The following is a 56,688-nucleotide window of genomic DNA, read 5'->3' on the forward strand; positions in this document are numbered from 1 at the left end:
GCCGATGTACGGTCCGAAGAACCCGGAAATCGCAAACATGGTGGAGCGGCTTGCTTACGATCATGGGATGCGCGTTCGTGACATAGAGGAGGTCATACTGTTGGCGTTACAGGACAGGCTCCGAGAAGGCGAGCGCGGAAGTGGCGCCTAATGACTTCAAGCTGCCCGAATGAGGATCGTTCGACGGACGGAGTACAGCAGCTCTCCGGCGAGAAACTGATGCGAGCGTAGCAATGGGCGGATGAAAACCATTCCCTTTTCGTCTGGCTGTTTTTGGCTGACGCACACCTGCTGATGTGCCGAGAGTTCATTCGGATCGGTTGGCGGGCGGTGTTGTAGAGGTTCGTCGCCGTGCGCGCCTATTTCAATAACAAGCGCGGGCAAAATCCACTCGCCGCGGTATCTTGGTCCATGGCAAGACGTAGGACCAGAAGAGGGGGCAAGTTGACCATGGGCCGATATAGCCGCTCGCGTGTCCTGTTTAGACGAACATGTTCATTGGGCGTCCACCTCCATGACCCAAACGCTTATCCTCCGACGTTCCGCAAGTTGCCACGCTTATCGGGGCCGAGCCTATGTCATCATGCTTCGGCACTCGGCGTGTCAGTGACGAGACCCAGCGTGTCGATTTCGGCGATTTTCTGAAACTCAGCCAAATATTCTTGTCGGTGGTTCAACAACCAGCGCGCGACGCGGGCGTTGGCGAGAAGCTTGGTGATATAGCCGCGCGCGACCGTCAGGTGTAGATTATCGATGCCATACGTATCTTCGACCGATTTGACCTGGGTCTGTAACGCGGCTAATTCCCGTTCCATGCGTGCGATCTGCTGGCCGGAGGGGGTGGGGACCGCTGCACCTCTTCCCTTTTTGGCTGCCACAAGTTGACTTTCGGGTGTTGCGGCGCGGATCGCTCGAGCGAACATGACTGAAAAGTTATTTTGCCCGATCATCAGATCGGCGGCCTCTATTTGCCGAACAGGGGTCATCTGCCGCAGCGTATCGAAAACCTTCATTGAGCAGGGTGTGTCCTTGAGCATTTCGGCGGCCTCTGGGCTGATACCTTCGAGTAGTCGGAAGCGCCTCAGAACGGACTCGACGTGAAGATTGAGGGCATCGGCGATCGCGGTTGATGAGACCCCGCGCTCCATGGCGCGGGCGATCATCCGATGTTCTTGGATCGGGGGTATCCGGTTAACGCGCTTGTTGTAGGTGTAGGTATCGTCGTCCGTGGCAAGCAGGCATTCGACCTCCACGATGCCCAACTCCTTGAGGGCTTCCAGACGAAGATGGCCATCGATCAGAAAATACATCCCGCTGTTCGCAGTATCGGCCACCACAGCAGGCGCCTCAATTAGTCCGACCGCCTTGATAGAACTCAAAACTTGCGAAAATGCCCGGCTTTCGCGAGCTCCATCAGGCAAGGTCTTGAGCGGTATGATCACCGTGAGTGGGAGCGTGATGAAACTTCGGTCAAAGGCGAGACGGACAAGCCCTTCGTCGTCGCCATGATCTTTGAGCTGATCAGCCATCATTTTCCCCTGAGATTCGCGTGGACAAGGCGCGAGGCATCGTCGCGAGACCTTCTGCCCTGAGCAGATTAAGGAAGCTCTCATCTGTCAGAAGATCCTTGAGTGCCTCGACGATGAACAGGAGCCGCACCTGAGTAAAATCCGACTTCTTGACCAAGAGCCGCTGCTTTTCCGCCTCACGCTGATAGACCTGCATGAGGTCATTTGCCGTCATCCGGCGGCTATGCCCTTTGCGTCCTAGGCGCCCTGCCGGCAAACCTTTGCCCTGGGTGCGCATTCGCATGTCGAGCATCCGCCGGACGGCCGCCAGCTTCTTGCCCCTGAGCTTGCCGGTCTCATAGGCATCGAGAAGTAGATTCTGTGCCTCCTGCGTTTCTGCTTTGGATATTTCCATCGCGAGCGTGATCGGGATCAGCCCGGTCTCGACAGCGGCGACCAGACGTTCTTCACCACGCTCAAGCAGCGACGCTATCATATTCACCCATGAGGCGCCGACGCCGATCTTCTCGCCGATGGCACCGTCACTGTAGCCTCGCGCACGCAACGCCCCGATCTCCCGCATGATGTCGATGGGCCTGGGCGTTCGACGGGCAATATTTTCTACGAGACTCATCACCAGGCATTCAGTTTCGTTCGCATCGATCACCACTGCGGGGATCTCGACCTGACCAAGCATCTGGAACGCTTCCAGCCGGCCCTCGCCGCAAACCAGATCATACCGGGTGCCACTTGGCCCATCCCGGCGGCTGACGGTGATGGGGCGTTTCAGCCCGATGGCCTCGATATTGTTTACGATCTCCCGGTGCTGCCGTTTGTTCCGCGCACGAGGATTGAGCACGGTGATGCGTGAAATCGGGATCATTTCCACATGACTTGGATGGGTGCCGGGCATCAGGCAGCCTCCGGAAGGGGAACAGGTGTCGAGATGTCGTAGAGAAAATTCAGGTCATCGAAGCGATAGGCGTCGAGGCTCAAGTCGTTATCTTCTCTCAGCCTTAGCTTGTCGGAGAGCCTGTCAATATGCGGGAACAGGTAGTAGTCGAACGGGGCATGATTGTTGCTGTCCATACGAACGACGATGGTGATGTCGGGCGAGAGCGATGTATCAAAGCGGAGTTCCCAACGCATAAGTCCGGTCGGTGACTGAATGCAGCGCGAGATGACGATTGAAAGGCTGAACTCGCCATTGACGATCACGCGATCCGTTTCGAGATCCTGCCTAACGTCGCTACCTGCTGCCTGCAGACCATCGATCACCTCGCGGACGATGCCTGGGTGAAGCTTGCGTAGCTCGCGGTTGATCTCGACATAGCGATAGTCCCGTTCCGGCGTGAACCCCACGAGACTGTAGGCCCGGAGCAGGCTGCCGAAACGCGAACGATAGGCCGCACTCGATGGCATTCCTTCGGATTCGTCGATAACGATACCGGAGAGGGCGCCATGCCTCTGATATAGCGCCTGCAATGCCTGAAGCATATCCTCGTCGCTCAGACGAAAGGAGCGAGCATTGATGATCGCCCGCGCAGCCTCGAAAAGCTCGCGGTCGATAGCTGCCTCGAACGCGCCTTCGGCCCGAATCCACATATCAGGCGCGTTGCTAACTCGCTTCTTTTTCAGCTTGTAGGAACGGCGGTTCCAGACGTTGTCACCGGCGTATTTCTCGTTGATCAGGATCTGGTGAATCGTACCCCTGGTCCATGGCCGTTCAAGGTCTGTAGCAAGACCTCGTGCGTTTAGATCAGCCGCAATCTCGCTTTCTTTGCGCCCGTCAATAACAAAGCCTCTATAGATTTCACGGACAAGATCGACTTCTTCGGAAGGGCCCAAGGCTAGGATCACGCGGTCAGTTTGGATACTCTTGTGCTCGCCGCGCCTCAAAACGCCTTTGATGGCTCCATGCTCGTCGATTAGGGTTCGTCGCAAGCCGAAACCGGCTGGCCCCCCTTGGCGATATCCTTTTTCGATCAGCCGACCTTGCCCGGCGAAGACTTTGGTGGATAGCTCGCGGCTGTACTCACCAGCCATCGCCCGCTTGACGCCCTTGACGATGGTTGAGACAGGGCTGCCATCATTCTCGAACTGCTCGGCACAGTACTGAACGGAAATTCCGGCACGTCGGCAGATATACTCGTAATATGCGCTTTCGTCTGCGTCCTGAAACCGGCCCCAGCGGCTGACATCATAGACCAGAACGACCGTGAAATCAGCGCTGCCGTTCTGCACATCCTCGATCAGTTGTCGGAGTGCATCGCGTCCCTCGAGCTTCAGGCCGCTTTTTCCGGCATCTGCGTAAGTGCGCACCACTTCTATGCTACGCGCCTGAGCATATTGCCGGATCGCGTCAGATTGGTTTTCCGTCGAATATTTCTGATGATCAGTTGACATGCGGACGTATTCGGCTGCCCGAACAGGATGATCCGGCTTCCATGAGCATTCATCGCGAGGTTCCTGGCTCTTCAAAATCTTGCCCCTTCACCGTTCTGGCAGCGGTGGTCCGGGCGACCTACCGCTGCAGCGCCTGACAGGTCTGTGCCGTAGCTCCGCACTGTCGTGAATCTAACAGCGGAGGAAGCGGAATATGTTGCCGAAAAAGGGCAGGAGATTGCCGGTATGGGAGGGCGTCCTCAGTGGGCGCGGTGCCTATACTCAGACCATTGCCGAACTGTTGAGAAAGGAGCATGGGGACAGCCACCGCGCGGTCAAGCAACTGATGCGCCAGACGCATGCGAGCGAGCGTGCGGTCAAGCACTGGCTTTCTGGACAACATGGCCCGGATACGGTGTTTTTCCTACGCTTAGCGGTTTCATCGCCAATCATTCGCGTCTTCTTGCTCGGCCTGATCGAGAAGCCAGCTGCGAACAGCTCGGCTGACCACGTGGATCGGAATTCTCTTTCGGCGGCACGGGCGGCATATGTCGCGGGTGAGAATACGACCGCCGTCCCGAGAAGGCGCCAATGGCACAATGACCCTATGGATGACCCTGATCGTGACACTATAGATGACCCTGAACCAGCGGAACTTAACGAGCGCCAGCGTTGGTTCCTCGCTCGAGTTGAGGCGGGTGATCGCTGTAGCGCAAATGAGATTGTTTCAGCCTGGCAAGTAAGTCTGAAAAGCGCGCGCCGAGATATCGCGGGCCTGAAAGCGCAACGCCTCATCCAGTATGTCGGGTCACGGCGAAAGGGCCGTTACAAAAGGTGCGTGCGACGAAGTAGATGACGGCTGCAGATTTGCCTTCCGGGGAGATCACGCCGTCATGAGACGCGCTTTGTTGCGACGCGCAAATTCGGACTAAGGCGACTGCAGCGTGACTCTTTACACTTCGTGTGTTTTGTTAAGAGTTGCTCAAGGTCCGGCCTTGCCAGGCGGAGACTTCTGAGAGGCAATAGAACCATGCCCACCCGGCGAAGTGTCAAGAGTGACGATGACCGCGCGACCGATGCTCACATTCGGAGGCGGGACTACCTTGGTCAGCCGGATCTTGGCCGGCTCCTCGCTGCAGCCAAGAAGAGCCGCCACGGGGTTCGCGATCACCTCTTGATCCTGATGATGTTCCGGCACGGCCTGCGCGTCTCCGAAGCGGTCGCGCTTAAACGGCGAGATGTGGATCTAGAGCAGTCGCGGATCTGGATCACACGGCTGAAGAACGGGCTCAGCGTCGAGCAGCCAGTCGCTGGTGGAGAACTGCGGGCTATCAAGCGCTGGCTCGCGCGCAGGGAGGATGCTCTGCCCTGGCTCTTCGTCTCCGAGCGCAAGCAGCCCCTCACGCGGCAAGCCGTAAACTACATCGTCGGGTCCGCTGGCGCCCGTGCCGGGCTCGAGCGCGTTCACCCGCATATGCTACGCCATTCCTGCGGTTTTGCCTTGGCCAACAAAGGCCGCGATCTGCGGGTCATTCAGGACTACCTCGGACACCGAGATCCCCGACACACAGCGCACTACACGCGGACGGCGGCGTATCGGTTTGACGATCTGTGGTAGCCGGAGGCTGCAGTGGCTGCGAAAAGGAGGAAGGGCGGAGAGATGGCTTTCGCTGAAAGCGCAAGATGTTTTTCGAAGCCACCAAAGCAGGCTTTACTCAAGCGACACATTGCGCCGAAGCAGCTTAAACGCTAACTCTGGGTTGAAAAGAAGTCCTAAGTCCAATGAGGTAACTATGCCGGTTAACAAAACTGCAATACGCCAATGGGATAACCGTCAATAACTTGCTCGCCCGTAAGTTGGCGTTTGTTAGTTGGGTTTGTATTAATTTTGATCATGAAGGCCGCCCAGCTTTTTGACTAGTTCGAGCAGCAAACGCGTCTCAGTCAGTTTGACGTTCATATTCGGGGAAGATTTTTTCAATGCACACCTGCCCGCCACCGAAGGACGAATTGTATAAAAGATTTGAGGAACATCCAACTGTAAATGGTGGCCTTGGGCATACCCTCCTTGAGCAAACTGAAATAGATGATGGAACGTTATCAACTGCGCTGAAAGCATATTTTGAATCCGCACACCTTGATGCTCGGACCGCCTTCCATTCATTTATTGGTATTGATTTGCATCCTGATGCCGACGGCGGTGCGCCAATCGTCACCTATCCCGCATCGCTGGAAATGACGACGCGACGTGGCTTGTTCGGTGAGGTTCTTGCAGGGCTTTTGACCGAGAGCTATGAGTACATTGGTGGCTATACTTGGAATGTGCCTATTTTTCTTTTTCGGTATCATGACGATGCCTGCAACTATCTATTCACGCTGGAACGAGACCCAGAACAAACGAGAAAGACAATCGGTCGCCTTGGTACGGATTTTATTGGTGTTTCGGTAAATGACGACGGCGATGTAGTTCGGATTATCTCTGGAGAAGCCAAGTGGCGTGAGACGCTTACCCAAGCCAAAGTCGATGAGGTAATGCTTGGGAAATGGGTGAATGACGGTGCTGGTGGTAAAGTGCGTTCTGGCAAAGGTGTGTGGCGAGACCTAAATCGTGAGCCCAGCCCCCCCAGTGGCGCAAGACAGCTTCAGCGACTTCTTCAGGAGTATGATGCAGATGGGTTTGACGCAACAATCCTCTGCCTCGAGCGCGCTCTGGTTGCTAGAGATCCCGTGGCGATACCCAAGACAGATTTAATTGTCTTCGCTGGGAGTGCACGTGCTAACCGCCCGGAACAGGAGTGTCTGTTGCCGTGGGAAGCAGTTCCCGATGAATACACTGCAGGCAATGACCTACAGATCATGGAGGTGGTATTCAAAGGCGGTACAAATTTGATCGACGCGATCTATGAAAGCCTCTGGGAAGGAGGCGATGATGCCTGAACGTGATCTAGAGCGTTTAGAAATTGCGAACGAGCTAAGGCGGCAGATTGCGTCAGAGAATGAGCTGACGGCTCAACAAGCCCGTGCCTTCGTTCGAGGCCTGCAAGTCGGATGGAACGTGCCGCCCATTCAGTGGGGCGAAGCAGAGTCACGTAATCAGTATGCCGATGCGAGACGCCTTCTAAATGCCGCGTCGATATTCCAATCTGTTGATGGAAGAGGGTCTCCAGAGGCACGACTTTGCTACAGACGTAGCGGTGAGATTTTCGAATGGTTGTCACGTGCTCACGATAACTTATCGACTGTTATTTCGCTGGAGCTCCTATCCGCTGCCGCCTATCAACTCGGTGGTAGTCCGGCCATGGCTGCTGCGCTTCTTGCGCAGGTGGAGAACGCAATCCCTGGCGAACGCCTGTATGCGCGGTTCTTACGTGCTGACTTTGACGGAGTGATCCGATCGGTGTCGGATTTCTGGCGAGACAATCTTGAGATCACAGATCGGGCCGCTCAGCGACACCTCATTCAGGGGGAAGGAGACGATAAAGTCGGATGGTTTTTTGCAGTTGAGCTAGTGCGTGTCCTCGGGCTCCTTTCAAACTCAATTCGTCGCGGAGAAATAGAGCGATTTAATCTCGCTACACGAAAGCTTGCCGGGCTTGAGAGGTTGTTGAACCGAACCTACTCGGATGAAATTTCACTCTTTGTGACGCTACTCCACGAGGTGGCGCTGGTATTTGGTGAAGCAAGTATTTACGAACCAATCCGACAACTTGGGGAATTGAACGCTGAACGCGCTCCTCGTTTGGACCGCTTTGCTCGCGGACAGTTCAGTCGAGGCCGTGGAATTCTCTGGACTTCTCAAAGGCAAGGCCTTGCCCGCTTGATCGAAGAGGATTCCTTTGCTCTTTGCACACCAACCGGCTCAGGCAAAACCCTCGTAGCAAATTTGGCTCTTGTGAAAGAGCTACTGCTTCGAGCTGAAGAAGACGGTCCGCTTGCTCTTTATATCGTGCCCTCGCGAGCGCTTGCCAGTGAAGTAGAAGCAAAGCTATCGAGCGAGCTTTCCAATGATGTGATAGTTACCGGTCTGTATGGCGGCACCGATTGGGGGGTTACGGACTACTGGCTTGACGCCGAAGAGCCAACGGTACTCATCGCCACAGTTGAAAAGGCCGATGCCCTCATGCGGTATCTTGGGCCGCTTTTACTGAAGCGTTTGCGGCTATTAATCGTAGACGAGGCACACCAGGTTGTCCCGGAAGACAACGAACGTACGCAGGATGACTTTGCCGAACACTCCTCGCGCTCTTTGCGTCTCGAATCGTTCGTTTCGAAGCTTCTATCGCGCGCCCCTGACATAGTTCGAATTGCTCTCACTGCCGTAGCGGGTGGTGCTGCGCCGCCGGTCGCTCGTTGGATAGAAGGCCGAGAAGACGCTGAACCCGTAGGTTCAGACTATCGGAGTATGCGCCAGATCATTGGTTCCTTTGAGACCAGCCCCGGTGGCGCTGGTCGGATGCTCCTTGAAATATTGAACGGCAAGCCGCTGTTTGTACGCAGACGCGGCGATCCGGTGTATATAAACCTTCGTACACCCCCCATGCCCCAACTCCCTGCCAAGATGCGAAATAGCATTTATCGCTTCAATCAGCTTGACGTACTCTGGAACGCTTTACATCTCGCTGCGGGTGGGCGGCGGATTCTCATTTCAATCGCGCAACAACCCGAACGAACTATGGGGTGGTTTAAGGACGCTCTAAACTTGGCGGCCTGGAATGACGCTCCCGATTTCGAACCTCCGGCGGACAACAAAGATAGACGACGTTTCGACGATGCCCGTGCGGCGTGTGTGGATTATTGTGGAGAAGATTCCTACGAAGTTGCCTTGCTTGACCATGGCATCGCAACAAACCATGGGCAAATGCCTCAACGAATTCGACGGTTGATGGTCGATCTTATCGACCGTGGAATTTGCCCGGTAACTGTTGCAACAGCGACGCTTACCGAGGGGGTGAATTTACCCTTTGACATTATTTTCGTTCCCTCTTTGATGAGGCGCTCGTTCAATGCCGCAGATGAGCGGCAAGTTGAAAACCGGATGTCCACGGCCGAGTTCCGCAACCTGGCTGGACGGGCTGGCCGCCCAGGAGCAGGCAATGGACTAGAGGGGATTACCTTAGTTCCGATACCCGTACGTCCCTCAACTACTGCGCAGGGGACTCTTCGCACTCAGCGCCGACAAATTGCGGTAATGGAAGAAGACTGGCGCTTGCTTAGGCAGGCGCTGCTAGCGGAGGAGCTGGAAAGGCTCAATATTGATAGTCCGCTAGCGCTTCTGCTAGACGGTATCGCCGAAAGGGCGCGCGAGCTTCTGAATGTTGAAGGCGAAGATTTTCTTGTTTGGCTTGAGGATGTTATCCCGCCTGATGTTAGTCCGAATGCGGGACGTGCATCGGAAGATGAACTTGCGCGACTCGCAGATAGCGTTGACGAACTGGATGGCGTGCTACTGAGCGCACTTGAAGAGTTGCAGCGCGTTGACGATGCTGGGCTTGAGGGCGCTGCCGCAGAAGAAGCCCTCACGGCGATTTGGAACAACACATTTACTGTATACGCTGCCGCACAAGAAGAATGGATGGAGGCAGCATTTGTCCGCCGAGGGCAAGCAGTTCTCGATGAATTATACCCTGAACGGGAAGAGCGTAGCCGCCTCTATCAATATGGATTTACCCCATACGTTGGCCAGCGGTTCGAAGTCGTTGTGCCTGATATCGTTGCCCGCTTGAGGGACACGGTTAACTACGGCACTGCTGAAGACGCCGACCGCCTTGCCGTATTTCGCGAATTGGGTGATTTGTTGGCAAATGACCGTGGCTTTGGGTTTCGGGTTCGCGCTACCGAAACGGATCAAGCATTGCTCGAAAATTGGGAGAGCGTACTATCCTGGTGGATGCGCGCTCCGGGTCACGATGCCCCTGAACCGAAAGCTTTACGTTCATGGCAACGTTTTGTGAGCGACAATCTGGAGTTTCGCCTAGGTGTAGGGCTTGGCGCAGTGGTCGCACGTGCTTGGTCTGACGGCGTCGATGGAGCGCTCGTTATTCCGTCCTTGGAAGCTTGGCGTGAGACCACTGGATTGCCTTGGTTTGGCTTCTGGGCACGAGAGCTTCTCAGGTGGGGGACCTTGGATCCATTGGTAGCATTTGTCTTGGCCGAGGGAATGGCAGGGACGCGCGAGGCCGGTGAGCTCTTGAGGCCGGAGTTTGACGCTTGGTTAGAAGAGCAACAGGACGAAGTTGATGCAGATGATCGCATAGATCCCCGGTTGCTGCTTGAATGGAAGAGGGCACGAGCCGAGGTGGCTGAGCGTAGAGTTCGACGAAGAACGCAGAATGCAACGCTGAACGGAACTGACGGACGGCGGGGGCAATACGCTGTCGTTCCTGTGGTTTCTAATGGAGTAATCCATTGGTTCGACTCGGGCGGCTTTGTGCTCGCTCAATCGGACGCTGAGAATTCTCCCTTTCAGGGTATGATTCATCGCGATGATTTCCAGCTTCGCACCAACCGCGAACAGCCGATTGTGCGGCGAACATTCTCTGGTTTCAGCTAGCGGTGCCTATCAGCTAGCCGTGTAGCAAATGTCCAGTGACCTGAGGCCAATCTCTCCTCCAGTTTCTTGGAGAAGCCGCAGGGTTGTGGTCAACCCCCAAACTTTCTACCGCCCTTGGTGAGAGTTTTCCAGGGGGCAGAGCAGTCCGTTTCTGAGCATTGGTCCAGGTGATGAGAAGGCGATTACCACTATTATCGCAGAGGCCCTGACTCTTGATGATCCCAGTGCGTAAGAGCTGTTTCCTAGGTGCTCTGATTAGGCTGCTTCGATTTGTTGGGCGAGGGATCGATGTGCGGGCGCGGCGTCAACTTTCGTTTTGGAAAGTCATAGTCTTTCCCAGCTTTCACGAGCTGCGCAAATGTTGCCGCTGCTTCTCCTTGTATGCGAACGGAGCTCTTCAGCCTTTCGTGGCGGCGGGCCTTCTGTTTATCTCGCTCAGCTTGAGTTCCAATCTCCTCGCTGCGGTAGACCGCGCTTATGCGTTCATTGATCGCGTAGAGCTGGCTTCTGAGTGTGACAAAGTCTGCGAGCAAAACACCGGGTATGCGCAGCGAATCGAACTCGCGCATGGCGTTGATCATCTCCGTGGTTCGATCTCCCTGCAAGGAAAGGAGCTTCGTTCCGTCGCTGGGTGTCAGCGCTGCATTTAGCCTTTCGCGCGTCTGTTCGAGCGCTTCGAACGCCACAAGATGCGTTGCTTGAGCTAAGGCGTGATGTTCCTGCTTTTGAGATTTGCGTTGAGCACGAGTTTGCCAGACCGCAGCGCCAAAACCTGCGCTAATCGCGAATATTGCTCCCACGGCCTGAGCCCACGCGACAACTGTGCCACCAAGCCAACAGTGAAGTGTGAATGCACCTAAAATTGAAATGCCTAAGATTGCAAAAGCAGCGAGAACAAAGCTGATAAAAAATCTTCCCAAGGTTGAGCCCCTATTCTTCCATTGAAGTAGCGATTTGCCACGAAACGACAAAGCAGGATTCTCTGAAGAAATCCATTGGTGGTCTAGGTGGGCGCAGAGGGATTGACGGCGTTGCCGGGGCGGCGCAGGCTGCCCGCATAGGCCCTCAGGTCTTACCCCGCACCACGCGTGCGAATGTATCGGATCGGCGTGCTTCGGCAATCCGGCCTCATGACCGATACCGTCGTCATCCCTCTCTCCGCGCGCGAACTGCCCAGCCCCGCGGCTGGGTCGGTGCCCGAGTGGATCCACCTGGTCCCCAAGGGCCGGTTCAAAGCGCGTGATGGCCGTGGCCCCTGGATCTACCAGGACGCCGCCGCCACGATCGAGGAGAGCTTCCTCCGTCGCGCCAAGCTCCACGTCGATCTCAACCACACCACCGAGACCGCTGCGAAGCTCGGGCTCGAGGCCCGCGATCGCCACCGTAGAGATCGACGCCACCTACATTGTGATTACCCTTGCCGCTGATCCGGGTTCTGCGACCGGAAAAACCGTCGGCTACGGCACTAAGACCCTGAACCAGACCGATGGCTGGGCGTTTTTCCGTGGTCAACTCTACGCCGACAGCGGCGTTCCATCCGTCTTTGTCGAACTCGGCTATGACGTCCCCGCCAGCATCCGCCACTATTGCGTCCGCTTCACGGAGACACTCACGTGACTATCACCGTCGGGCTGACACCGGTCATCTGCCGCGCCTCGCACGAAGGTCGCCTCAGGGTCGTCGGCTTCAGATAGTAGGAGGCAGGAGGGAGCTGCGCGGTTTGTCCGCTTCAGTAGGTTCTCCGTCCATATGGAGAATCCGGTCAGAGGGCTAGTTGCGCAGAGACAAAATCGGCGCGTGATGCGATGTCGGTACACGGCAGCTCCGTGATCTTGTATCCGAGGGCGGTGTAGGTCTCGCGCATGACGGTGCAGGTCGCTTCGGCCTCGGCGCGAGTCTGCTTGCGTTCGCTGTCTTGCGTGAAGACCTCATCCCAGAACGGCGCCAAGAAGGCGCGACGGTTGTAGCGGGCTGCCTTGGCCGCGGTAGCGACGTGGGGCGGCATGGGGAGGCCGCAGAGGGTTAGATACCCCATGATGTCGGGAGTGCCTCGGTCGAAGATCACGGGGCCTGGTAGCGCCTGTGCGGCGCTGTAGGCGCTCAGGTCCCGTTCCAGCATCCGTTCGGCATAGGCAAGGCGATCGGCCCAGGGGAGGGCGTCTCCGCCGCGCTGCAATTCCTCGCGAATGATCGCGCGGCCGGATTCGGGGATTGTGTGGACGCCGCGACGGGCAAGCTCGATGATCAGGCTAGTCTTGCCCGCACCGGGGCCGCCCGTCACGACGAAGAAACGGTCGCTCATGGGGCATCCTCGGATTTGAAAGGGGGAAGCGCTGCGAAGCGATCAACACGCCATTGGCGCGGATCAAGGCAGCATGGATTCTCGTAGGGAGAACAGCACCCGTCTGCGCGGCAGAGGCAAATCCTCTGGCCAAAAAGGCAGAACTATTTGGTGCTTTTCAAGGAGGATTGGTGGAGCCTAGGGGGATCGAACCCCTGACCTCTTGCATGCCATGCAAGCGCTCTCCCAGCTGAGCTAAGGCCCCAATCGCGGTGCTCTTCGCCTTGTCCGTCAGGCCCTTTCGGGCGTTTCGGCTTCGGTCCGGAGCGGTGTCCGCCGCGTCGTCTCCGACGCTGTGCGGCGTGATCTATGGGATGCTGCGGGCGGGTTCAAGCGAAAAAATCACCGCCCGCAGAAAAAAGTTCGAAGCTTACTCTTCGTCCTCTCCGGCGACGTCGGTGATCTCGTCCAGCGAGACATTGTCGTCGTCGTCATCATCGAGAACATCATCGTCATCGAGTTCGACCTCGACGTCATCTTCGAGCAGATCTGTCTCTTCGGACTCCTCGGTCTGCGCGCGACGCGGTGCGCCATCTGCCTGGTCGGCCGACAGCATGGTGCGCTTGCCGGTGTCGAGTTGCAGCACCTCACCCGTGTAGGGCGAGACGATCGGATCCTTGTTCAGGTCGTAGAAACGCTTCCCGGTGGTCGGGCAGACGCGCTTCGTGCCCCATTCTTCTTTGGGCATGGGTGGTCCCCTTCAGCTGGCTTGTACGGTCGACAATCTGCAGCGTCTGCCATAACAGAAGAGCAGTGTCAAAACTTTTGGCCCGTGCAGTCCAGAGGCAATAAAAATGGGGCAGTTCACCCTTCCCGGCAACCCGCCGATCGCCGTCACCCTGCGCCGTTCGGCGCAGGCCCGGCGCCTGTCGCTGCGGCTGTCGCAGCTTGATGGGCGGGTCACGCTGACCTTGCCGCGGCGGCTCCCCGAGGCCGAGGCCATCGGCTTTCTGCGCGAGAAGGAAGGCTGGCTGCGCGGCCATCTCGAGCAGCGCGGCGCGGATGTCTGGATCGCTGCAGGCGCGCGGCTTCCGATCGGCGGAGAGCTGCGGCGCATCGTGCCGGGGCAGGGGCGCAGCCTGCGCCTCGGCGATGGGGTGATCGAGGTGCCCGGCCCGGAAGAGCGCTTTGCCGCGCGGCTCTTGGGCTGGCTGAAGGCCGAGGCGCGCAACCGGCTGGCCGAGGCGTCGGATCGCCACTCTGCCGCGCTGGGGCTGCCTTACAGCCGGCTGACGCTGCGCGACACGCGCTCGCGCTGGGGATCGTGTACCGCCGATGGCGGGCTGATGTACTCGTGGCGGCTGGTGATGGCGCCGCCCGAAGTGCTCGACTATGTCGCCGCGCATGAGGTGGCGCATCTGGCGCAGATGAACCACTCGCCGGCCTTCTGGGCGGTGGTCGAGCAGCTTTACGGCGACTGGCGCCCGGCGCGGCGCTGGCTGCAGGTCGAGGGCGCCTCGCTGCACCGCTATCGTTTCGGCGATTGACGCCGCCCGCGCCGCATCGGAGATTGCCCGGATCATGATCCAGCCTCAGCCCCGCCCGTCCGAAGTCGTCCTGTCCGCGCATGAACGCGTCTATCGCGGCCTGCGCCAGCGCATCATGCTGGGCCAGATCCCGCCCGGCGAGTTGCTCACCCTGCGCGGCATCGGGCGCGAGTTCGATGTCTCAATGACCCCCGCGCGCGAGGCGATCAACCGGCTGGTGGCCGAGGGCGCGCTGTCGATGTCCTCCTCGGGGCGGGTGTCGACGCCGGAACTGTCGAACGAGCGGATCGAGGAGTTGGCCGCGCTGCGGGCGCTGATCGAGGTCGAACTGGCCTCGCGCGCGCTGCCGCGGGCGCATATGGCACTGATCGACCGTCTGCAGGCAATCAACGGCACCATCGCCGAGATGATTCAGGCGCGCGACGCGGTGGGCTACATCCGCACCAATCTCGAGTTCCACCGCACGCTTTATCTGCGGGCGCAGGCCCCCGCGATGCTGGCGATGACCGAGACCGTCTGGCTGCAACTGGGGCCGACCATGCGCAAGCTTTACGGGCGTCTGCGCCGCACCGAGGCGCCGCATTACCACCGGCTGATCATCGCTGCGCTGAAGGCGGGCGACGAGCCCGGGCTGCGGCTCGCGGTGCGCTCGGATGTGACGCAGGGCCTGCGGATGCTGGCCACCTGAGCGCACCGGGCTGGAAATCGGCAGGAAACCTGCAGGGAACCCGCCGGGCCCCCGCGGCATTGATTGGGCAAGTCCTAAAGCCCTTTTGCCAGACCGGAGCCCTGCCATGTCCCTCGCTGAATCCCTCTCCATCAAGCCGGACTCGCGCCGCGCCAAGCGGCTTGAGGATGTGAACCCCGAAGATTTCGCTTGGGCGATCCCGATCATGCGGGCCGGCTATTCGGGCCGGGGGCTGGTCTATCTCGTGGTCGCGGGCGTCTCGCTCTGGTCGATCCTGCACGGCGGGCAGGCCGAGGGCACCTCCGAGGCGATGCAGAGCCTGCAGGGCGGTTGGGGCACGGCGGTGATCGTGCTGATCGCACTGGGGATGCTCGCCTATGCGGTCTGGCGCCTTGTGGACTGTATCTGGGACCTCGAAGCCTATGGCCGCGGCGGCAAGGGGCTGATCGCGCGGGCAGGGATGCTGGTGACCGGCGGCGCGCACCTCGGCATTGGTGTTCTGGCGGCGACGCTGCTCATCGGTCGCAGCGGCGGCAGCAGCGGTAAGCAAATGCTCGATAGCGTGCTGCAGAACCCCGCCGGACAGATCGCCGTCGGCATCGCGGGTGTGCTCACCGTCGCGGCAGGCGGCTTTTATCTTATGAAGGCGGTCAAAGAGAAATACCGTAACCACCTCAAGGCCAACCATTTTACCACCCATTGGAACGGCGCGCTGAAAGCGGGCCTCGCCGCGCAGGGCGTGGTGATCGGCATCATCGGCATGCTGATCTGCTACGCCGCGCTGCAGGCCAACGCTTCCGAGGCGGGCGGGCTTGGCTCGGCCTTCGACTGGCTGCAGGGGCAGGTCTATGGCCGCGTGCTGGTGGGGCTGCTGTGCCTTGGCCTGCTGGGGTTCGCGCTGTTTTGCTTCGTGAACGCGGCGTACCGGATCATTCCCAAGGCCGCAGACCGCGGGATCGAGTCTCTTGGCGCAAGCCTGCGCGCCAAAGCCGAGAATGCGACATCCTAAGGGCAGGGCGCTGACCGGCGGTGCCGCCACGGCTCACGCGCTGCATTAGAAGTTCGGAAAATCGAGGCAAACGAACAAGATAGGCGCGCTCGCTTCGAAATGAGGTGAGCGCGTCTTTTCTTTGTGAGGTGTAGAATTTGGCGTCTATGACCGCCGCAAATTCTTAATAAGGGCATAACTGTAAGGTCATGTCTGTCATGTGGAGGGATGAGGCAATAAATTGCCGAGGATCATCAAAGGTGACGACATCAAGGCTCGGATACTTTGGTGTCCGGTAAAAGATAAATATATTTCAGCACATTGAGCTGCCGCGATCCCCTGCGACGCGAAGCCCTATTTTCGCCTTTTGGCGTGTGATGCTCGCGCCCTCGATCTTCGCGCGCAGAGAAAGCGACCTTTGCTAGATCGCTGAAACTGCGTCGAAACCAGCAAAAGCGCGGCACAGTACCCGTCAACGCGTCGAGGCCGATCCTGAATGGCCTCCGATCGTCGTCACGGCAGGATCGGCGCTCCGCCAAACTCGAAGCGGTTCCGCAGCGGGAATTTTTTGACCCGGCGGGGGATGCGATGCCTATTCCACGGAGGAATTCCTTGATATTGTCTTAATTAGGGGATTCACTGGGTGAGTGGGCTTCTGTTCAGTCCCGCCGCCTCAGGGTGAATCTGGGCGACATTAAAATCTGCCCCAAATTAGGCGGCCGCGCCGATCAAAATTACCTTTCGCCTCGCAGGGAAAATCGCCCGACATAAAGGCGAATAAATTTTTGATCCCAAGCTATTGCGGCAATCTCTTCATCTTATGGTAGAACATGAAGAAAGCCCCGGAATGCGGCATTAACCGCGCTCCGGGGCTTTGGATATCAGCGCTCGGCTTGGGGCCGGGCGAAAGGCTCAGGCGGCGAGGCCTTTGGCCCCCATCGAGAGGAACTTCTCGCGGCGCGCCTTGATCAGCTCGGCCGGTTTCATCCCGTCCATTTCCTCGAGCATCGCCGCGATGTTCTTGCCCACCGCCTCGATCGCGGTTTCCGCTGCGCGATGCGCGCCGCCCAGCGGCTCGGGGATCACCTTGTCGGCCACGCCCAGCTTCAGCAGGTCCTGCGCGGTCAGGCGCAGCGCCTCGGCGGCCTCGCGCATCTTCTCGGCATCCTTCCACAGGATCGAGGCGCAGCCCTCGGGCGAGATCACCGAATAAACCGAATGTTCCAGCATCGCCACGCGGTTGGCGGTGGCGAAGGCCACGGCCCCGCCGGATTCCGCCCTCGCCGATGATCACCGTCACCAGCGGCACGCCGATCTGCAGGCATTTCTCGGTCGAGCGGGCGATCGCCTCGGACTGGCCGCGCTCTTCTGCGCCCTTGCCGGGGTAGGCACCGGGGGTGTCCACCAGCGTGATCACCGGCAGGCCGAACTTGTCGGCCATTTCCATCAGGCGGATCGCCTTGCGATAGCCCTCGGGGCGGGCCATGCCGAAGTTGCGCTCGATGCGCGACTGGGTGTCATTGCCCTTTTCGTGGCCGATCACCATCACCGGACGGTCGTTGAACCGCGCCAGGCCACCCATCACCGCGTGGTCGTCGGCAAAGCCGCGATCCCCGGCCAGCGGGGTGAACTCGGTGAACAGGGCTTCGATGTAATCCTTGCAGTGGGGACGGTCCGGATGCCGCGCCACCTGACATTTCCGCCAGGGCGTCAGCTTCTTGTACAGATCCTTGAGCAGGTCGTCGGCCTTGCGGTCAAGGGCCGCGGCCTCGTCCTCCACATGCATCTCTTCGTTCTTCCGCGCCATGGCGCGCAGTTCTTCCGCCTTGCCTTCGATCTCGGCGAGGGGTTTTTCAAAGTCGAGATAATGCGTCATGCTCGGGCACTCTTGTTGGTCGCGGCCTATATGGCCTCGAAGCGGCCCGGATGCAACAAAGCAAGCTGAACGGGACGGTTCGGCGGGGATTGCAAAGGCGGTGCGGGCTCCTATCAGGCCCCTTTCAGGCCAGCAGCACCGGCAGCATCGAGGCGATCAGCAGCGCCGCCATGCTCCAGTTGAAGAGCCGCAGCCGCGCCGGATTCGTCAGCACCCGCCGCAGCCCGCCGCCCAGCACCGTCCACGTCGTGGTCGAGATCGCGCCCATCGCCACATAGGTGCCCGCGACCAGCAGCACGGCGGCAAGATCGCCCCCGGCGGCGTAGAGCGTGATCGCCCCCAATGCCATCGACCACGCCTTGGGGTTCACCCATTGAAAGGCAGCGGCCTGCAAAAAGCTCAGCGGTCGCGCGCCGTTCGGGCCCGCGGCGTCACCGGCCGCACCGGGCGCCGAGGCATGGGCGATCTTCCACGCCAGCCAGCCCATATAGAGCACCGACAGCACCGTCAGCGCGCCGCGTACCAGCGGATAGGCCTCGAAAAGCCGCATCACGCCCAGCCCGACCAGCAGCACCATCACCGGAAAGCCCAAGGCCACGCCCAGCATATGCGGCAGGCTCCGCGCGAGGCCGAAGTTGGCCCCCGAGGTCAGCAGCATGAGGTTGTTCGGCCCCGGCGAGATCACCGTGACGAGGGCGAAGGTCGCAAGCGCGAGCATGAGGTCCTGTATCATGACGCAAGAGTTGCGCGGTCGGCGCGGAGAAAGGTTGCAATCTGCAGCGGATTGCCTGCTCTAATGAAACTTATGAGCGATTTGGATGATATTGACCGCAGGATATTGCGCGTATTGAAGGCCGATGGCCGGATCAGCAACCTCGCGCTTGCCGAAAGCGTGGGCCTGTCGCCCTCGGCCTGTCTGCGCCGCGTTGCCACGCTGGAGAAATCCGGCGTCATCCGCGGCTACCGCGCGGTGCTCAGCCCCGAGAAGACCGGCATCGGTTTCGTCGCCTATGTCACCGTCGGCCTCAGCCGCCACACCAAAGAGGCGCAGCAGGCGTTCGAGCGTGTCATCACCCGCTCTCCCGGCGTCAAGGAGTGCCACAATATTACCGGGAACCTCGAATATCTTCTCAGGATCGAGGTGGCCGATCTTGCTGCCTACAAGGAGTTCCACACGGAGGTTCTTGGCATGTTACCGCAGGTAAGCGCCATAACCTCTTATGTGGTCATGGGTTCGCCCAAGGACGAAAGAGCCTGAGCGGGTCCGATTCGGGCAGGTGGCGATCTCTGCGGGGGTGGCGGCGAAGATGGAAGAATTTGACGGGAATATGACCGACGCGCAGGCGGGGGAGTTCGATTACATCATCGTGGGGGCAGGATCGGCGGGCTGTGTGCTGGCCGAACGGCTCTCGGCGGACCCCGACAACCGGGTGCTGCTGCTCGAGGAGGGCAAGGGCACCGGCGGTCACTGGCTCAGTCAGGTGCCACGGGCGCAGCAGCGGCTGCTCGAGGAGCCGACGCGCCGCTACAGCTATCACGTCGAGCCCGGTCCGCGCGGCCCGGCAGAGCGCTGGCTGCGCGGGCGGATGCCCGGCGGCACCAGCGCGGTGGGCAATGCGCTCTGGCTGCGCGGCGGCGAGGCGGATTGGACCCGCATGGCGCGCGCCATGGGCAGCGAGGATTGGGGCTGGGCCGAGATGTCGCGCTGCCTGCGCCAGATCGAGCATCACGCCTTTGGCGCCAGCGACACCCGCGGTCGCGGCGGCCCGCTGGAGATCAAGCTCGGCCAGCCGCTGTCGCCGCTGATGCAGGCGGTGATGCAGGCCGGGGCCGAAAGCGGCTGGCGCCAGCGCTACGATCCCAACGAGGAAGACCCCGAGGGGCTCGGCCCGGCGGCCTGGACGATCGACGAGAAGGGGCGGCGCACCACGGCGTGGACGGCCTTTGTGCGCCGCGCGCGCGACCGTCCGAACCTGCGCATCGAAACCGGCGTGCGCGTCGACCGGGTGCTGCTGGACGAGGGCCGCGCGCGCGGCGTCGAGGGGCGCCGCGGCACCGCGCAACTGCTGTTCGACGCGCGCGGCGAGGTGATCCTCTGCGCCGGGGCCATCGTCACCCCCAAGCTGCTGATGCTGTCCGGCATCGGCGACGGCATGGCGCTGCGCCGCGCCGGGATCGAGGCGAAACACCACAGCCCCAACATCGGCTGGGGGCTGCGCGATCAGCTGACGCTGGCCACCAACTGGCGGCTGCGGCACTGGCGCGACAGCGACAACCGGGCGCTCACCGGCATGCGGCTGTGGCTGAACGTGCTGCGCTTTTTGTTTTCGAGCGAAGGCGTGCTGAGCCGGGGCGGCGCGGAACTGGTCGGCTTTGTCGCGGCGCTGAAGGACGCCGAGCTGCCCGACACGATGATCTCCGCCGCCGCGCATTCCTTTGATCCGGCGCAGGGGGTCAGCGGCTGCGAGGCCGAGCCGGGCATGCGGCTCACCTGTCACACGCTGCGGCCCGACAGCACCGGCTATGTCTTTGCCTCCGGGCCCGATCCGGACCTGCCGCCGCAGATCGAAGCCAATTACCTGTCGAACGAGCGCGACCGTCTGCGCGCGGTCGAGGCGGTGCGGCTGCTGCGCAAACTGGCGCGGCGTCCGGCGCTGTCGGAGTTCATCGAGGGCGAGACGGTGATCTCGGCATGGGCCAAGACCGACGATGACATTCTCGACCTCTACCGCCGCTACAGCCGCTCGGCCTGCCACGCGGTGGGCAGCTGCGCCATGGGCGCCGAAGAGACCATGCCGCTCGATGCGCGGCTGCGGGTGCGCGGGATCGAACGGCTGCGGGTCTGCGACGCCTCGATCTTCCCAGAGATGCCGGCAGGCGGCACGCTGGCGCCGGTGATGGCCGCCGCGCTGCGCGCCGCCGAGCTTATCCTCGCCGATGCCGCCGGGCGCGATGCGGCCCACGAAGAAACGGACACGCAGCCGGACCCTGACGCAGAGGCCGAGCCAGATGCTGCCGCGCCCGCCGAAGCCGCCGTAACTGACGCTCCTGCAGAGGCACGCGAAACCCGCGCCAGCTAGTGGAGGCGCCGCGTCCCGCGTCTTCGCTTAGACAAAAATATCCCGGGGGAGGCCGCGCGCAGGCGGGGCCCGGGGGCAGCGCCCCCAAAAAGAAAAAGCCGTCCCCGTGGGGACGGCCAATTTCGTTCTACCTGCCCGTGGCGGCTTAGATCTGCCGCACGGCGCCCTTTGCGGCCGAGGTGGTCAGCGCGGCATAGGCCTTCAGTGCCTTGGAGACTTTGCGCTTGCGCTGCTCGTCCGGCTGCCAGCCCTTTTCCTCACGCGCGGCGCGGCGCTCGGCGATCACTGCGTCGTCGACGGCGAGGTTGATCTTGCGGTTCGGGATGTCGATCTCGATCATGTCGCCCTCTTCCACGAGGCCGATGGTGCCGCCCTCTGCCGCTTCCGGCGAGACGTGGCCGATCGACAGGCCCGAGGAGCCCCCCGAGAAGCGCCCGTCGGTGACCAGCGCGCAGTCTTTCCCAAGGCCCTTCGATTTGAGGTAGGAGGTCGGGTAGAGCATTTCCTGCATGCCCGGACCGCCGCGCGGGCCTTCGTAGCGGATCAGCACCACATCGCCCTTGTGCACCTTGCCGGTGAGGATCGCGCTCACCGCGGTGTCCTGCGATTCAAAGATGCGCGCCGGGCCGTGGAAGGTCAGGATCAACTCGTCCACGCCCGCGGTCTTCACGATACAGCCATCCTCGGCGAGGTTGCCGTAGAGCACCGCAAGCCCGCCATCCTTGGAAAAGGCGTGCTCGGCGTCGCGGATCACCCCGGCCTGACGGTCGAGATCGAGCGTGTCATAGCGCATGGACTGCGAGAAGGCGGTGGTCGAGCGCACGCCGCCCGGCGCGGCGCGGAAGAAGTCATGCACCGATTCCGAATTGGTGCGCGTCACGTCCCAGCGGTCGAGCGCATGGGCCATGGTCTCGGCGTGCACCGTGTGCACCGAAGTGTCGAGCAGACCGGCACGATCGAGCTGGCCGAGGATCGACATGATGCCGCCCGCGCGGTGCACGTCTTCCATGTGCACGTCGTCCTTGGCGGGCGCGACCTTGCACAGCACCGGCACATTGCGCGACAGCCGGTCGATATCGGACATCTCGAAGGGCACTTCGCCTTCGTTCGCGGCGGCCAGCAGGTGCAGCACGGTGTTGGTCGAGCCGCCCATGGCGATGTCCAGCGTCATGGCGTTCTCGAAGGCCTTCACCGTGGCGATCGAGCGCGGCAGCACGGTGGCGTCGTTCTGCTCGTAGTAGCGCTTGGCGAGGTCGACGATCAGGTGACCGGCCTCGACGAACAGCCGCTGGCGGTCCGAGTGGGTGGCCAGCGTCGAGCCGTTGCCGGGCAGCGACAGGCCAAGCGCTTCGGTCAGGCAGTTCATCGAGTTGGCGGTGAACATCCCCGAGCACGACCCGCAGGTCGGGCAGGCGGCTTCCTCGATCGCCTGAACCTGCGCGTCGGTGTATTTGTCATCGGCGGCGGCGACCATGGCGTCGACCAGATCCAGCGCCTTCTCGGTGCCTTCCCAGTTGACCTTGCCCGCTTCCATCGGGCCACCCGAAACAAAGACCACGGGGATGTTGAGGCGCATGGCGGCCATCAGCATGCCGGGGGTGATCTTGTCGCAGTTGGAGATGCAGACCATGGCGTCGGCGCAATGCGCGTTGACCATATATTCCACCGAGTTGGCGATGATCTCGCGCGAGGGCAGCGAGTAAAGCATGCCGTCGTGGCCCATGGCGATGCCGTCATCCACCGCGATGGTGTTGAACTCCTTGGCGACGCCGCCGGCCTTTTCGACCTCGCGGGCGACCATCTGGCCCAGATCCTTGAGGTGCACGTGGCCGGGTACGAATTGGGTGAAGGAGTTCACGATCGCAATGATCGGCTTGTTCCAGTCGCCGTCCGTCATGCCAGTGGCGCGCCACAGGCCGCGGGCGCCGGCCATGTTGCGGCCGTGGGTGGTGGTGCGGGAGCGATAGGCAGGCATGGGGCATCCCCTCGGAGTTTGGATTACCGGGGGTGTTTAACGCCCATAGGGGGCAGCGGCAAGGGCAAGGCGATGCCGCAGCGCGGCGCGGCGCAAGAAGGTTGCGCCTTGCAGGGGCTTCCGCGTTCTAAAGTTCCCGTGAGCCTCTGTAAGGGCGCAATTTTTCGTGCGCCATCGGTGCCCGTCCACCAGCCCCGCCCGGAATCAAGGCCAAAGGCCGCCGGGCGTGCGCCTGCCCGTACGGGCGGGCTGGCGCTTTGGTGGGGGAGCACGACGCTCGACACTCGTCCGGACTTGGCCAGGATAAAGGGCAGACCGCAGGTGTCGCGGCGCGACCCCACGGGCAGGCGCGCGTCCGGCTTGCGTTGCGGCGGGTTATCCCGCGCTGCGCTTCGTGCGGCTTTTCGAGCGCGGCGGCTTCGGGGCCACTTTGGTCTCGATGTGCTCCATGATCAGCCCGGCGATGTCCTTGCCCGAGGTCTTCTCGATGCCCTCGAGGCCCGGCGAGCTGTTCACCTCCAGCACCTTGGGACCGTCGGCACCGCGCAGCAGGTCCACCCCCGCCACGTCGAGCTTCATCGCTCGGGCCGCCTTGATCGCCACCTCGCGTTCCTCGCGCGAGATCCGCACCTTCTCGGCGGTGCCGCCCTGATGCAGGTTCGAGCGGAAGTCGTCGGGCTTGCCGCGGCGGCGCATGGTGGCCACCACCTTGCCGCCGACCACGAGGCAGCGAATGTCCTCACCGGCGGCTTCCTTGACGAAGCTCTGCACGAGAAAATCCGCCTTCAGCCCCTGAAAGGCGCTGATCACGCTTTCGGCGGCCTTGGGAGTTTCGGCCAGCACCACGCCCTTGCCCTGACTGCTTTCCAGCAGCTTCAGCACCAGCGGCGCACCGCCCACCAGTTCCACCAGATTGCCCAAATCCTTGGGGCTGCGGGCAAAGGCGGTGGTCGGCATGCCGATGCGGTGACGCGCCAGCACCTGATGCGCGTGCAGCTTGTCGCGCGAGACGCTGATGCCTTCCGAGCCCGAGAGGCAATAGGTGCCCATGCTCTCGAACTGGCGCACCACGGCGGTGCCGTAGCTGGTGATCGAGGCTCCGATGCGCGGGATCACCGCGTCGTAATGGGGCAGGCGGCGGCCGTCGTAATGCACTTCGCCGCCAACGGCGCGGATGTTCATATAGCACCGCGAGGTGTCGATCACCTCCATCGTGTGGCCACGGGTTTCGGCGGCTTCGATCAGGCGCTGAGTGGAGTAGTTGTTGGGCTCACGGGTCAGCACCGCGAGGCGCAACGCCCGCTGCGCGCGGTGGCGGCGGGGCAGGGCGCGGTAAACGTCGAACGACAGTTCGGGCTGCTGCATGCGCTGGGTCGGCGAAACGATCATGTCGTCGAGCAGCGCGCTGCGGCCCAGCAGCATGCGATAGGCCATGCTGCCGCGGTCGGTGAGGGTGATCTCGATCGGCCAGCGGCGCTTGCCCATCACCACCTCTGCCTCGATCACGAAGCGCAGCTCGGTCTCGCCGTTCGACGAGGTCACCTCGCGCCGGTCCTTGAGCGGCGCCGAGCAGATGATCTCGAGATCAGGATCGGCGGGGTCGGGGTGAATGGCGAAGCGGACCATCGGCTTGTCAGCCGAGCCGAAGGGTTCGATGGCGAAGGCGTGCAGGGCCGAGGTCCGCGCGCCGGTATCAACCTTGGCGCGGATCGCGGGCAGGCCGAGGCCGGGCAAGGCCAGCCATTCTTCCCATCCGAGCGTGAACTGCGTCATCAACAACCTCCTTGGCGCGCATGAATTGCGGAACTCGTCCGGCGCGCTCTAGCTGCGCACGGTAACAGGCGCAACACGGCCCGTGCGTCCCGCGCATTTTCCGTCTCCTCGTGGGGCTGAAGCTGGGGTGCGGGCCGGGCCTGTCCAGTCTTCGCGGCCCGGCTACCAGACCTTGAGCACGCGGCGCGACAGGAAAAAACCGTGCCCGTCCATGTTTCGGCACTCCAGCCCCTGCTTGCTAGAACTACAGGTGATCCCGCCGAAATCATCTCTGGTGCCGTAGGGCATGGCGCTGCGCTCCGGGTTTGCCTTCTTCGGCCTGCCGGCGCCGCATTTGGCCGTGACCGGGCCACGGTCGAACATTTCGTAGTGGTGCCCCCAGGCCCCGGCGCAGGATGCAGGGCGGGGCAGCGGCGGCGTGCCCTGCGTTTCGCTGATCGAGCACATGATATCCGTGTTGTCGACCCCAATGCCGACCGAGCAAGAAATATTGCCGGACGGCGTGTTGAAGGGAAAGACATCGGCGCGGGCGGGGGCCGGGAGTAGGGCAAAGAGGGTCAGGACAAATATTAACAGACCATTAGGGAACGGCTGGGCGGCAGGCAGGCGAAAGCGAAGGCGGCGGTGCGCGAGGCTCATGGCACGGCTCCGTGCAGGGAAATGGGATGGGTGAAATGACGTCTTTGATATGAGGGCAGGCTAGGCGGCGGGCGGCGCTCGGGTCAAGGCCGCTAAGGGCAGGGAGGGGGCCGCAATAAAGAGGCCGTCCCCGCGGGGACGGCCTTTTGTCAGAGCGGTGCAATGCCGGATCGCGACCGCTGTCCCCGCGGGGACAGCGGTTTTGCGGCTCAGGCGCTGGCGATCATTTCGGACTGGCGCACGATCACCTCGGCCTGTTTGATCGAGGCGATATCCACCAGACGGCCCTTGTAGACCGTGGCACCCTCGCCCTTGGCCTTGGCCTCTTCCATGGCGGCGAGGATCTCGCGCGCCTCGGTCACCGCGCCCTCGGAGGGGGTAAAGACCTCATTGGCCAGCGCCACCTGCTTGGGGTGGATGGCCCATTTGCCGACCATGCCCAGCGTCGCCGAGCGCAGCGCCTGCGCACGGTAGCCCTCGTCATCCGAGAAATCGCCGAAGGGGCCGTCGACGGGCAGCACGCCATGGGTGCGGCAGGCGGCGACGATGGCCGCCTGCGCCCAGTGCCACGGGTCGGACCAGTGTTTGGCACCCTCGTGCAGCATGTAGTAGTTTTCCTGCGTGCCGCCGATGCCGGTGGTCGCCATGCCCATGGAGGCGGCGAAATCGGCGGCGCCTAGGCTCATCGCCTCGAGCCGGGGCGAGGCGGCAGCGACCTCTTCCACATGGGCGATGCCCGCGGCGCTCTCGATGATCACCTCAAAGGCGATCGGCTTGCTCCGGCCCTTGGCGCGTTCGACGGCGGTGACCAGCGCATCCACGGCATAGAGATCCCCGGCGCAGCCCACTTTGGGGATCATGATCTGGTCGAGCCGGTCGCTGGCTTGCTCCAGCAGATCGACCACGTCGCGATACCAATAGGGCGTGTCGAGCCCGTTGATCCGCACCGAAAGCGTCTTCTTGCCCCAGTCGATATCGCCGATGGCCTCGATGATATTGGCGCGCGCACTATCCTTGTCGTCGGGGCCGACCGAGTCCTCGAGGTCGAGGTTGATCACGTCCGCGGCGCTGGCGGCCATCTTCTCGAAGATCGCCGGACGCGAGCCGGGGCCGAAAAGCTGGCAGCGGTTCGGGCGGGCGGGCGCGGCGGGCTGGATGCGAAAGCTCATTTGATCACCTCGGGTGGGTAATGAAGTTACGTTCAGGCTGGCACATGGGTTATTAAATTGCGTGATGCTGCGCAAGCGAAATTTGCCGCGTTGCGGCGCAAACTCTGCCGCCTCCTGCCGCGATACCGTGCACGATTCTTCGGCGTTGGTGCCGAAATGCGTGGAAATTTGGCGTTGCTGCGCGCGCGAACGTGCAAATCGAGACGGATTTGCGTGGGATGCAGGGCAAACTCAGCGTCGAAACCGGTCGCGGGCCTGTGCGCCTCCCAAACACCACACGCGCAGCCGCCGACACGATAGCAGACACAAACACAGGGAATAAAATACCATGATCGAGACGCCGTATCTCCTCTTCCTCGGTGACGCCCCCGACGGTCTGGCCGCCAAGGTGGCACAGGGCATCAAGGACTGGCGCCCCGAGAACTGCGTGGGTCAGTTCCGCCTTGAAGGCTGCAAGGCCGATCTGGGCCTCAAGGACATGACCCTTGCCGAAGCCAAGGCCGCCGGTGCCAAGACGCTGGTGATCGGCGTCGCCAACCGTGGCGGCGTGATCTCGCAGACCTGGAAAAAGGTTCTGGTGGAAGCACTTGAGGAAGGCTTTGACCTTGCCTCGGGCCTGCACAACCTGCTGCGCAACGAAGAAGACCTCAAAGCCGTCGCCAAGGCCACTGGCCAGACGCTGCACGACGTGCGCATTCCTTCGGTGCAATATCCGATCGCCAACGGCGAGAAGCGCACCGGCAAGCGCCTGCTGGCCGTGGGCACCGACTGCTCGGTCGGCAAGATGTATACCGCGCTGGCTCTGGACGCGGCAATGCGCGAAAAGGGCATGAAGTCCACCTTCCGCGCCACCGGCCAGACCGGCATCCTGATCACCGGCGACGGTGTGCCGCTCGACGCGGTGATCGCCGACTTCATGGCCGGCTCGATCGAATATCTCACCCCCGACAATGAGCCCGATCACTGGGACATCATCGAGGGTCAGGGCTCGCTGTTCCACGTCTCCTACTCGGGCGTGACCATGGCGCTGGTGCATGGGGGTCAGCCGGACGCGCTGGTGCTCTGCCACGAGCCGACCCGCACCCATATGCGCGGTCTGCCGGGCTACAAGCTGCCGACGCTGGAAGCGGTGCGCGACGTGGCGCTGGAACTGGCCAAGGTCGCCAACCCCGACTGCAAGGTGATCGGCGTGTCGATCAACACCCAGCACATGGGCGAGGAAGAGGCCAAAGCCTATTGCGCCGAGGTCGAGGAAAGCCTTGGTCTGCCCTGCGTCGACCCCTACCGCCACGGCGCCGAGCGCCTCGCGGATGCGGTGGCGGCGCTCTGAGCCATCTGGCACAGTGACCACATCACCCCGGCGGCGGCGCTTCCGGCGCCGGGGTTTGCGTATTTAAGGAACAATGAAAGGGGCAGGGTTTGAGCATCGAGGTCACCCGCGACACCTTCAAGCTGGCGCAGGTCTTCACCATCTCGCGCGGCAGCCGCACCGAATCCAAGGTGATCACCGTGAAGATCACTCGCGGCGGCATCACCGGCTGGGGCGAATGCGTGCCCTATGCGCGCTATGACGAAACGCTGGACAGCGTCGAGGCGCAGATCCAATCGCTGCCGCAGGATGTAACCCGCGAGGCGCTGCAGGACCTGCTGCCCGCAGGCGCCGCGCGCAACGCGGTGGATTGCGCGCTGTGGGATCTGGAGGCCAAGACCGCAGGCAAGCGGGTGTGGGATCTGCTGGGTCTGCCCGCGCCGCAGCCCGAGGTGACCGCCTATACGCTCTCGCTCGCCGCCCCCGAAGAGATGCAGGCGCAGGCCGCCAAGAACGCCTTCCGCCCGCTGCTGAAGGTGAAGCTGGGCACGCCCGAGGATCTGCCGCGGCTCGAAGCCGTGCGCGCCGGGGCGCCGGAGAGCACCATTATCGTCGATGCCAATGAAGGCTGGACGCCCGAGGTCTATGCCGAGTTGGCGCCGCATCTGCAGCGCCTCGGCGTGGCCATGGTCGAGCAGCCGCTGCCGGCGGGCGAGGATGACGCGCTGCTGGGCATGGAGCGCCCGGTGCCGATCTGCGCCGACGAGAGCTGCCACGACCGCGCCTCGCTGCCGAGCCTCAAGGGCAAATACGACATCGTCAACATCAAGCTCGACAAGACCGGCGGTCTGACCGAGGCGCTGGCGCTGCTCGACGCGGCCAAGGCTGAGGGCTACGGCATCTTCGTCGGCTGCATGGTGGGCAGTTCGCTGGCCATGGCTCCGGCGGTGATCGTGGCGCAGGGCGCGCAATATGTCGATCTCGACGCGCCGCTGCTGCTGGGCGAGGACCGCGAGGCGGCCCTGCTTTACGACGACGCGGGTGTGCATGCGCCCGAGGCGGCGCTCTGGGGCTGAGCCCCGGCGCCGGATGATTTCGATGGGGCGGCCCGCCCTATGCCGAAGCTGCTGTGTGGGCAGCGGCGAGCGGGCTTGACCCCGGGTCCGCTTTGGCGGAACTGAGCGACAGAGAATTATGGAGAAAGCTGCAATGCGCACCGTTTACGTCAATGGCGAGTACCTGCCCGAGACCGAGGCCAAAGTGTCGATCTTCGACCGGGCCTTTCTGATGGCCGATGGGGTCTATGAGGTGACCTCGGTTCTTGGCGGCAAGCTGATCGGTTTCGACGGCCACGCCAAGCGGCTCGCCCGCTCGCTGAAAGAGCTGGACATGAAGGCGCCCTGCACCGAGGAAGAGCTGCTGGCGATCCACCGCGAGCTGGTCAAGCTCAACGAGATCACCGATGGGCTCGTTTATCTGCAGGTCACCCGCGGCTCGGCTGGCGATCGTGATTTCGCCTTCCCCGACCCCGAGACCACCGAGCCGACGCTGGTGCTGTTCACGCAGAACAAGCCCGGCCTCGCCGACAACCCGGCGGCCAAGAAGGGCATCAAGGTGATCTCGCTGGAGGACATCCGCTGGGGCCGCCGCGACATCAAGACGGTGCAGCTGCTGTACCCGTCGATGGCCAAGATGGCCGCCAAGAAAGCCGGCTGCGACGATGCGTGGTTCGTCGAGGACGGCAAGGTGACCGAGGGCTCGTCGAACAACGCCTATATCGTCAAGGGCGGCAAGATCATCACCCGCGAGCTGTCGACCGACATCCTGCATGGCATCACCCGCGCCGCGGTGCTGCGGTTCGCCAAGGAAGCGCAGATGGTCGTGGAAGAGCGCAGCTTCACCATCGACGAGGCGAAAGACGCGGATGAGGCCTTTGTGACCTCCGCCTCCAGCTTCGTGATGCCGGTGGTCGAGGTCGACGGTGCTGCGGTCGGTGCGGGCACGCCCGGCCCGGTGGCGACGCGCCTGCGCGAGATCTACCTCGAAGAAAGCATGAAGGTGGCGGTCTGACCGCAGACTGACAGACCTTCAGGCGCGCATGTCTGTGCGCTGATGGGAACGGCCGTGATGCAGCGCATCGCGGCCGTTTTTGCATGTGGGTGGCGCGGCGTTTGGGCGGCGCGACAGAGCAGCGGCGCGGCTCAATGCTCAATTCAACCATGGCGCGAAAGTTCTCTGGCGTCACGTAAGGCTCGCGCCTATCGTGCCGGTATTACAGGCGATTTGGGCGGGGAGTCGCAGGGCTCCGATCATGCCCCACAGGGATTTTTACGTCGTGGCGGCGCGAGTGCCGGACAGGTCCGGCGCGATGGCTGCGGCATTTACGCAGGAGCACCTCATGCGACCCAAGATGCAACCCAGGATGCAACCAAAGGCTTTCGGTGCGGCGCTGACCGCGATCGCACTTTTCCTCACCCCAAGCGCGCTTTTTGCGCAGGAGACCTCGCAGGAGGGCGGGGCCTATACCGCGGGCCTCTCCGGGCCGATCGACGTGATGAAGGGGCGGCCCTACTCGCCCTATGCCAACCGCGCCTTTCCGACCGATGTGTTCTTTGGCGACACCCATGTGCACACCGCGCTCTCGCCCGATGCGGGCGGCGCGGGCACCACGCTGGGGCCGCGCGATGCCTATCGCTACGCGCGCGGCGATCAGGTGACCACCAGCACCGGCCAGCCCAACAAGGTGCGCGTGCCCTACGACTTTTTCATGATCACCGACCATTCGGACGCGATGGGCGTGATCCAAGACATCATGATGGGCACGCCCGAGATCCTCGCCGATCCGGACGGCAAGAAATACCACGAGGATTTCAATGCGGGCGGGCAGGTGGCCGCGGGTGCCATGTGGCGGCTGATCGAACAGTTCGGCCAAGGAGAGTTGCCCGAAGCGCTGAACTACCAGCCCGGCCTGCCGGCCTTTGACGCGGTCTGGTACGACATTGTCGACGCCGCCGAAGAGTTCAACGATCCCGGCACGTTCACCACGTTCATCGCCTTTGAATGGACCTCGCTGGAGAAGGGCAACAACCTGCACCGCAACGTGATCCTGCGGGACGGGGGCGAGCGGGCGAAACAGGTGATCGCCTATACCACGCAGCCGCCCATGGGCTCGAACAACCCGCGCGATCTGTGGAAATGGATGCAGAACTACGAGGACACCACCGGCGGCGACGTGCTGGCCATCCCGCACAATGGCAACCTGTCGAACGGCATGATGTTCGCCATGCAGGATGATTTCGACGGCGGCGCGCCTTACGATCCCGACTATGCCGAGCAGCGCCAGAAATGGGAGCGGCTCTATGAGGCGACGCAGATGAAGGGCGACGGCGAGGCGCATCCCTTCCTGTCCCCCGATGACGCTTTTGCCGATTTCGAGACGTGGGATTACGGCAACCTCGACGCCACCGCCGCCAAGACCGAAGAGATGCTGCCCGGCGAATACGCCCGGTCCGGCCTGCTGCGCGGGATGATGCTGGAGGAGGATCTGGGCACCAACCCGTTCAAGTTTGGCATGGTGGGGGCCGGTGACAACCACGTCGCGGTGCCGAGCCCGGACAACGACAACTTCTTCGGCAAATACGCCACTTACGAGCCTTCGGCGCATCGGATCATCGAGGAGGACGAGCTGCATGTGGCGCTGGCCAACGAGGATCTAGGGCTGACCCTCTACAGCTATGAATATATCACCTCTGGCCTCACCGCGGTCTGGGCGCAGGAGAACACCCGTGGAGCGCTGTTCGACGCGATGCAGCGGCGCGAGGTCTATGCCACCACCGGCACCCGCATCCGCGTGCGCTTCTTCGGCGGCTGGGACTACGCGGAAGACGACGCGCTGCGCCGGGATCTGGCGCTGGTGGGCTACACCAAGGGCGTGCCCATGGGATCGGACATGCCGCCCGCGCCCGAAGGGGCCGAAGCGCCGAGCTTCTTGGTCTATGCGCTGCGCGATTCCGCGGGGGCGAACCTCGACCGTGTGCAGGTGGTGAAGGGCTGGATCGACGCCGAGGGCACCCCGCAAGAGAAGGTCTATGACGTGGCGTGGTCGGACGATCGCACGCCCGCCGAGGATGGCACCGTGCCGCCGGTGGGCAGCACCGTCGATCTGTCGATCCCCAGTTGGACCAACACCATAGGCGCGGCGGAACTGGGCACGGTCTGGACCGATCCCGACTTCGATCCCGCGCTCAAGGCCTTTTACTACGCGCGGGTGATCGAGATCCCGACGCCGCGCTGGACGGCCTATGACGCGGTGAAATTCGATCTCGAACTGCCCGAGGACGTGCCGATGACCAACCAGCAGCGCGCCTATACCTCGCCGATCTGGTACACTCCGGCGGAGTAAGGCGCGGCGCGCTGTGCTAGGATGCGGAGGGCCCATGCTTTGGGCCGTCCATTTTGTGACTGACTTGAAGATTTTTGGCCATGCGACGCATTCTGAGATCCCCGCTTTTGCATTTCTTCGTCATCGCGGGGGTGATCTTTGGCGCCTACGCGCTGCTCGATGACACGCCCGAAGCGCCGCCGCCGGACGCGATCACCCTCAGCGTCGCGGAGGCGCAGAACATGCGCGAGCGCTTTGCCGCGGTCTGGAACCGCCAGCCCACCCCGGCCGAGATGGACGGTCTGCTCAGCAACTGGGCCCGCGAGGAGGCGATGGTGCGCGAGGCGCTGCGCCTTGGGCTCGACAGCGGCGATGCGGCGATCCGTCAGCGGCTGGCGCAGAAAATGGAATTCATCGGCAAGTCGGGGGCGGCGGTGCTGGTGCCGGACGAGGCGGCGCTGGCGGCGTTTGTCGAGAGCCACCGCGCGCGCTTTGCGCTGCCCGCGCGCTATGCCTTCGAGCAGGTGCTGCTGGACGGGCAGCAGGACCCCGGCGCGATAGAGGCGCTGCGCGTGAAGCTACAGGAGGGCGCGGATCCGATGCAGATCGGCCGCGGCGCCATGCTGCCTCCGGCGCTGCCGCTGACCAGCGCGCCCGCCATCGACCGCAGCTTCGGCAGCGGCTTTCACAGCGCGCTGGCGGAACTGCCAAAGGGGCAATGGCAGGGGCCGGTGCAGAGCGCCTATGGGCTACATCTCATCCGTATCACCGACAGCGCCGCGCCGGAGCTGCCGCCGCTGGCGGCGATCCGCGACCGGGTCGAGGCCGAATGGCGGGCGGCCAAGGCCAAGGAGATGGGCGCGGCCTTCTCGGAAGCGCTGATGGAGCGCTATGAGATCACGCTGCCCTCCAGCGAAGAGGTTTTGGCGCAATGATCCGGCTGCTTTGCGTGCTGCTTTTGTGTCTGAGCGTGCTGCCGGGACGCGGAGCGGCGCATGCGCTTGATCCGGGCTATCTGGAACTGACAGCGCTGCGGGAGGGGCAGTGGCGGGTCAGCTGGCGGATGCCCGACGTCAGCGGCAAACCCATGGCGATCCGCCCGGTGTTGCCCGAGGGCTGCACCGCCTCGGAGCCGCCGCCGCCAAGCTTTGACGGGCGCGGCTGGGTGAGCGGCTGGATCGCCACCTGCCCGCAGGGGCTTGCCGGGGGCACAATCGCCATCGATGGGCTGGAGCGCACCCGCACCGAGACGCTGGTGCGCTACGAGCTTGCACCGGGGAAGATGCAGACCCAGCGGCTGACCAATGGCGCACCCGCTTTCACCGTGCCTGCGGAGCTGGACAGTTTGGGGGTGTTCACCAGCTACGTCGGGCTTGGGGTGACGCATATCCTCGAAGGTGTGGACCATCTGCTGTTCGTCTTCGCGCTGCTTTTGCTGATCCGTGGGCGCGGGCGGCTGCTGTGGGCGATCACCGCTTTTACCGCCGCGCATAGCATCACGCTGGCCGCCGCCACGCTGGGCTGGCTGACCCTGCCGCCACCGCCCGTAGAGGCGGTGATCGCCCTGTCGATCGTCTTTCTGGGCTATGAGCTGACCTTGCCGCCCGAGGCCCGCGACCAGCTGGCGCAGCGGTTTCCATGGGTGATTTCCTTTGCCTTCGGCCTGATCCACGGGCTCGGCTTCGCCGGGGCGCTGCGCGAGATCGGCCTGCCGCAGGATGACATCCCGCTGGCGCTGCTGTCGTTCAACGTCGGGGTCGAGGCCGGGCAGATCCTGTTTATCTGCGGTGTGCTGATCCTTGGCCTGCTGGTGCACCGCCTGTTTCCGCTGCTGGAGCGCGGGCAGGCGCGGCTTGTCCGCACTGCGGGCTACGGCATCGGCAGTCTTGCCGCCTTTTGGGTGATCGAGCGGGTGGCGGCCTTTTGAGACGCCGCGGCGCCCCGGCCATTGCGCCGGCGCTGTGGCCGGATGGAACCGACCTGTGAAAGGAGCCGCCATGGCCTGCGCCCGGATGACCGCCCTTGCCCTGCTGACCGCCGTCTCGCTGGCGGCGACGCCGGCCTTGCCCTGCGCCTTTCACAACGTGCTGCCGGAGCGGACTGCCGCCGATTGGCTGGTGGAGGGCAGCGCGCTGGTGCTGGCGCGGCCCGATCCCGAAAACCCCTTTGCCTTTGCGCCGGTCGAGGTGCTGCGCGGCGAGGTGCCGAGCGATCTGGACGCCTTTGTCGACAGTGTGAGCCGCCGCCGCCTCGCCGCGGCCCCCGAGAACAGCGTGCTTTTTGCCCGCGACGGCGCGCGCTGGGTGCAGGTGGCCTATGTGGATGCGGATTTCCGTCCGGTGATGCGCCGCATCCTAAAAGAGGGGCCGGAGTGGACGAGCGGCTTTGACGCGCGGCGCTTCGCGCTCTTTGCGGGGCTGCAGGACCATCGCGACCGCGAGCTGCGCAATCTTGCGCTGCGCGAGATCGACAAGGCGCCCTATGCGGAGCTGCGCCGGATCAAGCTGCGTCTGGGGGTGGCGGCGCTGATGGAGAATTTCTACACGCCGGTCAACGCGCCCTATCAACCGATCCGCGCGCTGCTGCTGGGGCTGGAAGGCTCGGAGGCCGCGCGCCGTGTGATCCATTCCACGCTTGAGGGCGTGGCCCTCGGCGGCCAGAGCCCGACCTTGGGCGCCTTTGCCACGGCGCTGATCGAGACCGACGGGGCCGAGGGGGTGGCGCTGCTCGAGGAGAAATTCCTTGCCGATCCCGCGCAGCCGCTGGCCAAGCTCGAACTGGTGGTGGAGGCGCTGGCGATCCAGCACGGGGTTGGCTCTGCCGCGCTGCAGGACCGGATTTCGGCGGCATTGCACGGGTTTGTGCAGACCCGTCCCGACGGGGCGGCGTTGGTGGCGCGGCAGTTCATCAGCCGCCGGGACTGGTCGCAGGCGGCGACGCTGGAGGCGATGATGCAGGCGCAGCGGTTCACCTCTTCGGAGACGCTGCTGCCCGTGGCGATCTACGTCGGGCAGGCCAAACAGGCGATGTAGGGTGAGCGACTTCTCAGGGTCGGGCGCAGCCCGCAGCGCCTAGCCGCGCCCGATATAGGGCATCGCCGTCGCCATCAGCGTGACGAACTGGATGTTCGCCTCGGGTGGCAGGCTGGCCATATGGTGCACGGCGCGCGCGACCTCGCCCGCGTCGAACATCGGCTCCACCGCGATGGCGCCATCCGCCTGCGGAACGCCCTTCTGCTGCCCGGCGGACATCTCGGTCAGCGCATTGCCGATGTCGATCTGACCGCAGGCGATGCCGTAGCGGCGGCCATCTAGCGAAAGCGCGCGGGTCATCCCGGTGACCGCATGTTTCGAGGCGGTATAGGCGATCGAGCCGGGGCGCGGGACATGCGCCGAGACCGAGCCGTTGTTGATGATCCGCCCGCCTTGCGGATCCTGCGCGCGCATCCGGGCAAAGGCGGCGCGGGCGCAGAGGAACATGCCGGTGATGTTCACATCGGTGACCCGGCGCCAGTCTTCGAGCGAGACCTCATCCACCGGCACCGATTTGAGACCCTGACCGGCGTTGTTGAACAGCACGTCGATCCGGCCCCAATGCGCCAATGCCCGGTCGAAGGCGGCCTCGACCGAGCCCTCGTCGGTGACGTCGCAGGGCAGGGGCAGCGCGTCGGGGGCATCCTGCGCCATCTCGGTCAGCAGGCTTTCGCGGCGACCGATGAGGCCCACGCGCCAGCCCTGCGCGAGAAAGTGCTGCGCGGTCTGGCGACCGATGCCCGAGGACGCGCCGGTGATGATGATCGTGCCTTGCGCCATCACGCGACCTCCAGCGCGCCCGCGTCAAGGCGCATGGCGGCCTCGTTCAGGGCCTCCAGCACCGAAGCCGCGACCGGCACGCCCTCGGCCAGCGCCCGCGCGCGTTTGGCGGCGGCGGAATTGCCGGGGACGCGCACCGCGCCCGTCGCGCCCGCTGCGGGCGGATTGCTGCGGCAGGCCTCGGCGAGATGGTCGGATTGGTCGAGAAACGGGTCGAGCCCGGCGAAAGCCTCGGGGTCCATCACCTGCAGGAAGACGCTTTGCGCCAGCGGTCCCGGCGCGTCGGTGTTGGCGCGGCCCTTGCCCGAGAGGCCTTGGGTCAGCAACTCCTCCGACAGCGCGAGCCCATAGCCCTTGTGCCCCTTGAGGGCGCCGCCCAGCGGCAGCAGCGAGCCGCCGTGCTCTGTCACCTCGCGCGGATCGTCGGTCGGCGTGCCGTCGGCGGTCTGCGCCCAAGGCTCGGGGAAGCGGCCGCCGCTGCGCGCCAAGGTCTGCGTCATCGTGGTGGTGGTAATCGAGCAGGAGACATCCACCACGATCGGCGTACCGCGCGTGGGAAAACCATAGGCGATCGGGTTGGGGGTCAGCAACGGGCGGGTGCCGCCATAGGGCGCCATGCGGTTGGCGGCCGGATTGGAACAGCTGAGCCGGGCGATGAAGCCGCGCTCGGTGACCGGGCGCATGAAGGCCGCGAGCGCGCAGGTGTGATGCGAGGAGCGGATCGCCGCGGTGACAACTCCATGCGTGGTGACCCGGTCGCAGGCCCGCTCCAGCGCCCGGGTCACCAGCCATGCGCCGGGCAGCAGACGTCCGTCCCATACGAAACAGGCGCCGCGGTCCGACACAACCTCCGGGGCGCCGCTTCCGGACATCTCGCCCGAAGATAGCGCCTTGAGATACATTGGGATCAGCGAGACACCATGGGTGTCATGGCCGATCATATCGCCTTCGAGCAACACGCTCGCAGTGGTCTGAGCCTTGTCGGCCTCCATCCCTGCCGCAGCCATAATATCGGTCGCAAAAGCCTGAAGACGGTCGTGGGGGATCAGGGGCATGGTGGTCCTTCCAAAAGTCGGTTGCGGCGCGCCCTGCGGCGGGCGCGGGTGCGGCTGTCAGCCCCGAGCCTCGAGCCGGTTGTGGCGGATCGAGGACCAGAGGGCGAGGCCGATCAGCACCGCGCCGATGAGTCCGGTGAGCAGTTCGGGCACATGCAGCAGCGACTGCGTGTACATGATGACCGACAGCACGAGGATCGAGTAAAAGGCGCCGTGTTCGAGATAGCGGAACTCGGCCAGCGTGCCTTTCTCGACCAGCATGATGGTCATCCCCCGCACGTAGAACGCGCCGATGCCAAGGCCGATGGCGATGAGGAAGAGGTTCTGCGTCAGTGCGAAGGCCCCGATCACGCCGTCGAAGCTGAACGAAGCGTCCAGCACCTCGAGATACATGAACGCCCCGAAGCCGCCGCCCGCCGCGAGGTTGCGCGCGTCTTCGGCGCGGTCGAGCACCTGTCCCAGCAGATCGACCCCGACGAAGGTGACCATGCCGCAGACCGCCGCGAAAAGGAAATCGGCGCTTTTGCCCTGCGGCAGCGCGGCGGAGAAGGCCAGCGCCAGCATGAGCACCGCGGCGATCTCGAGCCCGCGGATCGTTCCGCAGGCGCGCAGGCGGGTCTCCAGCGCGCGCACCCAGTCGATCTCTTTCTCCTGATCGATGAAGTAGCTCAGCGCCACCAGCATCAGGAAGGTGCCGCCGAAGGCCGCGATCGAGATGTGCGCCTCATGCATGACATGGGCGTATTGCTCGGGCTCGGCGGCGGCGAGCTTCAGCGCCGACCACGGGTCGATGCGGGCCGCGACCGACACCACCGCCAGCGGAAAGACGATGCGCATCCCAAAGACGGCGATCAGAATGCCCCATGTCAGGAAGCGCTGCCGCCACAGCGGGGTCATGTCCTTGAGCTTGTTGGCATTGACGATGGCGTTGTCGAAGCTGAGCGAGATCTCCAGCACCGCCAGCACCGCGCCGATGGCGAGAAAGGTGAGCGCGCCCGAAAGCGTGCCGGTGGTGGCCTGCCCCAGCCAGAACGACAGGGCCAGACCGATTGCGGTGAAGGCCAGCGGCCAACGCAGATAAGAGAATGACGATTTCATAGGCTTACCGCGGTTTCCGGCAGATCGAAGACAGGGGTGAGCAGGGGCTTGCCCGCAAAGAAGGCGGCGAGATTGTCGACCACGGTCTGTGCCATGGCATCGCGGGTCTCGACCGTGCCGCTGGCGTGATGCGGATAGAGCGTCACATTGGGCAGTTGCGTCAGCGCCGGGTTGGGGTTGGGCTCATTGAGATAGACGTCGAGCGCGGCGCTGCCGAGCTTGCCGGTGGAGAGCGCCTCGATCAGCGCGGGCTCGTCCACCACGCTGCCGCGCGCCACGTTGATGAAGCTGCCCGTGGGGCCAAGCGCCTCGAGCACCGGCTTGTTGAACATGCCCTGTGTGGCAGCGCCGCCGGGCACGATGGCGACGAGGATGTCGGCCCATTCCGCCAGCGCCTGCACATCGGGGAAATAGCTCCACGGCAGATCGCGGGCGCTGCGGGCGGTATAGCCGATCTCCAGCCCCAGCGGCTCGAACCGCCGCGCGATGGCCTGACCGATGGTGCCGATCCCGGCGATGCCCACCCGCTTGCCGCTCATCGAAGAGAGCAGCGGGTACATGCCTTTGCGGCCCCAGTCGCCCGAGCGCACATACTCATGCGCCGCCACCAGCTGCCGCCGGGTCGCCAGCGTCAGCAGCAGCGCCATATCCGCCACGTCGTCGCAGAGCGCGACCGAACTGTTGGTCAGCCAGATGCCACGCTCCTGCAGCGCGTCCACGTCGATGGGTTCGAACCCGGCGGAAGAGCAGCAGACGATCTTCAGATTGGGCAGATGATCGAGATGCGCGCGGGTCAGCGCGGCGTGGCCGTTGGTGACGATGGCCTCGCAGCGCGGGCCGTATTCGGCAAGGAAGGCCTGTTTGTCGTCTGCCTCGTCGTAGCGATGCAGGGTGTAGCTTTCTTCGAGCTGCGCCATGGCCTTGGGCCGGGCGGGGTAGACCACCAGAACATCACGTTTCTTCATGCCATTTCCTCCTGCGCGCGGTGCCTCGCGGCGCGACGGTCTGCCTGTATCTCGGGATCGGGATGCAGGCTCGCGGCCATGAGGTTGCGGGTGTAATCCTGTTGTGGGGCTTCAAAAATCTGCGCAACCGGTCCTTGCTCGACGATGCGCCCGCCCTGCATCACCACGACGCGGTGGGCAAAGTCGCGCACCAGCGGCAGATCGTGGGCGATGAAAAGATAAGACAGGCCAAAGTCCTGCTGCAGCTGCTCCAGCAGGTGGATCACCTGCGCCTGGATCGACACATCGAGCGCCGAGACGGCCTCGTCGCAGATGATCAGCTTCGGCTCCAGCGCCAAGGCGCGGGCGATGGCGATGCGCTGCCGCTGGCCGCCCGAGAACTGGTGCGGGTAGCGGTCCATATGCGAGGCGTTGAGGCCGACATGCTCGAGCAGGTCGCGCACCCGGTCGCGCCATTGCGGCTTGGGCAGAATGCCGGGGTGGATGACAAAGGCCTCGGCGATGATCTGAAAGACCGACATGCGCGGGTTGAGCGACTGGGTCGGGTCCTGAAAGATCATCTGCACCTCGCGCCGGATGTCGAACAGCTCGCGCGGGGGCATGGTCAGCAGATCGCGCCCCTGATAGAGCGCCTCGCCGCCGGTGGCCTCTTCGAGGCGCAGCAGCGTCTTGGCCAGCGTCGACTTGCCCGAGCCGCTTTCGCCGACGATGGCCACGGTCTCGCCCGGCAGAACCGTCAGGCTGGCATCTTCGAGCGCGACGAAGGCGCCGTAATGCTTGGACACATGATTGACCTCGAGGATCGGCTTGATCCCCGTGGCGAGCGGCGCTGCCATCGCGCCGGTGCCGGGGACGGCGGCGATGAGCTTCTTGGTGTAGGGGTGGACCGGGTTGCGGTAGACCTGCGCGGCGCTGCCGCTCTCGACGATCTCGCCAGCGTTCATCACCACCACGCGGTCGGCCACCTCTGCCACGACGCCAAGGTCATGGGTGATCAGCAGCATCCCCATGCCGGTTTCGCGCTGTAGATCCTCAAGCAGTGCGAGGATCTGCGCCTGCACCGTCACGTCGAGCGCCGTGGTCGGCTCGTCGGCGATCAGGATGTCGGGCTTCACCGCAAGCGCCATGGCGATCATCAGGCGCTGGCGCTGCCCGCCCGAGAACTGATGCGGGTAGGCGTCGATCTTTTCCTCGGCGTTCGGGATGCCGACGCGCTCCATCAGATCGAGCGTGGTGCGGCGCGCCTCGTCCTTCGAGATGCCGTGGGTGGTCATCGCCTCGGCGATCTGGAAGCCCACGGTGTAGACCGGGTTCAGATGGCTCAGCGGGTCCTGAAAGATCATCGCGATCCGGCGCCCGTTGATCTCGCGCCGCTGCTCCTGTGTCATGGCAAAGAGGCTCTCGCCGTTGAACAGGATCTCGCCCGAGACGATCTCGCCGGGGGGGATGTCGATCAGGTCCATGATGGCCGAGGCCGAGACCGATTTGCCCGAGCCGGATTCGCCGAGGATGGCAAGCGTCTCGCCCTTGTCGAGGTGCCAGCTGACGTTGCGCACCGCGTGGACCGTGCCGCCTGCCGTGTGGAAGTCGACCGACAGGTTGCGGACTTCGAGAAGATGTTCGGTCATTGCTTCTTCCTTGCGATTTCGAGCCGCCAGCGCTGCACCGGGTCAAGCGCGGTGCGCATCCAGTTCGAGAGCAGGTTGAGGGACAGGGTGGTGAGGATGATCACGAGGCCGGGCCAGAAGCTGAGCCACCATGCGGAGGTCAGGTAAGGGCGGCCTTGGCTGACCATCAGGCCCCAGGTGATCTCGGGCGGCTGGATGCCGATGCCGAGAAAGCTGAGCGAGCTTTCCACCAGCACCACCAGCGCGAAGTCGAGCGTGGCGATGGTGACCAGCGTCGGCAGGATCACCGGCAGGATGTGGCGAAACACGATCCGCGGCGTCGAGGCGCCCATGACGGTGGCCGCCTGCACGAACATCCGGCCGCGGACCTCCAGCACCTCGGCGCGCGCGGTGCGCAGGTAGACCGGGATGCGGGTGATGGTCAGCACGACGATCAGGTTCCCGACCGAGGGCGGCAGCATGTAGAGCACGATCACCGCCAGTAGCAGCGAGGGGAAGGCCATGATCACATCGGCCAGTCGCATGATGATCTGCGAGGTCACCTTGCGCGAGTACCCGGCGATCATCCCCAGCGTGGTGCCAATGGTCAGCGAGCAGATCACCGCGCCGGTGGCGACGAAGAGCGTGTTCTGCGCGGCGACGATGATGCGCGCCAGCAGCGGGCGGCCAAGGGCGTCGCCGCCCAGCCAGTAGACCCATGCCTTCGAAAAATCGAACGGCGGGGCGTTGCGTCCGCGCAGGTTCTGCTTGGTGGCGATGTCTTCGAGGAACATCGGGCCAAACAGCGCGCAGAGCACCATGACGATCAGGAAGAGGGCCGAGAAGAAGGCGAACTTGTCCCGCCAGAGCATCCTCACCATCGTCAGTGCGGGGTGGGTGGGCTTTGTCATTTTCGGAGTGTCGGTTTCTGCAAGGGCCATGGGTCAGTACCGGATCCGGGGATCGAGCACCGCGTAGAGGATGTCGATCAGCAGGTTCAGAAGGAAGATGGCGAAGGCGGTGACCATGATCGCGGCGAGGATCACGTTGAAGTCGCGTTGCAGGATCGAGTCGATCATCAGCTTGCCGATGCCCGGAAAGCCGAAGATGGTTTCGACCACCACCGCGCCGTTGAGGATCGCCGTGGTCTGATCGCCGATCACCGTGATGACCGGCAGCAATGCGTTGCGCAGCGCGTGCACAAAGATGATCGGCCGATTGCGCACGCCTTTGGCGCGGGCGGTCTTCACGTAGGGGGCATGCAGCGCCGTGATCATCGCGCCGCGCACCACCTGCAGGATCAGGCCGAAGGGCCGGATGAACAGCACCGCCACGGGCAGCACCCAGTGCCACGGCGTGCCGGTGCCGGAGGTCGGCAGCCAGCCCAGACCCACCGAGAAGATCACGATGGCGACGATGGCGACCCAGAAGTCCGGCGCGCTGGCGCCGATGAGCGAGAAGAACGTGGCGATCCGGTCGAAGATGCCGCCGACGTGGAAGGCGGCCAGCGAGCCCAGAACAATGGCGCTGACAGTGACCAGAGACATGGTGATCACGGCCAGTTGCAGCGTCCAGCCAAAGCCGCGCAGCACGGCCTCGAGCGCCGGTTCCGAGCGGCGGATGGAGTCTCCGAAGTCGAAGCGCAGCAGATCGCCCATGTAGTGGAAGAACTGGATGAGCAGGGGATCGTTCAGCCCGTTGATCTCGCGGAACCGCTCACGGCTCTCCAGCGATGCGTCGACGGGAAGGTAAAGGTCGGTGGGGTCTCCGGTCAGGCGTGACAGGAAGAAGACCAGGATGATCAGGCCGACCAGCGAGATGGCACTGGCGACGGCGCGTTTGCCAAGGAAGGATTGCATGTCTGCCTCGATTGTCCGGTGGCGTCAGGGCCGTGCCGGGGGCGGGCGCGCCGCCCCCGGACGGAGGCCTTACTTGAAGCTGATCTGCGAAAGCTGCAGTTCAGAGTTCGTGCGGATCGACGGGGTGAAGTCGAGGCGCTCGTTCACGCGGCTCATGCCCACCATGTGCCACAGGAACACATCCGCCACGAGATCGTCGTGGATATAGGCAAAGACCTCTTCCCACAGCGCCTCGCGCTCGTCGCCCGCTGCGGTGGTCGCCTTGGTGATCATCTCGTCCAGCTTCGGATCCGAAGTGCCCGACTGCACGCCATCAGAGGCGTATTTGTTGAACATCGAGAAGACAGGATCGCCATTGGCGTTGTCGTGCATCGCCTCGACCATGGTCGGGCCAAGGTCCTCGGGGAAGGGCTTGGAGTAGTATTTGTTCCACTCGGCCACTTCGACCATCTGCAGTTTGACGTTGAAGCCGACGTCCTGCCACATCGAGGTCAGCGCCTCCATCGTCTCCACCACATTGGCGAAATTCTCGAGGCGGCCGATCACGGTGATCTCTGCGCCGACGTCGACGCCGTCGCTCTGCGCCGCTTCCAGCAGGCCCTTGGCCTTGTCGGGATCGAACGGGTAGGGGGTGAGATCGTGGTTGTAGCCGATGGTCGACGGCGGGGTCATGCCGGTCGCCAGCAGCGTGCCATCGGCGAGGATCGTGCCGACGAAGGCCTCTTTGTCGACCGCGTAGTTCAGCGCCTGCCGCACCCGCACGTCATCCAGCGGGGCCGCCGAAAGGTCGAGCCGCATGTAGACGGTTTCCGAGTTCGGATAGGCGTGGTCGGTGCCATCGTCGGTGGCATCCTGCAGCGCGATGTTCGGCGCGATGTCCGCTTCGCCCGCCGCGACCATTGCGGCCCGCACGGCGCTTTCGGAGCGGAAGAGATAGGTGGCGTTCTTCACCTCGGGCGCGTCGCCCCAGTAATCGTCGCGCGCCGACAGTTTGATGTGCTGGCCGCGGGCATATTCGTCGAACGTATAAGGGCCGGTGCCCACCGGCGTGTCGGTGAAGGCGTCGGGGTCGGTCTCGGACGGCAGCACCGCCAGCGTCGACATCAGCAGCGGCAGGATCGGCTGCGCCGGATCGCTGGTGATCTCGATGGTGTGCGCGTCGACGATATTGGTGCTGAGCGCCATGCCGCCGTAGTATTTCGCACCGGTCTCGCAGACGAATTTGTCGGAAAGGTTGCGCTCGAGCGAGAATTTGACGTCCTCGGCGTCAAAGCTCGTGCCGTCCGAGAAGCTCACCCCGTCGCGCAGTGTGAAGCGCCATGTGCCGTTGCCCATGTCCTCCCATTCGGTGGCCAGACGCGGCTGCAGACCCTCGCCCGGCACCAGTTCGGTCAGCGTCTCGGAGACGTTCTGAAGCAGCACGCGGCCGACGTTCGACTGCGTGGCCATGCACGGCTCGACGGTGTTGAGTTCCTCCGACAGAACGACGGTGACGTCCTGCGCAAATGCCTGCCCGGCGATTGTGGATGCGAGCAGGGCCGCGACAAGGCGGCCGGTCCGATAGGTCATGGTTCTCCTCCCAAATTACCATGTCTGTCCGGTGATCTGCACCGGCTGAAACTGTCCCGCGCTCGCCCAATGGAGAGAGAGCAGGTGAAAGAACCATACGCCTGAGGGTGCGATTGTATATTCCATAGTTGGATTGAAATGATACAATACTTGAATTGATTGCAGGCGCGGCATTTCGGGGAGGACTGTCTATGGCTCAGGCATCATACGATTTTTTCCAGCTTCGGTTTTTCATCGCCGTTGCGGAGGAGCTGAACTTTCGCCGCGCCGCGGCGCGCCTCAACATGACGCAGCCGCCCTTGTCGCGGCAGATCAAGCTGCTTGAGGATCGAATCGGACTGACGCTCTTTGACCGGTCGAACAGGTCGGTGCGGCTGACCCCTGCTGGCGTGAGTTTCCTCAAGAGCGCGACCGACCTGATGCAGCGCGCGGAATATGCGGTGCTGACCGCCCGGCAGGCCGAGCGCGGCGATGTCGGCAATGTGGTGATGGGCTTTGTGCCCTCGGCCAGCCTGCATTTCGTGCCGCAGATCGCCTGCGCCCTGAAGCGGGTGATGCCGGGGGTGAAATTCGAGCCGATCGAGATGATGAGCTATGAGATCGCCGAAGGCCTGCAGTCGGGCAAGCTCGACCTCGGGCTCACCCGCTCGACGGCGCATGGTCAGGAGATCGAGAATATCCTTCTGGTGCGCGAGCCCTTCCTGCTGGCATTGCCGCAGGATCACCCGCTTTGCGAGAAGCAGGATCTCAGCGTGCGCGACCTCAAGGGGGTGGATTTTGTCGGCTATTCCTCGGAGCGGGGCGGCTTTCTGAAAGACATTCACCGGGCGCTTTTCGCCACCGTCGGGGTGACGCCCGAGACGGTGCAGGAGGTGAGCCAGACCCAGACCATCGTTTCGCTGGTGAACGCGGGGCTTGGCGTGGGGCTGGTGCCGCAATCGGCCATGGCGATGCGGATGGAGAATGTGGTCTTCCGCGCGATCGATGCGCCGAAGGAGTTCAACTCGACGCTCTATCTCAATATCGCGCCGAACCGCGGCACGCCGCTGAACGAGAAGGTGCGCGCCACGATCCTCTCGGCGCTGCAATCCGAGGCAGCCGCGCGGCAGGGCGCGGCCTAGGGCGCGCCGCCGATGCGCCTTGCGCTATGGGCCATGACCAGCGTGGCGACGAAAATGGCGATGCCGCCCGCCCATGTGGTGCCGGTTACCACCTGCCCAAAGAACAGATAGCCCAAGGCGGCCACGAAGGGCAGGCGCAGGAAGTCGAAGGGCACGATCAGCGAGGCGTCGGCCAGCGCAAAGGCGCGCGTCGCCAGCGTCATGGCCGCGGCGCCAAGCGCGCCCTGCAGCGCCAGCAGCAGCCATTGCGACAGCGTCGGCGTTTGCCAGACCAGCAGCGCCGGGATCGCCGCCAGCGGCACCGTGGCGATGAGGTTCCACGCCACCAGCGTCTCGGTCCTGTCGCGCGCCACCATGCCCTTGAGGATCAGCTGGATCACCGCCACCAGCAGCGCGCCGATCAGCGCGTAGCCCAGCCCGAGGGGGATATCCCCCGCGCCCGGACGCAGCACGATCAGCACGCCCGCAAAGCCCAGCGTCACGGCAAGGATGCGCACCGGGCGCGGGCGCTCGCCCAGAAAGACCCAAGCCCCCAGCGTGACGAAGATCGGCGAGGCGAAGGCGATGGCCGTCACATCCGCCAGCGGCGCCGCGGCAAAGGCGCAGAAGAAGGCGATCACCGAGGCCAGCTTCAGCGCGGCCCGCAGGACGTGGCGCAGCCGGTATTCGGTCTGCAAGATGCCCGGTCGTGACAGCAGCCACGGCAGCACCACCAGCAAGCCAAAGAGCGCGCGGGTGAAGCCCATGACGAAAGGGTGCACCTCGCCCGCCAATTGCCGAACAAGAACGGAATCGACCGCGCCGCACGCCGAGGCGAGCAACATGAGCAGAATGCCCACCAGCGGCTGGTTCTGCCGCGAAAACCTTGTCCAGCTTGCTGTCATCCGTCCCGCCGCGCCGCCGTTTTGGCGCGTCCTCCATCCGGAGCGGGACCGTCGTCCAGAGCGGGCGGGATTGTCAAGCCGTGCCGGGGGCGCGCTGCGTCGGCGCGCCCCCGGTTTGAAACGGCTCCGGCTCAGCGCGGCGCTGGAAAGGCCGTCAGGCGGCCTTCCACTTGATCGAGCAGCCCATCGAGGGGATCTGATCGAGCGGGCCGCTGCCAAATTCGGCGACCTGTTTCATCGCCTCAAAGAGATCGCGGCGGGTGCCTTCGGGGGCGGCCTCCTTGCGCGACGCGTCGAGCCTGCCGCGGTATTGCAGGCCAAGGGCCGCATCGAAACCGAAGAAATCCGGCGTGCAGGCGGCATCATAGGCGCGGGCGACCTGCTGGCTCTCGTCATAGAGGTAGGGGAAGGGGAAGGCCTTGTCCTGCGCCATCTTTTTCATGTTCTCGAAACTGTCCGCCGGGTAGCTTGCGGCGTCATTGGCGCTGATCGCAACGGTGTGGATGCCATGCTCGCGCAGCTCGGTCGCGTCGAGAATGATCCGGTCGATCACCGCCAGCACATAGGGACAGTGGTTGCAGATGAAGATGATCAGCGTGCCCTTGGGGCCGCGAAGCTCTTCGAGGCTGTAGGTCTTGCCGTCGGTGGCGGGCAGGGAAAAGCCCGGCGCGGGCCAGCCGAAATCGCAGACAGGGGGAGAGACGGGCATGGAAAACTCCTCTGGTCAGGCCGCCGAGCGCGCCCCGGTCGCGGCTGTCGCGGCGGCGCGGATCGCCCGGATGTTCTCTCCATATGGGGCGGGGTCCGAGACCGATCCACCTCGGAACACCGCCGAGCCTGCCACAAGCACATCGGCTCCCGCTTTCGTGACCAGCGGGGCGGTCTTGGGATCGACACCGCCGTCGATCTGGATGTGGATCTCGCGATCACCGATCATCTCGCGCAGCTTGGCGATCTGCGCCAGCTGAGAGTGGATGAATTTCTGCCCGCCGAAGCCGGGGTTGACGGTCATCAGGCAGATGAGATCGCACAGGTCCAGCAGCGGCGCGGCGGCCTCGACCGGGGTGCCGGGGTTGAGTGCAAGCCCCGCCTTGGCGCCGCTGGCGCGGATCGCCTGAAGGGTGCGGTGGCTGTGCGGCCCGGCCTCCAGATGGGCGGTGATCACATCCGCGCCAGCCTCGGCGAAGGCCTCGATATAGGGATCGACCGGGGCGATCATCAGATGCACGTCCATCACCGTCGAGATATGCGGGCGGATCGCCTTCACCAGCGGCGGGCCAAAGGTGAGGTTCGGCACGAAGTGCCCGTCCATCACATCCACATGGATCCAGTCGGCGCCTTGTGCTTCGACGGCGCGGATTTCCTGCCCGAAGTTGGCGAAATCGGCGGAGAGGATGGAGGGGGCGATTTTCACGCTGCGGTCGAAGGGCATGGTCGGGCTCCTTGGGGTGAGCGGGGGAGGGGGCGCTGCCCCCACCCGCCTGCGGCGGGCCCCCCGGGATATTTCGATCTAGACGAAGCGGCTATTCGGCGGCCTGCGGCACGCGGCGATCCACGTCGAGGCCGCCGCGGAAAACGCGTGAGCTGCGCAGATCCGCCTCGGTGATGGTCGAAAGCGCTTCGGCGCCGAGCGGGCCTTTCGCCTCGTTGAACAGCCGGTTGGCCTGCCGCAGCCGGGCGCGGTCGAGCGCGTTGCGGATCGAGCGGGCGTTGGCGAAATGCGGCTGGCCGCGGCGGGCGGTGATATAGTCGGCCATGGCGGCGCGCGCCGCATCGTCGAACGCGTAGTTCTGCGCGCCCAGCATGATCTGCGAGATCTGCAGAAGCTCGTCGTCGCTGTAGTCGGGAAACTCGATGTGATGGGCGATGCGCGAGCGAAAGCCGGGGTTGCTTTCGAAGAAGCGGTCCATGCGATCGGCGTAGCCGGCGAGGATCACCACCAGATCGTCGCGGTTGTTCTCCATCACCTGCAGCAGGATCTCGATCGCCTCCTGCCCGTAGTCGCGCTCGTTCTCTGGGCGGTAGAGGTAATAGGCCTCGTCGATGAAGAGCACGCCGCCCATGGCCTTTTTCAGCACTTCCTTGGTCTTGGGGGCGGTGTGGCCGATGTATTGGCCCACGAGGTCGTCGCGGGTGACGGTGACGAGATGGCCTTTGCGCACGTAGCCCAAGCGGTGCAGCAGGTCGGCCATCTTCAGCGCCACGGTGGTCTTGCCGGTGCCGGGGTTGCCGGTGAAGGACATGTGCAGGGTCGGCGTTTCGGTGGCGAGCCCCAACTGGCGGCGCGCCTTGTCGACCAGCAGCAGCGCGGCAGTTTCGCGGATGCGCGCCTTGACCGGGGCGAGGCCGATCATCGTCTCGTCAAGCTCGGCCAGCACCTCGCGCACGCCGCTGCCCTCGAAGGCGGCGGCAAGATCGACGGTGGTGGGGCGCTCGGGGTGTTCAGTGGGGGCTGGTTCGGTCTCAGTCTGCGGGGTCTCGGTCATCTCGGGCTCCGAACTCGGGGGGCTGCGGCTGGGGTGGGGCGTCCTGCTTGGACTGGAAGAGGACGCCCCGCTGCCCGCGCCCAAGGAGGTTCGGGCGCGGGAAGGGCACGGGTGTAAACGCGTTCAGGCGTAGCGGCGGCCCTCGGGCTCGCGCACGGCATAGCTTTCGATCGTATAGCGGATGCTGCGGCCCTCGCCCTCTTGGCGCACGACGCGGAAGCCGGGCTCTTCGGCGGGGCGGCCCGCAATGAAGCTCATGCGGATCGACTCCCATCCGGCGGAACTGTCGAAGGCGATGACGCGGATGTATTTCCCGCCATGTTCCTTGCGGCACTCATTGACCTCGAAGACCACGGCGGCGGCGTCTGGATTGTCGAACATCGGGTGGCCCCACATCTCCCAGTAGGTATTCCGTGGGTGCGGATCGTCGGTGTATTCGACCGATACGGCCCAGCCGTTGTCGATGGCGTATTGGGCCTGCGCGTGGATGTCGTCGTCCGTCAGGTCGGGCAGGAAGCTGAACTGGCCTTGTCTCAGTTTCATCGGGGATCTCCTTTGGCGATCTGGCTCTGCCGGGGCGGCAGCGTGGTGGGATGAGGGGCCGAGGGCGCATGCGCCAGCGGCAGGGGCGGCGCGGCGCCCGGGGCGAGGGGCAGGCGGCTCATGCCGAGACCTCGGGGGTCGGCGCGAAGTCGGGCGCGTCGGTGGAGGCGTAGTTGAAGCTGACGTCCTTCCAGGTATCGAGCGCCTGCTTGAGCGGGGTGCAGCTGCGCGCGGCATCGCGCAGGATATCCGGCCCCTCGTTCCAGATGTCGCGCCCGGCGTTGCGGGCAAAGACCATCGCCTCGAGCGCCACGCGGTTCGCCGTCGCCCCGGCCTCGATGCCATGCGGGTGGCCGATGGTGCCGCCGCCGAACTGCAGCACCACGTCCTCGCCAAGATACGTCAGCAGCTGGTGCATCTGCCCGGCGTGGATGCCGCCCGAGGCGACGGGCATCATCTTGTTGAGCGAGGCCCAGTCCTGATCGAAGAAGATGCCATTCTCGAGCGCCATCGGGTTCCGCTCTTCGCGGAAGATGTCGTAGTACCCTTTGGTGGTGGCCGGATCGCCCTCGAGCTTGCCGACCACGGTGCCCGCGTGCAGGTGATCGACCCCGGCAAGGCGCATCCATTTGGCGATGACGCGGAACGACACGCCGTGGCTGCGCTGGCGGGTGTAGGTCGAATGCCCGGCGCGGTGCAGGTGCAGGATCATATCGTTGTCGCGCGCCCATTTCGCCATGGACTGGATCGCGGTATAGCCGATCACCAGATCGATCATGATGATCACCGAGCCCAGCGACTTGGCGAACTCGGCGCGGGCGTACATCTCTTCCATCGTGCCGGCGGTGACGTTGAGATAGGTGCCCTTCACCTCGCCGGTGGCGGCAGAGGCGCGGGCCACCGCTTCCATGCAGTAGAGGAAGCGGTCGCGCCAATGCATGAAGGGCTGGCTGTTGATGTTCTCGTCGTCCTTGGTGAAGTCGAGCCCGCCCTTCAGCGCCTCATAGACCACACGGCCATAGTTGCGGCCCGAGAGACCGAGCTTGGGCTTCACCGTGGCGCCCAGCAGCGGGCGGCCGTAGGCGTTGAGCCGCTCGCGCTCGACGACGATGCCGGTGGCGGGGCCCTGAAAGGTCTTCACATAGGCGACCGGCAGCCGCATGTCCTCGAGCCGCAGGGCCTTGAGCGGCTTGAAGCCAAACACATTGCCGATGATCGAGGCGGTGAGATTGGCGATGCTGCCCGGCTCGAAGAGATCGAGGTCATAGGCGATATAGGCAAAGAACTCGCCTTCGGAGTTGGGCACCGGATCGACGCGGTAGGCCTTGGCGCGGTATTTTTCGCAGTTGGTGAGCCGGTCGGTCCAGACCACGGTCCAAGTGGCGGTGGAGCTTTCGCCAGCGACGGCGGCGGCGGCTTCGACCGGGTCAACGCCATCCTGAGGCGTGATCCGGAAGAGCGCGATGATGTCGGTGTCGGCGGGGGTGTAGTCCGGCTCCCAATAGCCCATCTGGGCGTATTTCATCACGCCAGCGGAGTAGCGCTTCTTGGCGTCGGTGACTGTGGACATGTCGTTCATGGGGTGGTCCTCCTCCTCAGGATGTCTCAGGCCGCGCGGTCGGCGGCGATGCGGGGGGCGAGCGCGCCGCTGGCGTAGCGGCGGGCCATGTCGTCGAGGCTGATCGGGGTGATCTTTCCGGCCTGACCGGCGGTGCCGAAGCGCTCGAAACGGTCGGTGCAGAGCGCTTCGAGTTCCTTCATCGCGGGGATCATGAACTTGCGCGGGTCGAACTCCTCGGGCTTGTCCATCGCCACTTTGCGGAACTGGCCGGTCATCGCCATGCGGCAGTCGGTGTCGATATTCACCTTGCGCACGCCCATGCGGATGCCGCGCTCGATCTCCTCCACCGGCACGCCGTAGGTCTGCGGCATATGCCCGCCGCTTGCGTTGATCAGGTCCTGCAGATGCTGCGGCACCGAACTGGAGCCATGCATGACAAGATGCGTGTCGGGCAGCTTTTCGTGGATCGCGGCGATGGTCTTCATCGACAGGATGTCGCCATCGGGGGCGCGGGTGAACTTATAGGCGCCATGGCTGGTGCCGCAGGCGATGGCGAGCGCGTCGCATTGGGTGGCGAGCACGAAGTCCACCGCCTGATCGGGATCGGTGAGCAGCTGCGAGTGGTCGAGCTTGCCTTCCGCGCCCGAGCCATCCTCGGCCGCCGCCTCGCCGGTTTCCAGCGAGCCCAGTACGCCCAGCTCTCCTTCGACGCTGGCGCCGACGGCATGGGCGGCGCGGGTGACCCGCGCGGTGATCTCGACGTTGTAGTCGTAAGACGCGGGGGTCTTCATATCCTCTTCGAGGGAGCCGTCCATCATCACCGAGGTGAAGCCGTGGCGGATCGCCGAGAGGCAGGTGGCGTCGTTGTTGCCGTGGTCCTGATGCAGCACGATCGGATTGCGCGGGTACATTTCCGCCAGCGCTTCGACCATGTGGCGCAGCATGATATCTCCGGCGTAGAGGCGCGCGCCGCGGCTGGCCTGCAGGATCACCGGCGCATCGCAAGCCTCGGCGGCGCGCAGGATCGCCAGACCCTGCTCCATGTTGTTGATGTTGAAGGCGGGCACGCCGTAGCCCTGTTCGGCGGCGTGATCCAGAAGCTGTCTCAGGGTGATAAGTGGCATTGGGTCTCCTCCCTTCGGGGATCAGGCGTCTTGCAGCGAGGCGGGGGCCTCGGCGCCGATGAGCTTGCCCATCGCCACGGCGGTGTCGGCCATGCGGTTGGAAAAGCCCCATTCGTTGTCGTACCAGGACAGGATCCGCACCATCCGCCCGGCCATGACTTTGGTCTGGTCCATGTGGAACACCGAGCTGTGCGGGTCGTGGTTGAAATCGGTCGAGACATTGGGCTGATCGGTGTAGCCCAGCACGCCCTTGAGCGGCCCGTCGGCGGCGGCGCGGATCGCGGCGTTGACCTCATCGACCGTGGTGTCGCAGGCCGCCTCGAACACCAGATCGACCACCGACACGTTCGGTGTGGGCACGCGGATCGCCACGCCGTCGAGCTTGCCATTGAGCTCGGGCAGCACAAGGCCCACGGCCTTGGCGGCACCGGTGCTGGTGGGGATCATCGACTGCGCGGCGGCGCGGGCGCGGTAGAGGTCCTTATGCATCGTATCCAGCGTCGGCTGATCGCCGGTGTAGCTGTGGATCGTGGTCATGAAGCCCTTTTCGATGCCGATGGCGTCGTTCAGCGCCTTGGCCACCGGCGAGAGGCAATTGGTGGTGCAGGAGGCATTCGAGACGACCACATGCTCGGGACGCAGCTCGCGATGGTTCACGCCAAAGACCACGGTCTTGTCGACGCCCGAGGCGGGGGCCGAGACCAGCACGCGCTTTGATCCGTTCTGCAGATGCAGCGCCGCCTTGTCGCGGTCGGTGAAGATGCCGGTGCATTCGAGCGCCACGTCGACGCCCTCCCACGGCAAATCCGCGGGGTTGCGCAGGGCGGTCACTTCGATCGGCCCGCGGCCAAGGTCGATGCTGCTGCCGCGCACCGTCACCTCGCCGGGAAAGCGCCCGTGCACGCTGTCGAAGCGCAGCAGATGGGCGTTGGTCTCCACCGGGCCGAGATCGTTGATGGCGACCACCTCAATGTCGGTGCGGCCCAATTCCGCGATGGCGCGGAGCACATTTCTCCCGATACGGCCGAAGCCGTTTATGGCAACCCTGACTGTCATCCCTGATCCTTTTCCTGATTTACTGCAGGTTCTTGGCGAGGCGGGCGACCGCCTCTGCGGTGATGCCGAAATGGCGGTAGAGGTCCGGTGCGGGGGCCGAGGCGCCAAAGCCGGTCATGCCGACAAAGCCGTCCGCGGGGCGCAGCATGAGACACCAGCCTTGCCGGACCGCGGCCTCGATGCCGATGCGCGGCGCCTCGCCGAGGATCTCGGCGCGGTACTCGGGCGGCTGCTGCTCGAAAAGCTCGAAGCAGGGGGCCGAGACCACCGCGGCGCTGACGCCTTCCTCGGCCAGAAGATCGGCGGCGGCGAGCGCCAGTTCGACCTCGGAGCCGGTGGCGATGAGCGTCACGTCGCGCTGGGCGGGGCCCTTCAGCACATAGGCGCCGCGGGCGGTGAGGTTCGTCTCTACATGGCGGCTGCGCACGGTGGGCAGCCCCTGCCGCGACAGGCACAGCACCGAGGGCGTGCGGCTCTGCGCCATCGCCAGCGCCCAAGCTTCGGCGGTCTCCACCGCGTCGGCGGGGCGGAACACCAGCATGTTCGGCATGGCGCGCAGGCTGGCGATGGTCTCGACCGGCTGGTGCGTCGGGCCATCCTCGCCGAGGCCGATGCTGTCATGGGTCATCACATAGGCGACCGGCACACCCATCAGCGCCGAGAGCCGCATCGCCGGGCGGCAGTAGTCGGCGAAGGCGAGGAACGTGCCGCCGTAGGGCTTCAGCCCGCCGTGCAGGGCGATGCCGTTCATCGCCGCAGCCATGCCATGCTCGCGGATGCCATAGTGGATGTAATCGCCCGAGTAATCGGCGGCGCTCACCGGGCGCATGCCCTTGGTGCGGGTGTTGTTCGAGCCGGTGAGATCCGCCGAGCCGCCGACGGTGTTGGGCAGCGTGCCGTTGACCACCTCGAGCGCCATCTCGCTGGCCCTGCGGGTCGCCACCTTGGGGGCGTCCTGCGAAAGGCGATGCTTATAGGCGTTGATGGCGGCATCGAGCGCCTTGGCATCCACCGGGGCAAACGCGGCGCGGAAGGCCTCGGCCTGCGGGTCGTCCCCGAGCCTGCGGGTCCAGGCCCGCCGCGCCTCGCCGCCGCGCGCGGCCACGGCGCGCCATGCGTCCGTGACCTCGGGCGGGATCTCGAAGGCCGGGAGGGACCAGTCAAGCGCCTCGCGCGCGGCGGCGATTTCTTCGGCCCCCAGCGGGGCACCATGCACGTCATGCGAGCCCTGCTTGTTGGGCGCGCCGTAACCGATCACCGTGCGGCAGGCGATCATCGAGGGCCGGTCATCGGCGCGGGCGATTTCGATGGCGGCGGCGATGGCTTCCTTGTCGTGGCCGTCCACCGCCTGCAGATGCCAGCCCGCGGCGCGGAAGCGCGCCTGCTGGTCGGTCGAGGTCGATAGCTCGGTGCTGCCGTCGATGGTGATGCGGTTGTCGTCCCAGAGCAGGATCAGCCGCGACAGGCTCAGGTGGCCGGCAAGGTCGATGGCCTCGTGGCTGATGCCCTCCATCAGGCAGCCGTCCCCGGCGATGACATAGGTGTAATGGTCCATCAGCGCATCGCCGAAACGGGCGTTCAGCATGCGCTCGGCCAGCGCCATGCCGACGGCGGTCGAGATACCCTGACCGAGCGGGCCGGTGGTGGTCTCTATGCCCTTGGCGTGGCCGTATTCCGGATGGCCTGCGGTGCGCGAGCCAAGCTGGCGGAACCGTTTGATCTCTTCGATCGGCATGTCGTCATAGCCGAGCAGATGGTGGATCGCATAGACCAGCATCGAGCCGTGCCCGGCGCTCATCACGAAACGGTCGCGGTCGGGCCAGAGGTGGGTCTTGGGATCGAGCGTGATGAAGCGGTTGAACAGCACCGTCGCCACATCCGCCATGCCCATCGGCGCGCCGGGATGCCCCGAGTTCGCCTGCTGCACCGCGTCCATGGTCAGCGCGCGGATCGCATTGGCCATCAGGTCTTCGGTGGCGGTGACCTTGGTCTGAACGTTCATGTCGTCTCCTCCAATCAGGCGCGCTTGCTCTCGGTCACGAGGCGCTGGACCATGGGCGTGAAGATGAGTTGCATCGCCAGATCCATCTTGCCGCCGGGGATCACGATGGAATTGGCGCGGCTCATCCAGCTGTTCTGGATCATCGAGGTGAGATACGGGAAATCGATGCCGCGCGGGTTGCGGAAGCGGATCACCACGAGGCTCTCGTCGGCGGTGGGGATCCAGCGCGCGATGAACGGGTCGGAGGTGTCGACCACCGGCACGCGCTGGAAGTTCACGTCGGTCTGGATGAACTGCGGGCAGATGCAGTGCACATAGGCGTGCATCCGGCGCAGGATGGTGTCTGTCACCGCCTCGGTGGTGTAGCCGCGGCTGGCCTTGTCGCGGTAAATCTTCTGGATCCATTCAAGGTTGATCACCGGCACCACGCCGATCTTGAGATCCGCCAGCGCCGCGAGGTTCACCGCGTCATTCGCCACCGCGCCATGCAGCCCCTCGTAAAACAGCAGGTCGCTGCCCTCGTCAAAGCTCTCCCAGTCGGTGAAATTGCCCGGCGGGGTGTTCCAGCGCGCGGCTTCATCGTCGTCGTGCACATAGTGACGGGTGCGCCCGGTGCCGGTCTCGCCATAGGTGCGGAAAATCTCTTCCAGCTCCCCCAGCTCATTGGCATCATAGGAAAAATGCGAGAAGGTCTCATCCCCGGAAGACTTCCGCGCCTCCAGTTCGGCCTTCATGTCGGCGCGGTTGTAGCGGTGGAAGGCGTCGCCCTCGATGCTGACGGCGGTGATCCCCTCGCGGCGGAAGATCTGGTCGAAGGTCGCCTTGACCGTGGTCGTGCCCGCGCCCGAAGAGCCGGTGACTGAGATGATGGGATGCTTCTTGCTCATGGGTCTTTGGGTTCCGTGAATCTCGGGTCTGGGACGCAGGCTCAGGTTTGGGCTCAGGCTTCGGCTCAGGCTTCGGCTCAGGCGCGGAACAGGCCGCGGTTGCCGAAGAGGGCAGAGACCTCCTGATCGGGCAGGTCGTGGTAGGCGGCGACGTGATCCACCTTGCCCGCCGAGCCGAAGACAAAGGGCGTGCGGGCGTGCAGGCTGTCGGGGATCAGGTCGAGGATGCGTGTGGTGCCATCGGTGGCATGGCCCTGCGCGGCCTCGATCAGCAGGGCGATCGGGGCGCATTCATAGACCATGCGCAGCCGTCCGGCCTCATAGCCGGGGCGGGCGTCGGCGGGGTAGAGAAACAGCCCGCCGCGCATCAGGATGCGGTGCGTCTCGGCCACCAGCGAGGCGATCCAGCGCATGTTGAAATTGCAGGCGCGCGGCCCCTCGGCGCCGGCGAGGCAGTCGTCGATATAGGCGCGGATCGGCTTCGACCAGTGACGGTAGTTCGAGGCGTTGATGGCAAACTCGGTGCTGCCGCCATCGACGGCGACGGCACCGCTGAGCAGGGTGAAACGCCCGGTCTCGGGATCGAGGATATGGTGCTGCAGCGCATCGCCGAAGCTCAGCATCAGCATCACCTGCGGGCCGTAGATCACATAGCCCGCGGCCAGTTGTTCGTGTCCGGGGCGGAGGAAGGTCTCCGCCCCGGTCTCGCGGGCGGCACGGAGGGAGAAAATCGTGCCGATCGAGACGTTGGTTTCGATATTCGACGAGCCGTCGAGCGGGTCGATGGCCAGCGCCAGCGTGCCCTCGGAGTCGATAAGCTGCACATCGGCGCGCTCTTCCGAGGCGTACCAGCGCACACCGGTGCCGCGCATCGCCTCGGCGAAGGCCTCGTCGGCGATGAGGTCGAGCG

General features: G+C 64.0%; 49 protein-coding genes, 1 tRNA gene and 1 pseudogene (2 of these 51 running past the window's edge). 18 read left to right on the forward strand and 33 right to left on the reverse strand.

Features of this window, described 5'->3' with window-relative positions; all coding sequences use genetic code 11:
- On the forward strand, positions 1–151 hold the 3' portion of the coding sequence (locus ACXAD2_RS24165) for a hypothetical protein (RefSeq protein WP_475176176.1). 44 nt of this gene lie to the left of the window's left edge; 151 of the gene's 195 nt are visible here — the last part of the coding sequence; its start codon lies off the left edge, out of view; it ends in the stop codon at positions 149–151.
- Positions 152–581: 430 nt separating this feature from the next.
- On the opposite strand, the gene ACXAD2_RS24170 is transcribed toward ACXAD2_RS24165, so the two are convergent.
- Genes ACXAD2_RS24170 through ACXAD2_RS24180 form a run of 3 tightly spaced genes read right to left on the reverse strand, consistent with a single transcriptional unit; the run spans position 582 to position 3,989 of the window.
- Entirely contained in the window at positions 582–1,529 is a 948-nt protein-coding gene (locus ACXAD2_RS24170) for a plasmid partitioning protein RepB C-terminal domain-containing protein (RefSeq protein WP_475176178.1), read from the reverse strand.
- Positions 1,522–2,421, reverse strand: a complete 900-nt coding sequence (locus ACXAD2_RS24175) for a plasmid partitioning protein RepB C-terminal domain-containing protein (RefSeq protein ID WP_222475094.1) — start codon at positions 2,419–2,421, stop codon at positions 1,522–1,524. Before ACXAD2_RS24175 ends, ACXAD2_RS24170 begins: the two co-directional genes overlap by 8 nt.
- Positions 2,421–3,989: a recombinase family protein gene (locus ACXAD2_RS24180; RefSeq protein ID WP_475176181.1), complete on the reverse strand. Its 1,569-nt coding sequence runs from the start codon at positions 3,987–3,989 to the stop codon at positions 2,421–2,423. Before ACXAD2_RS24180 ends, ACXAD2_RS24175 begins: the two co-directional genes overlap by 1 nt.
- Before the next feature lie 934 nt (positions 3,990–4,923).
- Between ACXAD2_RS24180 and ACXAD2_RS24185 the strand changes: the two genes are divergently transcribed.
- The 3 genes from ACXAD2_RS24185 (at position 4,924) to ACXAD2_RS24195 (ending at position 10,443) form a co-directional block, all read left to right on the forward strand.
- On the forward strand, positions 4,924–5,511 hold the full coding sequence (locus tag ACXAD2_RS24185; RefSeq protein ID WP_475176186.1) for a tyrosine-type recombinase/integrase: 588 nt from the start codon (positions 4,924–4,926) through the stop codon (positions 5,509–5,511).
- Positions 5,512–5,873: 362 nt separating this feature from the next.
- Entirely contained in the window at positions 5,874–6,830 is a 957-nt protein-coding gene (locus ACXAD2_RS24190) for a hypothetical protein (RefSeq protein WP_475176188.1), read from the forward strand.
- A complete protein-coding gene (locus ACXAD2_RS24195; protein ID WP_475176191.1) occupies positions 6,823–10,443 on the forward strand; it encodes a DEAD/DEAH box helicase in 3,621 nt (1,206 codons plus the stop codon). Before ACXAD2_RS24190 ends, ACXAD2_RS24195 begins: the two co-directional genes overlap by 8 nt.
- Positions 10,444–10,685: 242 nt before the next feature.
- Here ACXAD2_RS24195 and ACXAD2_RS24200 read toward each other — a convergent pair whose 3' ends face one another.
- Positions 10,686–11,363 (reverse strand): hypothetical protein, encoded by a 678-nt coding sequence (locus ACXAD2_RS24200; RefSeq protein WP_475176192.1) that lies wholly within the window; start codon positions 11,361–11,363, stop codon positions 10,686–10,688.
- Between the two features lie 210 nt (positions 11,364–11,573).
- Here ACXAD2_RS24200 and ACXAD2_RS24205 point away from each other — a divergent pair, with 210 nt between their 5' ends.
- Positions 11,574–11,870, forward strand: a complete 297-nt coding sequence (locus ACXAD2_RS24205; protein ID WP_475176194.1) for a hypothetical protein — start codon at positions 11,574–11,576, stop codon at positions 11,868–11,870.
- 335 nt (positions 11,871–12,205) lie between these two features.
- On the opposite strand, the gene ACXAD2_RS24210 is transcribed toward ACXAD2_RS24205, so the two are convergent.
- From ACXAD2_RS24210 to ACXAD2_RS24220, 3 genes are all read right to left on the reverse strand, one after another.
- Positions 12,206–12,745 carry an AAA family ATPase gene (locus ACXAD2_RS24210; RefSeq protein WP_475176199.1) on the reverse strand — a complete coding sequence of 180 codons (540 nt, stop codon included), beginning with the start codon at positions 12,743–12,745 and terminating at the stop codon, positions 12,206–12,208.
- A gap of 168 nt (positions 12,746–12,913) precedes the next feature.
- Positions 12,914–12,989 (reverse strand) — tRNA-Ala (locus ACXAD2_RS24215).
- A 165-nt stretch (positions 12,990–13,154) separates the two neighbouring features.
- Positions 13,155–13,472 carry a TIGR02300 family protein gene (locus ACXAD2_RS24220; RefSeq protein ID WP_066109272.1) on the reverse strand — a complete coding sequence of 106 codons (318 nt, stop codon included), beginning with the start codon at positions 13,470–13,472 and terminating at the stop codon, positions 13,155–13,157.
- A gap of 106 nt (positions 13,473–13,578) precedes the next feature.
- Here ACXAD2_RS24220 and ACXAD2_RS24225 point away from each other — a divergent pair, with 106 nt between their 5' ends.
- The 3 genes from ACXAD2_RS24225 to ACXAD2_RS24235 all read left to right on the forward strand — a co-directional run bounded on the left by ACXAD2_RS24225 (position 13,579) and on the right by ACXAD2_RS24235 (position 15,968).
- Positions 13,579–14,271: a M48 family metallopeptidase gene (locus ACXAD2_RS24225; RefSeq protein ID WP_475176205.1), complete on the forward strand. Its 693-nt coding sequence runs from the start codon at positions 13,579–13,581 to the stop codon at positions 14,269–14,271.
- A 34-nt stretch (positions 14,272–14,305) separates the two neighbouring features.
- A complete protein-coding gene (locus ACXAD2_RS24230; protein WP_475176208.1) occupies positions 14,306–14,959 on the forward strand; it encodes a GntR family transcriptional regulator in 654 nt (217 codons plus the stop codon).
- A 106-nt stretch (positions 14,960–15,065) separates the two neighbouring features.
- Positions 15,066–15,968 carry a DUF1206 domain-containing protein gene (locus ACXAD2_RS24235; RefSeq protein WP_475176213.1) on the forward strand — a complete coding sequence of 301 codons (903 nt, stop codon included), beginning with the start codon at positions 15,066–15,068 and terminating at the stop codon, positions 15,966–15,968.
- Positions 15,969–16,859: 891 nt separating this feature from the next.
- On the opposite strand, the pseudogene ACXAD2_RS24240 reads toward ACXAD2_RS24235, so the two are convergent.
- Both ACXAD2_RS24240 and ACXAD2_RS24245 read right to left on the reverse strand, forming a co-directional pair.
- Positions 16,860–17,823 (reverse strand): annotated as a pseudogene (locus tag ACXAD2_RS24240) (acetyl-CoA carboxylase carboxyltransferase subunit alpha).
- Between the two features lie 124 nt (positions 17,824–17,947).
- On the reverse strand, positions 17,948–18,556 hold the full coding sequence (locus tag ACXAD2_RS24245) for a LysE family translocator (protein WP_475176217.1): 609 nt from the start codon (positions 18,554–18,556) through the stop codon (positions 17,948–17,950).
- Between the two features lie 72 nt (positions 18,557–18,628).
- Between ACXAD2_RS24245 and ACXAD2_RS24250 the strand changes: the two genes are divergently transcribed.
- Together ACXAD2_RS24250 and ACXAD2_RS24255 are read left to right on the forward strand one after the other, a co-directional pair.
- Complete coding sequence (locus tag ACXAD2_RS24250) at positions 18,629–19,081, forward strand: Lrp/AsnC family transcriptional regulator (RefSeq protein ID WP_475176220.1); 453 nt, start codon at positions 18,629–18,631, stop codon at positions 19,079–19,081.
- A 49-nt stretch (positions 19,082–19,130) separates the two neighbouring features.
- On the forward strand, positions 19,131–20,903 hold the full coding sequence (locus tag ACXAD2_RS24255) for a GMC family oxidoreductase (protein ID WP_475176222.1): 1,773 nt from the start codon (positions 19,131–19,133) through the stop codon (positions 20,901–20,903).
- Positions 20,904–21,048: 145 nt separating this feature from the next.
- On the opposite strand, the gene ilvD is transcribed toward ACXAD2_RS24255, so the two are convergent.
- The 4 genes from ilvD to ACXAD2_RS24275 all read right to left on the reverse strand — a co-directional run bounded on the left by ilvD (position 21,049) and on the right by ACXAD2_RS24275 (position 26,459).
- Positions 21,049–22,878: a dihydroxy-acid dehydratase gene (gene ilvD / locus ACXAD2_RS24260; RefSeq protein WP_475176223.1), complete on the reverse strand. Its 1,830-nt coding sequence runs from the start codon at positions 22,876–22,878 to the stop codon at positions 21,049–21,051.
- A gap of 375 nt (positions 22,879–23,253) precedes the next feature.
- Positions 23,254–24,651, reverse strand: a complete 1,398-nt coding sequence (gene rimK / locus ACXAD2_RS24265; protein ID WP_475176226.1) for a 30S ribosomal protein S6--L-glutamate ligase — start codon at positions 24,649–24,651, stop codon at positions 23,254–23,256.
- Between the two features lie 162 nt (positions 24,652–24,813).
- On the reverse strand, positions 24,814–25,290 hold the full coding sequence (locus ACXAD2_RS24270) for a DUF6636 domain-containing protein (protein WP_475176228.1): 477 nt from the start codon (positions 25,288–25,290) through the stop codon (positions 24,814–24,816).
- A 209-nt stretch (positions 25,291–25,499) separates the two neighbouring features.
- Entirely contained in the window at positions 25,500–26,459 is a 960-nt protein-coding gene (locus ACXAD2_RS24275) for an L-malyl-CoA/beta-methylmalyl-CoA lyase (protein WP_475176231.1), read from the reverse strand.
- A 328-nt stretch (positions 26,460–26,787) separates the two neighbouring features.
- On the opposite strand from ACXAD2_RS24275, the gene dgcN reads away from it, so the two are divergent.
- The 7 genes from dgcN (at position 26,788) to ACXAD2_RS24310 (ending at position 35,181) form a co-directional block, all read left to right on the forward strand.
- Positions 26,788–27,789 (forward strand): N-acetyltransferase DgcN, encoded by a 1,002-nt coding sequence (gene dgcN, locus ACXAD2_RS24280; RefSeq protein ID WP_066109302.1) that lies wholly within the window; start codon positions 26,788–26,790, stop codon positions 27,787–27,789.
- Between the two features lie 89 nt (positions 27,790–27,878).
- On the forward strand, positions 27,879–28,844 hold the full coding sequence (gene dgcA / locus ACXAD2_RS24285; protein WP_475176233.1) for an N-acetyl-D-Glu racemase DgcA: 966 nt from the start codon (positions 27,879–27,881) through the stop codon (positions 28,842–28,844).
- Positions 28,845–28,977: 133 nt separating this feature from the next.
- Entirely contained in the window at positions 28,978–29,838 is an 861-nt protein-coding gene (locus ACXAD2_RS24290) for a D-amino-acid transaminase (protein ID WP_475176235.1), read from the forward strand.
- A gap of 352 nt (positions 29,839–30,190) precedes the next feature.
- Complete coding sequence (locus tag ACXAD2_RS24295; RefSeq protein WP_475176238.1) at positions 30,191–32,170, forward strand: DUF3604 domain-containing protein; 1,980 nt, start codon at positions 30,191–30,193, stop codon at positions 32,168–32,170.
- An 80-nt stretch (positions 32,171–32,250) separates the two neighbouring features.
- Positions 32,251–33,084, forward strand: a complete 834-nt coding sequence (locus ACXAD2_RS24300; protein ID WP_475176240.1) for a peptidyl-prolyl cis-trans isomerase — start codon at positions 32,251–32,253, stop codon at positions 33,082–33,084.
- Positions 33,081–34,076: a HupE/UreJ family protein gene (locus ACXAD2_RS24305; RefSeq protein WP_475176242.1), complete on the forward strand. Its 996-nt coding sequence runs from the start codon at positions 33,081–33,083 to the stop codon at positions 34,074–34,076. Before ACXAD2_RS24300 ends, ACXAD2_RS24305 begins: the two co-directional genes overlap by 4 nt.
- 70 nt (positions 34,077–34,146) lie before the next feature.
- Entirely contained in the window at positions 34,147–35,181 is a 1,035-nt protein-coding gene (locus tag ACXAD2_RS24310) for a hypothetical protein (protein WP_475176245.1), read from the forward strand.
- A gap of 39 nt (positions 35,182–35,220) precedes the next feature.
- Here the strand turns inward: ACXAD2_RS24310 and ACXAD2_RS24315 are convergent, their stop codons facing one another.
- From ACXAD2_RS24315 to ACXAD2_RS24350, 8 genes are all read right to left on the reverse strand, one after another.
- Entirely contained in the window at positions 35,221–35,961 is a 741-nt protein-coding gene (locus ACXAD2_RS24315) for an SDR family oxidoreductase (protein WP_475176247.1), read from the reverse strand.
- A complete protein-coding gene (locus ACXAD2_RS24320) occupies positions 35,961–37,016 on the reverse strand; it encodes an Ldh family oxidoreductase (RefSeq protein WP_475176249.1) in 1,056 nt (351 codons plus the stop codon). The genes ACXAD2_RS24315 and ACXAD2_RS24320 overlap by 1 nt, the downstream gene beginning before the upstream one ends.
- 57 nt (positions 37,017–37,073) lie before the next feature.
- Positions 37,074–38,114 (reverse strand): DUF475 domain-containing protein, encoded by a 1,041-nt coding sequence (locus ACXAD2_RS24325; RefSeq protein WP_475176251.1) that lies wholly within the window; start codon positions 38,112–38,114, stop codon positions 37,074–37,076.
- A complete protein-coding gene (locus tag ACXAD2_RS24330) occupies positions 38,111–39,079 on the reverse strand; it encodes a 2-hydroxyacid dehydrogenase (RefSeq protein ID WP_475176254.1) in 969 nt (322 codons plus the stop codon). Before ACXAD2_RS24330 ends, ACXAD2_RS24325 begins: the two co-directional genes overlap by 4 nt.
- Positions 39,076–40,707 (reverse strand): ABC transporter ATP-binding protein, encoded by a 1,632-nt coding sequence (locus ACXAD2_RS24335; protein ID WP_475176256.1) that lies wholly within the window; start codon positions 40,705–40,707, stop codon positions 39,076–39,078. Before ACXAD2_RS24335 ends, ACXAD2_RS24330 begins: the two co-directional genes overlap by 4 nt.
- The gene (locus ACXAD2_RS24340) at positions 40,704–41,597 is read right to left on the reverse strand and encodes an ABC transporter permease (RefSeq protein WP_224905063.1); all 894 of its coding nucleotides are present in this window, start codon (positions 41,595–41,597) and stop codon (positions 40,704–40,706) included. The genes ACXAD2_RS24335 and ACXAD2_RS24340 overlap by 4 nt, the downstream gene beginning before the upstream one ends.
- A gap of 33 nt (positions 41,598–41,630) precedes the next feature.
- Positions 41,631–42,545, reverse strand: coding sequence for an ABC transporter permease (locus tag ACXAD2_RS24345; RefSeq protein ID WP_164183158.1), 915 nt, complete (start codon positions 42,543–42,545; stop codon positions 41,631–41,633).
- A gap of 69 nt (positions 42,546–42,614) precedes the next feature.
- A complete protein-coding gene (locus ACXAD2_RS24350; protein ID WP_475176265.1) occupies positions 42,615–44,114 on the reverse strand; it encodes an ABC transporter substrate-binding protein in 1,500 nt (499 codons plus the stop codon).
- A 191-nt stretch (positions 44,115–44,305) separates the two neighbouring features.
- Here ACXAD2_RS24350 and ACXAD2_RS24355 point away from each other — a divergent pair, with 191 nt between their 5' ends.
- Complete coding sequence (locus ACXAD2_RS24355) at positions 44,306–45,235, forward strand: LysR substrate-binding domain-containing protein (protein WP_475176268.1); 930 nt, start codon at positions 44,306–44,308, stop codon at positions 45,233–45,235.
- Here ACXAD2_RS24355 and ACXAD2_RS24360 read toward each other — a convergent pair.
- The 12 genes from ACXAD2_RS24360 to ACXAD2_RS24415 all read right to left on the reverse strand — a co-directional run.
- Positions 45,232–46,119 (reverse strand): DMT family transporter, encoded by an 888-nt coding sequence (locus tag ACXAD2_RS24360; protein ID WP_475176272.1) that lies wholly within the window; start codon positions 46,117–46,119, stop codon positions 45,232–45,234. The two genes, ACXAD2_RS24355 and ACXAD2_RS24360, sit on opposite strands and share 4 nt — an antisense overlap.
- 154 nt (positions 46,120–46,273) lie before the next feature.
- Entirely contained in the window at positions 46,274–46,828 is a 555-nt protein-coding gene (locus ACXAD2_RS24365; protein ID WP_475176276.1) for a thioredoxin family protein, read from the reverse strand.
- Positions 46,829–46,843: 15 nt separating this feature from the next.
- On the reverse strand, positions 46,844–47,551 hold the full coding sequence (gene rpe / locus ACXAD2_RS24370; protein WP_475176279.1) for a ribulose-phosphate 3-epimerase: 708 nt from the start codon (positions 47,549–47,551) through the stop codon (positions 46,844–46,846).
- Between the two features lie 91 nt (positions 47,552–47,642).
- Entirely contained in the window at positions 47,643–48,605 is a 963-nt protein-coding gene (gene cbbX / locus ACXAD2_RS24375; RefSeq protein ID WP_475176284.1) for a CbbX protein, read from the reverse strand.
- A 123-nt stretch (positions 48,606–48,728) separates the two neighbouring features.
- On the reverse strand, positions 48,729–49,148 hold the full coding sequence (locus ACXAD2_RS24380; RefSeq protein WP_066109363.1) for a ribulose bisphosphate carboxylase small subunit: 420 nt from the start codon (positions 49,146–49,148) through the stop codon (positions 48,729–48,731).
- Positions 49,145–49,270, reverse strand: coding sequence for a hypothetical protein (locus tag ACXAD2_RS24385; protein WP_475176290.1), 126 nt, complete (start codon positions 49,268–49,270; stop codon positions 49,145–49,147). The genes ACXAD2_RS24380 and ACXAD2_RS24385 overlap by 4 nt, the downstream gene beginning before the upstream one ends.
- Positions 49,267–50,727, reverse strand: coding sequence for a form I ribulose bisphosphate carboxylase large subunit (locus tag ACXAD2_RS24390; RefSeq protein WP_066109366.1), 1,461 nt, complete (start codon positions 50,725–50,727; stop codon positions 49,267–49,269). Before ACXAD2_RS24390 ends, ACXAD2_RS24385 begins: the two co-directional genes overlap by 4 nt.
- A 26-nt stretch (positions 50,728–50,753) precedes the next feature.
- Entirely contained in the window at positions 50,754–51,833 is a 1,080-nt protein-coding gene (gene fba / locus ACXAD2_RS24395) for a class II fructose-bisphosphate aldolase (RefSeq protein WP_475176294.1), read from the reverse strand.
- 21 nt (positions 51,834–51,854) lie between these two features.
- Complete coding sequence (gene gap, locus ACXAD2_RS24400; RefSeq protein ID WP_475176296.1) at positions 51,855–52,889, reverse strand: type I glyceraldehyde-3-phosphate dehydrogenase; 1,035 nt, start codon at positions 52,887–52,889, stop codon at positions 51,855–51,857.
- Positions 52,890–52,908: 19 nt separating this feature from the next.
- Positions 52,909–54,891, reverse strand: coding sequence for a transketolase (gene tkt, locus ACXAD2_RS24405; protein WP_475176299.1), 1,983 nt, complete (start codon positions 54,889–54,891; stop codon positions 52,909–52,911).
- Positions 54,892–54,905: 14 nt separating this feature from the next.
- Complete coding sequence (locus ACXAD2_RS24410; RefSeq protein WP_475176303.1) at positions 54,906–55,778, reverse strand: phosphoribulokinase; 873 nt, start codon at positions 55,776–55,778, stop codon at positions 54,906–54,908.
- Between the two features lie 77 nt (positions 55,779–55,855).
- A protein-coding gene (locus tag ACXAD2_RS24415; protein WP_475176308.1) for a class 1 fructose-bisphosphatase crosses the window boundary here: on the reverse strand, positions 55,856–56,688 show its 3' portion. 175 nt of this gene lie beyond the right edge of the window; 833 of the gene's 1,008 nt are visible here — the last part of the coding sequence; the start codon falls outside the window, past its right edge; its stop codon occupies positions 55,856–55,858.

This window comes from Salipiger sp. ABN3_019 (assembly GCF_056158605.1).

Coding starts and splice junctions, on each gene's coding strand:
- tkt (WP_475176299.1), bottom strand. CDS start 54,891: ATGAACGTTCAGACCAAGGTCACCGCCACCGAAGACCTGATGGCCAAT.
- ACXAD2_RS24365 (WP_475176276.1), bottom strand. CDS start 46,828: ATGCCCGTCTCTCCCCCTGTCTGCGATTTCGGCTGGCCCGCGCCGGGC.
- rpe (WP_475176279.1), bottom strand. CDS start 47,551: ATGCCCTTCGACCGCAGCGTGAAAATCGCCCCCTCCATCCTCTCCGCC.
- ACXAD2_RS24300 (WP_475176240.1), top strand. CDS start 32,251: ATGCGACGCATTCTGAGATCCCCGCTTTTGCATTTCTTCGTCATCGCG.
- ACXAD2_RS24295 (WP_475176238.1), top strand. CDS start 30,191: ATGCAACCAAAGGCTTTCGGTGCGGCGCTGACCGCGATCGCACTTTTC.
- ACXAD2_RS24330 (WP_475176254.1), bottom strand. CDS start 39,079: ATGAAGAAACGTGATGTTCTGGTGGTCTACCCCGCCCGGCCCAAGGCC.
- rimK (WP_475176226.1), bottom strand. CDS start 24,651: ATGACGCAGTTCACGCTCGGATGGGAAGAATGGCTGGCCTTGCCCGGC.
- ACXAD2_RS24175 (WP_222475094.1), bottom strand. CDS start 2,421: ATGCCCGGCACCCATCCAAGTCATGTGGAAATGATCCCGATTTCACGC.
- ACXAD2_RS24325 (WP_475176251.1), bottom strand. CDS start 38,114: ATGAAATCGTCATTCTCTTATCTGCGTTGGCCGCTGGCCTTCACCGCA.
- ACXAD2_RS24350 (WP_475176265.1), bottom strand. CDS start 44,114: ATGACCTATCGGACCGGCCGCCTTGTCGCGGCCCTGCTCGCATCCACA.
- ACXAD2_RS24235 (WP_475176213.1), top strand. CDS start 15,066: ATGTCCCTCGCTGAATCCCTCTCCATCAAGCCGGACTCGCGCCGCGCC.
- ilvD (WP_475176223.1), bottom strand. CDS start 22,878: ATGCCTGCCTATCGCTCCCGCACCACCACCCACGGCCGCAACATGGCC.
- ACXAD2_RS24305 (WP_475176242.1), top strand. CDS start 33,081: ATGATCCGGCTGCTTTGCGTGCTGCTTTTGTGTCTGAGCGTGCTGCCG.
- ACXAD2_RS24335 (WP_475176256.1), bottom strand. CDS start 40,707: ATGACCGAACATCTTCTCGAAGTCCGCAACCTGTCGGTCGACTTCCAC.
- ACXAD2_RS24380 (WP_066109363.1), bottom strand. CDS start 49,148: ATGAAACTGAGACAAGGCCAGTTCAGCTTCCTGCCCGACCTGACGGAC.
- ACXAD2_RS24410 (WP_475176303.1), bottom strand. CDS start 55,778: ATGAGCAAGAAGCATCCCATCATCTCAGTCACCGGCTCTTCGGGCGCG.
- ACXAD2_RS24275 (WP_475176231.1), bottom strand. CDS start 26,459: ATGAGCTTTCGCATCCAGCCCGCCGCGCCCGCCCGCCCGAACCGCTGC.
- ACXAD2_RS24355 (WP_475176268.1), top strand. CDS start 44,306: ATGGCTCAGGCATCATACGATTTTTTCCAGCTTCGGTTTTTCATCGCC.
- ACXAD2_RS24270 (WP_475176228.1), bottom strand. CDS start 25,290: ATGAGCCTCGCGCACCGCCGCCTTCGCTTTCGCCTGCCTGCCGCCCAG.
- dgcN (WP_066109302.1), top strand. CDS start 26,788: ATGATCGAGACGCCGTATCTCCTCTTCCTCGGTGACGCCCCCGACGGT.
- ACXAD2_RS24360 (WP_475176272.1), bottom strand. CDS start 46,119: ATGACAGCAAGCTGGACAAGGTTTTCGCGGCAGAACCAGCCGCTGGTG.
- ACXAD2_RS24225 (WP_475176205.1), top strand. CDS start 13,579: ATGGGGCAGTTCACCCTTCCCGGCAACCCGCCGATCGCCGTCACCCTG.
- ACXAD2_RS24170 (WP_475176178.1), bottom strand. CDS start 1,529: ATGGCTGATCAGCTCAAAGATCATGGCGACGACGAAGGGCTTGTCCGT.
- ACXAD2_RS24245 (WP_475176217.1), bottom strand. CDS start 18,556: ATGATACAGGACCTCATGCTCGCGCTTGCGACCTTCGCCCTCGTCACG.
- ACXAD2_RS24185 (WP_475176186.1), top strand. CDS start 4,924: ATGCCCACCCGGCGAAGTGTCAAGAGTGACGATGACCGCGCGACCGAT.
- ACXAD2_RS24345 (WP_164183158.1), bottom strand. CDS start 42,545: ATGCAATCCTTCCTTGGCAAACGCGCCGTCGCCAGTGCCATCTCGCTG.
- ACXAD2_RS24210 (WP_475176199.1), bottom strand. CDS start 12,745: ATGAGCGACCGTTTCTTCGTCGTGACGGGCGGCCCCGGTGCGGGCAAG.
- ACXAD2_RS24230 (WP_475176208.1), top strand. CDS start 14,306: ATGATCCAGCCTCAGCCCCGCCCGTCCGAAGTCGTCCTGTCCGCGCAT.
- ACXAD2_RS24320 (WP_475176249.1), bottom strand. CDS start 37,016: ATGCCCCTGATCCCCCACGACCGTCTTCAGGCTTTTGCGACCGATATT.
- gap (WP_475176296.1), bottom strand. CDS start 52,889: ATGACAGTCAGGGTTGCCATAAACGGCTTCGGCCGTATCGGGAGAAAT.
- ACXAD2_RS24250 (WP_475176220.1), top strand. CDS start 18,629: ATGAGCGATTTGGATGATATTGACCGCAGGATATTGCGCGTATTGAAG.
- ACXAD2_RS24195 (WP_475176191.1), top strand. CDS start 6,823: ATGCCTGAACGTGATCTAGAGCGTTTAGAAATTGCGAACGAGCTAAGG.
- fba (WP_475176294.1), bottom strand. CDS start 51,833: ATGCCACTTATCACCCTGAGACAGCTTCTGGATCACGCCGCCGAACAG.
- ACXAD2_RS24190 (WP_475176188.1), top strand. CDS start 5,874: ATGCACACCTGCCCGCCACCGAAGGACGAATTGTATAAAAGATTTGAG.
- ACXAD2_RS24290 (WP_475176235.1), top strand. CDS start 28,978: ATGCGCACCGTTTACGTCAATGGCGAGTACCTGCCCGAGACCGAGGCC.
- ACXAD2_RS24340 (WP_224905063.1), bottom strand. CDS start 41,597: ATGACAAAGCCCACCCACCCCGCACTGACGATGGTGAGGATGCTCTGG.
- ACXAD2_RS24220 (WP_066109272.1), bottom strand. CDS start 13,472: ATGCCCAAAGAAGAATGGGGCACGAAGCGCGTCTGCCCGACCACCGGG.
- ACXAD2_RS24310 (WP_475176245.1), top strand. CDS start 34,147: ATGGCCTGCGCCCGGATGACCGCCCTTGCCCTGCTGACCGCCGTCTCG.
- ACXAD2_RS24315 (WP_475176247.1), bottom strand. CDS start 35,961: ATGGCGCAAGGCACGATCATCATCACCGGCGCGTCCTCGGGCATCGGT.
- ACXAD2_RS24205 (WP_475176194.1), top strand. CDS start 11,574: ATGACCGATACCGTCGTCATCCCTCTCTCCGCGCGCGAACTGCCCAGC.
- ACXAD2_RS24385 (WP_475176290.1), bottom strand. CDS start 49,270: ATGAGCCGCCTGCCCCTCGCCCCGGGCGCCGCGCCGCCCCTGCCGCTG.
- cbbX (WP_475176284.1), bottom strand. CDS start 48,605: ATGACCGAGACCCCGCAGACTGAGACCGAACCAGCCCCCACTGAACAC.
- ACXAD2_RS24255 (WP_475176222.1), top strand. CDS start 19,131: ATGGAAGAATTTGACGGGAATATGACCGACGCGCAGGCGGGGGAGTTC.
- ACXAD2_RS24390 (WP_066109366.1), bottom strand. CDS start 50,727: ATGAACGACATGTCCACAGTCACCGACGCCAAGAAGCGCTACTCCGCT.